This is a genomic window from Halopseudomonas sp. 4NH20-0008, from assembly GCF_057548395.1.
This window is the reverse complement of sequence record NZ_BAAJMD010000011.1, coordinates 1-57,671: the sequence shown is the minus strand read 5'-3', so window position 1 is coordinate 57,671 and position 57,671 is coordinate 1. Positions and strand designations below refer to the sequence as shown.

Genomic DNA, 57,671 nt, shown 5'->3' with positions numbered 1-57,671 from the left:
TGGCGTACAGTCTTGACCAGACCGGCGATGAGATATATCGCCTTTATCTCAAGCAGCTTGATTCTGGCTTGATCAGCGAATTGCCACTGGACAATGCAGACGGCAGCCTGGTCTGGGCGGCGGATAGCCAGCATCTGTTTGCCATTTCCCTGGATGACAGCGCTCGCCCTTCAGACCTCTGGCGCCTGAGCCTGGATGCCGAGCCGACCCATGTATTGCATGAAGCTGACCAGGGCTTCTATCTACATGTCTATCGCAGTAGCTCGGAGCAATGGCTGCTGCTCCACAGTGCCAGCAAGAACACATCGGAAATCCGTCTGATCCCGGCTGATCAGCCGCTGGCTGAGTGGCATCTGATCGAACCAAGGCAAGTCGACCATGAGTATCATGCGGACCATGGCCCTGACGGCTTGGTGATTCGCAGCAACAGCGCAGGCGAAAACTTTGCGCTGTATCTGGTGGACCCTGAGCAACCACAGCAGCCAGGCTGGCAGTGTATTGCCAGCCTCGACCCGGATCGCACACTGGAAGATTTCAGTGTGCAACAGGCCGGACTGCTACTGCATTACCGTGACCGGGGGTTGATTTGCCTGGAGGTCAGACCAGCCCAGGGACAAGCCTACCAGCTCAGTATGCCCGATGAGGTTTTCAGCCTGCATGTCCAGGGCGGTGAGGAATACACCAGTCCGATCATTCGGTTGCGCTATGAATCGCTCAACCGACCTGCTGAAATCCGCGCACTGGACATAGTCACAGGCACGCAGCAGATACTCAAACAAACCCCGGTAGAAGGCCCCTTTGATCCTGAGGATTATCTGGTCAGCCGGCTCTGGGCAACCAGTCCCGATGGTGTGTCTGTGCCTGTAAGCCTTATTCGGCATAAGAGTTGCGTCAGCCGCCCAGAGCCAGCACCACTTTATTTATATGGCTATGGCGCCTATGGCGCGAGTATGGACCCTTGGTTCTCGCATGCCCGCCTGTCATTGCTGCAACGTGGCTGGGGTTTTGCCATCGCCCATGTACGCGGTGGCGCCGAACTGGGAGAGGGTTGGTATCGCGCAGGCAAACTGGAACACAAGCACAACAGCTTCAGCGATTTTATTGCTTGCGCAGAAGCGCTTGTTGCACTGGGCGTAACCGCGCCAGATCGACTGGTTATTGCTGGAGGCAGCGCTGGCGGCTTGCTGATTGGCAACGTGATCAATCAACGTCCCGGGTTATTCGCGGCAGCTGTCGCTGACGTCCCCTTTGTTGATGTATTCAACACCATGAACAAGCCGGAGCTTCCCTTGACCATTGGCGAGTATGAAGAATGGGGAGATATGCGCGACCCGCAGGTTGCAGAGCGCGTGCGCAACTATGCTCCTTACGAGCAGGTAAAGGCTCAGGCCTACCCTGCCCTGTTTGTCACAGCGGGCTACCATGACGTTCGGGTACAGTACTGGGAAGCGGCAAAATGGGTAGCCAAACTACGCTTCTGCAAGACAGACGACAATCCGCTTCTGTTGCGCACCCAGATGGGCGCAGGACACGGCGGAGCCAGTGGCCGCTATCAAGCCATACGTGAAATTGCTGAAGAGTACAGTTTTCTGCTGGCAGTGATTCAGCCGCACTGACAGACAGTCTCGCGCCTTGCGCAGGCACTTGGCGAGACTGTCTGGCGCCGATTTACTTTCGCGACCTGTTACGCCGGTCTTCCAGTAACATGAAGAACACCGGCACAAAAATCAGCGCGAGCGAACTGGCAGCGACCATGCCACCCACTACCACTGTCCCAATCTCCTGACGGCTGACAGCTCCGGCGCCGCTACTGAATGCCAGCGGCAAACTACCAATGATAAAGGTCAGCGCAGTCATCATGATCGCGCGGAAACGTTGCCGCGCTGCAGTCAAGGCTGCATCGAAGGGGGTCATGCCGTTTTTGCAGTTCTGCGCCGCAAACTCGACAATCAGAATGGCATTCTTCGCCGCCAGACCAATCAATACCAGCAGCCCGACCTGAAAGTAGATGTCATTCGGGAAGCCTCGCAGCATCGATGCCAGCACGGCTCCAAAGACACCAAAGGGCACTGCGGTAGCGACCGCCAACGGCAAACTCCAGCGCTCATATTGTGCAGCGAGGATCAGGAACACCATCAGGATACCCAGCGCAAAGGCAATGCCACCCGAGGAGGCCGAGGCCAGCAACTGGTATGCCTCTCCGACCCAACCCAACTGGGATTGCGGACCAAGCGACTGCATACCAATTTCCTGCATGGCCATCAGGGCCGCAGCCGTGTTGTAGCCGGGTGCTGGATCGGCGCTGATCTTGGTGGCTGGGTACAGGTTGAAACGACTGACACTGTCGATCCCTTGCGTGCGTTCAAGCTCGACAACGCTGGACAAGGGCACCAGCTCACCAGAACCAGACCTTACATAGACTTTGCGCAGATCATCCGGATGGCTGCGGAACTCGCCTTCGGACTGCATGTTGACCTGCCAGTTTCGCCCCTGCAAGGTGAAGTCATTGACATAGAGGGCACCAAAAGTACTGCGCATGGTGACAAAGATGTCATTGATACCAATGCCCATGGACTTGGCCTTGTCCCAATCGACCCGCGCGTTGTAACGCGGCACACCGACATCCACAGCCGCACGCACGTTGGTCAATTCGGGGCGTTCACGCGCGGCTTGAAGGAGTGCATCGGCCTCCGCCTTGAGCCGCTGCGGATCACTGTTACCGCGCAACTGCAGATAGCCCTCCACCCCACCGGTTAACGACAGGCCATTAATGGGTGGCGGAACAAAGGCAAACACATTGGCCTCCTGAATGCCCGCACCCAGACCCGCTATACGGTTGGCAACCGATTGGGCACTCTGCTCCGGACCAGGCCGCTCACTCCAATCAATCAGGGTAATGAAGGCGACACCGGTGTTGGTGCGCAGGCCGCGGTTCAGAATGTCGAAGCCGGCAAAACTGGTGATGCCTTTCGTTTCAGGCATATCGACAACAGCATTGCTGACTACCTCACGAACCTCCTCGGTCCGCCCCAGGGCCGAAACGGGTGGCAACTGGAATACCGCCAACAGAAAGCCCTGATCTTCCTGAGGCACCAGGCCTGTGGCCATTCTGTCGATTAAAAAAACGGTGGAACCTATCAACAGCACAAACAGGGCAAAAGCTATCCGGGCATGCCTGAGCATCCAGCCAACCACGGCAGTAAAACCATCGGTCAGCCGATCAAAGCCATTATTAAACCAGGCAAAGGCCGCTGAGGGCTCAGTCTGTTTGCGGTCAAGCAGGATGGCACACATAGCCGGCGTCAACGTCAGCGCGACCACACCGGAAATCGCCACAGAGACGGCAATGGTTACGGCAAACTGGCGATACAGCTCACCACTCAAGCCATCAAGAAAAGCCACCGGGGCAAAGACCGCGACCAGCACCAAGGTAGACCCCACAACAGCACCGGCGACTTGCTGCATGGTTTTACTGGCGGCCTGATAGCTGGTCATGCCTTCTTCCTTGATCAGGCGCTCGGCATTTTCCATGACGATAATGGCGTTATCCACGACCACACCGATAGCCAGAATCAACCCAAACAGAGTCAGCAAGTTGACGGAGAAGCCAAAAACAGCCATACCCGCAAAGGTACCAATCAACGATACTGGAATAGCCACCAAGGGTATCAGGGTGGCTTTCAAATGCTGCAGGAACAGGAAGGTGACCAGAACCACCAGGGCCAGGGCCTGCAACAGGGTAATGATGACTTCTCGAATGGACACATCGATAAAAATCGTGGTGTCGTAGGGAATATCGTAACGCAGATCACCCGGAAAGTTATCCGAGATCCGCGCCATTGCTTGCCTGACGTTCTCAGCCGTATCCAGTGCGTTGGCACCCGGCTGTAGATAAATTCCGATCGGCACAGATGACTTGGCGTTGTAGGTGGCGCTGAAGTCATAACTTTGTGCACCCAACTCGGCACGGGCCACATCCCCAAGACGCAGAGTGCGGCCATCCACGTCACTGCGCAGAATAATTCGTTCAAAATCCTCAGGGGTGACCATACGACCCGGCGTACTGACGCTGTAGGTAAAGGCTTGTCCCGGCGGAGAAGGTTCCGCCCCTATTCGACCCGCAGCAAACTGGGCATTTTGCTCGCGCAGCGCATTGGCTACATCACTAGGCGTCATTGCGAATTCGGCCAGTTTGTCCGGACGCAACCAGATGCGCATGGAGTAATCCTGAGCACCAAAGAGCGCCGCATTACCGACACCGGGCAAACGGACCAGCTCATCCAGCACGTTCAGCAGGGCATAATTGCTGATATCCAAGGTCCCTAGCTGTTCGCTGGCTGATGACAGGGTAATAACCTGCAGGATCGAGGTAGAACGCGCCTGGACCTGCACGCCGAGATCACGTACTTCCTGCGGCAAACGCGCCGTGGCCCGTTGCACACGGTTGTTAACGTCAATGGTCGCCTGATCCGGATCAGTACCGATCTTGAAGTAGATGGTCAGCTGCATGGCTCCTGAATCGGCACTGTAGGACTCCATATACAGCATGTCATCAACCCCGTTGATGGCCTGTTCCAGAGGCGCAGATACCGTATCAGCAATAACCTGAGCACTGGCACCTGGATAGTTGGCCTGAACCACGATTTGCGGTGGAACAACATTGGGATACTGCTCAACAGGCAGTTGGGTCAGCGCAGACCCCCCGGCAATCAAAATCAGAATCGACAGCACCGTTGAAAAAATCGGCCGATCTATGAAGAACTGCAGCATAGCGTTACTCCTGCACCTGATCAGCGTCCGCAGACGGCGGGTTTGTCACGCGCACAGGAATACCCGGCTGGATAGCGACCTGACCATTGACCACGACACGGTCACCTTTACTCAATCCTTCACTGATGATCTGCCGTTGACCAATCACCGGACCCGGTTCGACCTGACGCAACTCAACCACATCGTTGCTGTCCAGAACATACACCATGGGTCCCTGTGCATTGGCCCCAACGGCCTCGGTGGGCACCATGATCTCGTCACGGAAACGGCGCAATACCAGGCGTACGCGAACAAACTGACCCGGAATGAGCTGACGGTCGGGGTTGTCGAAGATCGCCCGCAGGGTGATGGTTCCGGTTGCACTGTCAACACTGCTGGAGGTGAAATCAATGGTACCGGTCAAGGGATAAACCGAGCCGTCTGCCAGCTCCAGCGTCACTTCCCTGCCCAGGCTTTCGTCAGCCAGTTGCGACGCCCGCTGCACAGCCGCGTCCTTCTCCGGCAGGGCAAAAATCACATGGACCGTGTCCTGTCTAACCAGCGTAGTCAGCAGTGTTCCCACCGCCAGCACACTGCCTTCTGGCAGGACTTCAAGACTCGTGGTGCCGTCCATAGGGGCTCGCACCTCGGTATAGGACAGATTCAACTCGGCTTCATCCACACGGGCTTCTGCTTCGTCCAGAGCGGCTCGGGCAAAATCCAGCTGAGTCAATGCACGGTCACGTTCGCTGGCACTCAAGGCGCCACGATCGTACAACTGCTTGGCGCGCTCCCAATCACGCTCAGCCTGGGCCACCTGGGCACGCGCATTGGCGCGTGCGGCACGGGCCTGATCAACCAGCACCTGCAAGGGTTGAGGGAAAATCCTGAATAAAACATCGTTCTTCTCTACATCTGCGCCCTCACGATGGGCGCGTTCCTGCAGAACACCGGATATCCGAGTACGCACCTCGACCTCACGTGCACCTCTTACCCGCGCAGGGTACTCCTGTAACTGATCGGCACTGCTGCGCTCGATGACCTCAATGGTGACCTGTGGGTCTGGTCGGCCACCACCCTCACCGCCATCCTCATTGCCGCATGCAGAAATCAACAATGTAAGGGTCATAAACCCGGCACAACGCAGCAAGAACGAGGGTCGCAACGAATCAATGATGGGATAGGATCTGTGCATGGTGTTGTGCGCTCAAAAGGCCAATTGTATTAAAGGAAAATTATTCAATCTGACGACAGCTTGAGACTAGTCGCTGGTGCCAGTCGCTGCCGATGTCAGCATGATGCCGCCCAGAAGCATGTCCAAAAGTTCACTTGCCATGCTCTCCAGCGAGGCATTACGACCTGAAATGCGATTAACCAAAACGCTTCCATAGGCTAGATTGCCAATCGCATCAAGGATCAGCTCAGGATCTTTAATCCGTGTTCGACCACTGTCTATCAGGCGCTGATAGACCTGAATCCAGTTTTGTCTGTGTAGCTCGGTGTAAACAAAATATCGGGGCTTGCTCAACCGCCCGAACTCAGCACATTCATGGACAAAAAGCTCTATCGCGTGTGGATGAGCCTGAAAAAACTGCATGTAAGCAAAAAAAGCCCGGCGCAGATGTTCAAGCGGATCATCTATACCGATAACGGCATCATCAACCTGCTGGGTCAGGCGCTGCATGACGTTGTCAACTGAAGCCTGGAACAGCTCATCCTTGGTCGGGTAAAAGCGGTAGACAGTCCCTTTGCCTACGCCAGCACGATCAGCAATGACTTGCACGTCCGTGCAGCGAAACCCGTACTCAGAAAAAACGCTTATGGCTGCCGCTAAAATTTCCTCGCAGCGCTCGGAAGCAGGTTTGCGAAGACGCTTTGCAGCTTGATCAGCAGGAATGGCAGGCATGGAAATCTCACGGACTGACGCGTCAGTCCGCTATTTAATGGCATGCGTCGAAACGATTCAAGTAGCAGGAAAGCAAAAGACTGTTGCAGGGTATTCAGTCCAACCGATATCTATGGGGTCTTGCCCCGACGGCCAGCGAGGCTACAGGGCAATCTAAAGATCGTCCAAAGTACATAAACGCATTAAACCCAGAACCTGAAAGCACTTACACCTGGCACAGGTCCTATGGTTAGAACACAGCTTCAATATCGGCGCAAAATCTAACTCTTGTCTTTTCCGCTCTCACCAAAGTGATGTTCTTCCAACTCTTCAACATCAGGAAGCTCATGCAAGCTACTTTCGAAGCTATCATCCAGCTCCTCATCCACGCTTCCCTGGGCACTACCTTGCTCGGTCTTCTTGCGCAGCGGCTCTGGCTCAAGCGCATCAATCAGATCCCAATCCGGATCCAGGGTGAAGTCGTTCAAATTCAGCTGACTGGTGTTGTCATCGATGTAGTTATCCTCCGGCAGTGAAGGGTCAACAGCCCCCTCCTCCAGCATCGGATCAAGATGATCAATCTGCTCCACCAGCTCATCGTCACCGGCAAACAGGCTGGTGAAGCGCGAGCGAATGCGCAAGCCTTCCGAGCGGTCGCCGGACAACTCGAGAATCCGCTGCTCTTGTTGCAAAAAGGCCGGTTTGTCACCCATCTCAGCCAATACCCGCAGCAAGCGGTGGTGTAACTCCAGCCTTTGAGGGTTCTCGTCAATGGCCTTTTCAAGGAGTGTTCTCGCTTCGGCAAAGCGGCCATAGGTGATGTACAACTCAACGCCGTCCAGCGGATCGACCGGTGGTTTAGGCACTGCCGGTGATACAACAGGACGCGCGATCACCTGTTCAGCCTCGGATTCAGGCGCAGAAACACTGGTGGCCATGCCCGCAGCCAGCTCATTGCCAGGCACGGATTTAGCGTCGCGACGTCGCAGCATGCGTATCAGCAAAAGCGCAATCAGCACCAGCGGAATAGCGAACCAGGCAGCCCAAAACGAACGACTGGAGCTCGACTCGTCAACCTGAGCGGGAAGCGGCTCAGCATTAACAGCCCCTGGCACGGGATTATCACCGGAACCGACGGGGTCAGAGCCTGAGCCTGGCCTAGTCCCACCCGAACCGGATACCGCGGCACCGGCCAGCGTTTCCTCGCTGCTCGCCTCGGCAGCACGGGCTGCATGTAATACATCCAACTCAGCCTGCAGCGCAGCGATACGTGCATCACGCTCCTCGAGTTCGCCGAGCAGTACATTGAAGCGCGTCTCAAGCGCCATCAAGCGGCTGTACACTTCAGCGGTTTCTGTCTCGACATCACTGACCGGAACATCCTCAATCCGCAATCGTCCAGTACCAAGTGTGTCGACCGCGACGGGTGGTTGCACTCCGAGCGCCGGTTGCCCTTGATCAACGCCAGAGTCAGGTGCGCTGGCAGGCGGTCTGACCACAGGGGTTGCAAGCGAACGAGTGTCAGCGTTTGATACCAACTGCTCAATAGTCGGCAAGACAAGACGTTGGCCAAGGCGCAGACGATTGATATCGCCATCAATAAAAGCCTGTGGGTTCAGTGCGGCAATGGCCAGCATGGTTTCCCGCACCGATGCATCTGGATGGGGCCGCTGACGGCTGGCTATTTCCCAGAGCGTATCACCTGACGCTGTTGTGTAATGCGCCGCACCCGGCTGCGGTTGCAAATCCGGCAAGGTCGGACGTGCTGGCGCAACGCTTTGGGCCGAACTGCGAACAGCTTGTCTGGGTTGCACCGGCAGGTTGATTGCCGCGCTAGTAACAGCGGGGCTGGCCACTACCGCCTGCGGGTTATACAAGGGCGGATCAAGCAACAGGGTATATTCCCTGAGCATGCGGCCATTGGGCTGCCTCAGCTCGACCAGAAAGTTCAGGTAGGGCTCACGGATGGGGCGTGTAGATTGCACTTTGAAATACAACCGATTGCCTTCCTGTACAGGAACAAATCGCAGATCGGTGAGAAAAAAGGGACGCTCAATGCCAGCATTATCGAAGGCACCCTGTCCAGCCAGCGAGATCACCACATCCTGGGCTGAAACGCCTTCGCCCCCCTGAAGATAAAGGGTAGCGCTCAGAGGCTGGTTCAACGCTGATTCAAGCCGCAGCTCGCCCAGACCCAAGGCATTGCTGACGCCAACATATAAGCTGGCCAATGTTGCTACACCGGCAATCACGTGGCGCTTCACTGCCATACCCTATCCTCTTTTCCGTGACTCAAGTCAGTGCCAACCTTCTCGTCATGTCGCTGCTCAATCAGTAAAGCCGTTACCACGCTGCCTCACGAGAAGGAGCATTATGCCATCCACTGGCATTCTAACAACATCACACATAGCAAAGCATAGTTAAAAGCCGTCTAAAACCAAGCGACACCAGCAAAAATGACACATTTTTGACTAAACCGAGTAAACACTCATCTTGAGCCTTTACCGCAGTCAAGCAAGGCATCAGACATCCTGTCAAGTTCAGCCACATGGGTTAAAATACGATTCTTATTCCCAAGATACGAACGACGCCATGACCGAGGTTGACAAGCTGTTCTCCAACCCACTGCCTGTGATCAGCGATTTTGTTTTTGATGACAACGTTGCCAGGGTATTCCCGGACATGATCAAACGTTCCGTTCCCGGCTATCCGACTCTCAGTGAAAGCACCGGCCTGATTGCTGGGCAGTATGCACAAGAAAACAGTCTGATTTATGACCTGGGCTGTTCCCTGGGCGCGTCGACACAATCCATGCGCCGCCATGTGCGAGCCAACGGTTGCCAAATCATGGCTGTCGATAACTCCAAAGCCATGAGCGCGCGCTGCCATGAGTATCTCCAGGCCCAGAACGCGATGATCGAGGAGCTGACACCGGCACAGGTGCTATGCGCCGACATAATCAGCCTCGACCTTGAACCCTGCAGCGTTGTGGTCATGAATTTCACCCTGCAGTTCGTTCCGCCGGACAAACGCCTTGCCCTGCTGCAAAAAATCCACTCTGCCCTGCTGCCCGGCGGTCTGCTGATACTCTCGGAAAAAATCACATTCGCGAACCCTGCAACCCAGGACTGCCTTGAGCAATTGCACTATGCCTTCAAGCGCGCCAATGGCTACAGCGAGCTGGAGATTGCCCAGAAACGCACCGCCATAGAAAACATCATGCTGCCCGACACCCTTGAAACCCACTTTTCCCGACTGACCCAAGCCGGTTTCAGTCACAGCCACAGCTGGTTCCAATCCCTGAATTTCTGCTCATTACTGGCTCACAAGTGATCGACTACAACGCTCTCTATGCACGTCTTGAAGGCACCCCTTTGGCCAAATGGCTGGAGGTTCTTCCTGTCTCTCTGGAACAACGCCTGAATAGCATTCAACATGGCGACCTGCAGCGCTGGTCGGCGTGCATTGATCGACTCCCTGAGCCCTTGAATGTCCACCACGAGCTGGCCAATGGCGTCAGCATCGGTCTGGCCAGCGATCTATCTACACAGCAACAGGCTGATTTGCTCAGCGCACTGCAGGGCTTGCATCCCTGGCGCAAGGGCCCTTTCCAGCTGTTTGGTGTGCATATTGACTGTGAGTGGCGCTCTGACTGGAAGTGGGACAGGGTTGCTCGCCACCTTAATCTGCACGGCAAGCGCGTTCTGGATGTCGGTTGTGGTAATGGCTATTACATGTGGCGGATGTGGGCGGCCGGGGCCGATATGGTCGTTGGCGTAGACCCTAATCTGTTGTTTTTTCATCAGTTCAGAGTCATGCAGCGCTACTTGCCGACAGTACCCGTCTGGCAACTACCCTTTACCCTGGAAGACCTGCCTGAACCCAGCGGCGGCTTTGATACGGTCTTCTCCATGGGGGTTCTGTACCATCGCCGCTCACCAATAGATCACCTGTTGCAGCTCAAAGCCTGTCTGAAGCCAGGCGGCGAACTGGTGCTGGAAACCCTGGTGGTCGAGGGCGATGAACAGCAATGTCTGGTGCCTGAAGATCGCTATGCGCAAATGCGCAACGTCTGGTTTTTACCCTCGGTCAGGCTACTGGAAAGAATGTTACGGCGCAGCGGTTACAGCGACGTCAACTGTATAGACCTGAGCCAGACAACGGCGGATGAACAACGCAGTACGGAATGGATGCGCTTTCAATCACTACCGGACTTTCTCGATCCTGAAGACAGTAGCCGTACCGTTGAAGGCTACCCTGCGCCACTTCGGGCAACGCTGACAGCCCGACGTCCTCTGGGCTGAGGTTACTGTGACTCGAGCCAGGTGGTGAGCTGTGCTGCTGGCAAGGCCTGAGAGAACAGAAAGCCCTGGCACAGGTCGCAGCCGCGTCCCTGCAGAAAGCGCCACTGAGCTTCGGTCTCGACACCTTCAGCCACCACCTTAAGATGCATGTTGGCAGCCAGATCGAGGATAGTGGTTACCAGTTGATTATCCTCGGTGCGCTGCGGAACCCCTGCCAGAAAGCTCTTGTCGATTTTCAGCTTGTCCAGCGGGAAACGCCGCAAATAAGCCAAGGAAGAATAGCCGGTACCAAAATCATCGATGGCCAGAGCGACTCCCAGCTTTTTCAACTGCCGCAAAGTTTGCTCGCCCTGCTGCACATTGGTCATCAGCGCGCTTTCCGTGATTTCCAGCTCCAGCATATTGGGTGGCAGCTCGGCATCTTCCAAGGCTGACTTAACCAATGCGACCACATCCTGCTGGATAAACTGTCGCGGCGACAAGTTTACGGCCATGACATCCAGCCCCAACCCCATGTGCTGCCAGATGCTCGCCTGACGACAGGCTTCGTTCAACACCCAATGGCCAATCTGCACAATAAGACCATTCTGTTCAGCCAGAGGAATAAAGCGGTCAGGCGGAATAAGGCCGTGTTCCGGATGGCGCCAGCGCAAAAGCGCCTCAACACCAATAGCGCGCCGACTTCTGACTTGAATCAAAGGTTGATAATGCAGTTCGAACTCATTGTTTTCCAATGCCTTTCTCATACCGCGCTCAAGCTCAAAACGCTGATGTGCCTCTTCGGTCATGGCCCGCGAATAGCCACAGACTTGATCTCGACCGGTATTCTTTGCTGTATCCATTGCCGCGTCAGCATTGCGCACAAGATCGGCCGCCGTGATCCCATCCCGTGGATAACAGGCATAACCGACACTGGCACCGATATACATTTCGCGCCCATCACCCAGCACTATGGGAGTACGCATAGCTTCGCAGAGGCTCTCACCCAAACGCATGACCTGGTCCGAACCCAGGCCAGGCGTAATGATCAGAAACTCGTCGCCGCCCAAACGCGCAAGCAAATCGTCTTCCCGGGCGCAGGCCCGGAGTCGCTCGGCCGCCTGACGCAGTACTTCATCGCCAACGGCATGCCCGAGGCTGTCATTGATGGCCTTGAATCTGTCCAGGTCAGCATATAAAACCGCCAACTGGCCACCCTCGGCAGCGGCACTTTGGACCGCCTGCTCGAGGCGCAATGTTGCCAGGGTACGATTGGCCAATCCGGTCAGGCTGTCAAAATGGGCCATCTGTTGTAACTGTTGCTGACTGCGCTCCTGCCCACTCAAATCGCTGAACATGACAATATAGCGACTGGCCCGTCCATCCTCGGCACTGACTGCGGTCGCAGTAACCCAGATTGGCACATCTTTTTTGTCGACACTGTCGAACAGTGCCTCACCCTGCCAATAGCCTGATCTAGCCAGGCGCTTGAGCAAGCGTCGGGCAAAAGCCGACTTGCCCGGCTCACGCCCATGGACCATGGGTCGCCGATTGAGCACCTTGGCAGCAGGTGTCCCGGTGATATCACTGAAGGCTGGATTGACCTTGATGATGCGAAAACGCCAATCCATAACCATCATGCCTTCGCGGCTGCTCTCAAAAACCGCCGCAGCCTCCTTGAGGGCCTGTTCATGGCGCTTGCGCTCACTGATGTCTTCGGTAATAAGCACATAAAAAAGCGCCTTGCCCTCAGCATCCTTGACCAGGGTAGCGGTCAGGCTGACCCAGCCGTCCTGCCCAAGATTATTGTTGAAGCGTGCTTCTGTGATGAATTGACTTTCAACACCTTCAAACAGCTTACGCAAGTGATGACTGACGCGCAGACTGTCATCGGGGTGCAGCAATTCATCCGGATCAACGACTTTGAGTTGCTCTGCCGTATAGCCCGTAGTCCTCAAATAACAGGGGTTGGCACTGATAAAGCGCCCTTCGGGTGAGAGCAGCAGCATGCCGACCGCAGCATGCTCAAAGATGGCGGAAAAGCGTCGCTCGGTTGTTTCGCGTTCTATTGCGAGGCGGGACTTCTGAACCACCAGCGCGGACAACCGGGTAAATTCACTCAACAACTGCAATTCCTGCTCATCAGGCAGGCGCGTTTCATTTGAATAAACGGCAAAAGAACCCAGAACCCGTCCGTCCGGGTCGGAAAAAGGCGTAGACCAACACGCCAGCACACCACCCAACTCTGCCAGAGGCTGGTAGTCGCGCCACAAAGGGTCATGCCGCACATCACTGGCAAAAACCGGCCTGCCGCGCGCTACGGCCGTGCCGCAGGAACCGACGCCCTCTCCCGGCACGACGCCGTTCAGCGCCAGAATGTAAGCGGCGGGCATACTGGGTGCTGCCAAGGTATGCAAGGCCCCGTCGTCCTCGCCAACTTCCAGGATCGATACTCGCTGACCCGGCTGCAGGCGCTCCCACTCAAGGGCAAGCTGCTCCATCATGTACTGCAAACCAGCGTGGCTGAGCAGTCCGTCAAACACATTCTGTCGTGCTGCATTGAGCATCGCCTGATCACGCTCAGTCTGGCAGTCATGCAGTGTTGCGATAATAAGCTCACCACTTTCGAGGGTGTCGTAGGGTCTGGCGACCACGTTGCACCAACGATACCGTCCGGACTTGCTCATGACCCTCATATCAGTCTGTAACGCACCCGTCTGCCCCTCACGGACGCCAGTAAGGTAATGTTCAAACGTCTCTCGTTCGTCGGGGTGCAGCAGATCGATGAGTGATTGACCCAGAACAATGTCAGGATTGATACCAGTCATACCTTGCCAGGCCTGGTTCACATAGATAAGCCGGCCACTGAAGGTGCAACGCAGCACCACATCCCTGACGGCCGACATGACCTGGCGATTGCGCACTACAACACCAGCCGCATGCTGCTCAAGCAACACCAGCCGCTGTTCCTGTGCGAGTTGCCGTCTGAATTGCAAAACCAGCAGAACGAGCCCCAGCAAGCTAAGCGCGAACAACAACAGGCCAATCAACCACTTTTGGGTTGTCAAAGCCTGCCACAGACTCACCAGACCCAAAGCAAGAACACACAGGGCCGGATACAGTTTTGGCAAGCTGGCTGTCTTTGTTGTTGTCATCAGCTAGCTCCAGAAAACCCGAAATACCTCAGAAGTCAACCGAATACGGCGACCGTCTGACGGCTTATTGCCACAAGCGTACCATCTTCTTTCCAGACCATGGCTGCAGTATGACCATAGCCATCGCTGGCATGCTCAATACTTGCCTTGTACAGCAACCAGTCGGTGTTGCCAATCCGTGGTTGCGGTTGAACGAACTCAATTGTCCAGGTCAGCGAACTGGCTGGAGCGCGCTCGCGCAGGTGAGGTAAAACCGCAGGTGGCCAGACATCCACCAGACCCAGTATATGCGCCTCATGAATCGCACCCTCATCCTGCCGAAAGCGCATCCAGCCTCCCATGTCGCGTTTGCAACTGTTAGTGAAGGGCAGATCACCAAACGCCCAGCGCAAGCCAAAGTGTTGAATGAACACCGGATTGACGCCCTCGATATAGGGCATTTCCGGACAGTCATGGACTGAGCGAGCCTGGGGTGCCGGCTCGCTTGGTACGTTCACCACCGAGGCGCGACCTGCACCAAAGCTCCCTTGGATAATGCACATGATCTGGCCGTTCTGGCGAGCCATCCCGAGCATTTGAGACACCGCCTTGCCTTCTCGCAGCAACTGCACCTCAACCTGCATGGCTTCCCCCGGCGCCACCGGCCCGACAAAGGTGATGGCCAGTGAACGAACAGGCCTGTCTGGTGGAACCTGGGCACGCATGCCCTGATACACCAGGGCAGCAACAAGCCCACCATAACCGGCCCGCCCTTGCGCCCAACTGGCAGGAATGGTGACTTCAGAAGTGGGTGAGGCATCCAGCGCGACAAGCAGTTCAGCAAAGGTCATTGAAGGGTGTCCTGAAAGGAAAAGGGCATCTTAGGGCATGCCCCATCCGGGACAAAACACCATTGGCAGATAGAATGTCTCGTCATTGTCGCTCAATCAAGCGGCGGATAAACGCAGACCACAAAGCCAGCCCAAGGCAACCCAGGATGCCGGCATATCAGGCCAATCATGCACTCCCAGCCCATCAAGGCCGAGGTCGGACAAACCTGCCCGGGCCAGCAATCGCTCCTGCCACCACCCAAGGTAGGCACCTGAACCCGGTACATGTCTGGCCGCCAAACCGGCGCGCATGCGCATGGGCAAAGAGGCAAAAAGCAGATGATCCACTGCAGCGAATATCTGACGCTCATTTTCCAGGTAGGCCGCTTCGGCTACACTCGGCAGATCCAGTCTGCGCGCCAGAATGACCAATTGCGCCGCATATTCACGATGACTACGCAGGGGATCAAGCTGGCTGCGCAAATCGAGGTGCAGGCGTTCCACCGCTTCAACCAGAGTCATGACCCCAGCCACCGGGGCATCCAGCAACGTCGCTAACCACTGCCGCTGGAGCAAGGACAAGGGCTCCATCAACAGCACCAATTCTGCGCTACTTGAGCCCGGACGCGGCTGCCAATCACTCAGATTACCATCAGGTATCTGCTGCAGACGCTGACACCGCTGCGGCCAGTCGGCTGGCGTCAGTTGCTCTCGTAAATCGTCCCAGCGCACCTGCAACGCCTGCAACTTGGTTTGCAGCCAGCGTTCAGCCAGCCAACGCTGTCGACTTTTATGCCCCGCCATTTTGCTTGCTCCCCAAACGCTCTCGTATCGTTTGAACAATACCGCGGTTGTCTTCAATAAGGGCAAGGTTGTCTCCCTGTGGCACAACACGGCAGATATCCAGGGTAAAGTGCCCAAGCCGAGAACTGTAGAGGCCGATGCCGATACCTTGGCCAATTCGCGCCGCAAGCTTTTCCATCAGTCCCGAAAGAAAGCTGTCGCTCAGTGCACCAATGGCCAGTTCGCTGCCGCCCGCCAGGGCGATATTACGCAGAACATGTCGTGCCAGGCGACAGCGACCCAGTTGACCAACTGGCAACCCATAGTGGCCTGCAATCCGCTGCATCATGCGCATATTGCGCCAAATCACCAGTAGTAGATCAACACTGACCCAAGGACTTGTGGCAACCAGCATGCCGGTGCCAGCTGCCTCACGCCGTATAAGCAGGCGAACTGGCTGATCAATCGACTGATAGAACTCAGTATTCAATCGACGACTGACTTCATCTGCACTATGCGATTGGTCAAGACCAGCACAAGCCGTTTTGAGCTGGGCTCCAAGCGGTGTGTCCTGATACAGCGCCTGAACTCGATCAAGCCAGTCGAGCGCCAAACGCTGGGCGGGATCCTTGAGGGCTTGCTGCATCTCCTTTCGCAGTTGCTCCAACGCCGTCAAACGCAGCCGTTGCTTGCGCAGACCACGCCAGGCAAAAGCGCCACTGCTCAGCAGACTGAGACCCAGACCGGCAGAAATCACGCCGGCAACCGGTTGCCATTGCCATAATGCAATTGACCACTGGCTCCATTCAAAAGCAGCCCCCATCCCAGCAGCCAGCAGCAAGAGTCGCCAGAAGCGACCCGGCCAAGGACTCAGGCTGGATAACGTTAAATCCGGCAGTCCATCAATTGCGGGCTCAGTTCCAGGTGCTGCCGGCGAGTCAAGCGTACCCAGTACCCGGGGATCACTGAAAGCCCGTTCGGAAGGCACTTCCCAACTTTCAAGAATGCGCGGCCCGGAAGCGGCATCGGTTCTTTTCGCCATCAGTATCGGCCCTCGAAGATCCAGCTGATCAGGTCATCCATGCGGTAATGGGGAAAGGGTCTGTTGCGGTGCAGGCCGGGTGGTGGCCGCAGATGCAAAAGCTGCAGACCCGGCATATCCAGATTCAGCGGCAAATGCTCGGGCACCTTGCCGGGCTCATAGCGAACATAAGCCGTTTCGCCAACCAGACCCGCTACCAGTGTGTCGCCGTCCTGCTCGGCAGCGCGCACCGCAGCCAACGGGAAGCCACTGACCTGAACACCGCCGTGTCGGACTTCGGCAATACTGTCGGTTACCAGGTCTTCAAGACACTGCTGCAGTGCACGCTGTTGGACTGGCGCTATCTGATCCACTTTGGTGGCACAGACAGCCATGCGGCTGATGCGGGGTCTGAACAAACGGCTAAACAGGCTGTTGCTGCCATAACGGAAACTGCCCATCACTGACTCCAAAGCGCATTGCAGGTCGTGCAAAGCGTGGCGCCCACCCTGCATGGGGCTGAGCATATCAACCAGGAGTATCTGGCTATCCAATCGGCTGAAATGCTGATCGTAGAAGCCCTTGACGATAAAATCGCGGTAGTAGTTGAAACGCGCTTCACATTGCGCCCACCAGCTACCCACCTGAGCCTGACTGTGACGGTTGGCCGACAACAGCGGGACAAACATCAGCATATCGGCTGCGACACCGGTGCCTGGCAACAGAAAGCGTCCGGGTTGATTTCTCGACAAGCCGGCCTGCGTCTGGCATCGACACATGAAATCAGTCCATTGTCGCGTCAATTCAGCCAATTCTATCGCATCACATGGGCTGCCTGGATCAACGGCCATCAGCGCCGTGCGCATGTTGCCAGCCAGCGTCAGACGCGGTTCCTCAGCCAGCAGTTCGGTCATACGCTCGCACCACTGTCCGTAGCTCATGTTCAAAAGCGGTAAATCAAGCAGCCACTCGCCCGGGTAATCCAGCAACTCCAAACGTACATGTCGGGTGCCAGTGACAGAGCGCAACAGACCTGCAGGGGCAAACTGCAGTTCAATCACCACGCGGGCCAGATCCTTGGTCGAATCTGGCCAGCGCGGCGGCTCCCCGCTCAGGGCTGCCAGAGCATCAAGAAAAGCAAAGGGCTGCTCGACGCCATCACGCAGCCAGCGCACGGATGTCAGACGATCAAAGGGTTTACGTCTGGCCAACAGTCCACGCTGGTGATTCTCAAGCTGGTTGATCAACCCGGTAATAAAGGTGGTCTTGCCAGCGCCGCTCAGTCCGGTAACACCTACACGCAGGGTTTGCGTCGTCACGCGCTCAGCTTGCTCTCGCAGACGCTCCAGCCAGCGCAAATTCTTGATATCAGGCATGCAGTCGCCCCGTAAATCATTTAATGTCTGGTTAAAGAGTTTCAGCCATTGTCTGAAGTATCGCACAGTCCTCAACCTGACCGGAGAGCACACCATGGCCTATTCAGATACGCACAGTAAAGCAATCGGTTATCTGCTGTGGATTTTCGGTTTTATGGGCGCGCACCGTTTTTATTACGGCAAACCCGTTACCGGGACGATATGGTTCTTCACCCTTGGACTGTTCTTTATCGGCTGGATTATTGATCTTTTTCTCATTCCTGCCATGGATCGCGAGGCTGATATCCGCTTCCGTGCCGGTCGTATCAATTTCAACCTGACGTGGGTACTGCTGACCTTCCTGGGTATCTTTGGGCTACACAGATTGTATATGGGCAAGTGGATCACCGCGATTTTGTACTTTTTTACCGGCGGCCTTTTTCTACTGGGCATCCTCTATGATTACTGGACCTTGAACGAACAAATCTCCAGCCGCAATAGGGAGTAAGGCTGGTAATCCGCGCATGATATCGAGGCAATTTGAGGTAGAATCATCTCCCCAATTCATTGCCCAGGAACCCTGAGTGGAAATTTTCAAAGACTTTACCTTTGAAGCCGCGCACCGTCTGCCAAACGTACCTGCAGACCACAAGTGCGGACGCCTGCACGGTCACTCCTTTCAGGTCAGCATTCACATCAGTGGCGAGCCCGACCGGCATACCGGCTGGATCCGGGATTTTTCCGAGCTCAAGCAGATTTTCAAACCCATTTACGATCGGCTTGACCACAATTACCTTAATGATATTCCTGGACTGGAAAATCCAACCAGCGAAGTGCTCGCCAAATGGATCTGGCAGGAACTCAAGCCGCTGTTACCCGAGCTGTGCCAGATTACCATTCGCGAAACCTGCACCAGCGGCTGTATTTACCGCGGTGACTGAGATTAACCTGGGGAATATGCTCAGATATCAGCAAAGCGCTCATGCAGATAGGCGTTGATCGCCTTTGAATCGTAGAGCCAGGTGGCCTCGTCAGCTTCGTCAATACGCAGACAGGGCACCTGAATCTTGCCGCCCTGCTCCATCAATGTTTGCCTGTCCCGCTCATTATTCTTGGCATCACGCAGCACCATGGGCACGTTGAGTTGATGCAAAGTGCGGCGCACGCGTATGCAAAAGGGGCAGAGTCTGAACTGATACAAACTCAGGTTGGCCGCAGCTCGTTCGACCGCAGCCTGGGCTTCTGCACTTCGTTTCTGGGGGCGCGGGCGGGAAATGAAATCGACAAACAGGAACAGATTACCCAAACCGATACGCAGTGCTTTCATTAACATATTGCTTCCTTTTTTTCTGGGCATACTGATCGTCCGGCAGTAGCATGGCGATCCGCATACTGTTCAATTAATCAAAAGCCCATGACCAAGCTGGACCCTCAAGACCTTAATCTGCTGCTTGAACGAACCATGCCCTACGGCAAGTACAAGGGCCGGCTGATTGCCGATCTTCCAGGCCATTATCTGAACTGGTTCGCTCGGGAAGGTTTCCCCAAGGGTGAAACAGGCCGACTGCTGGAACTGATGCAAACACTGGATCACAATGGCCTCAGCTACCTGCTTGAGCCACTGCGCAAAGGGCAATTCGGTGCCCAGTTCAAATAGGGTCGTTGCGGTACAGTAGTTCATCTGGCAAATGCACCAGATAATCCTCTTCCTGGGGTGGCATCTGCAGATGATAGCCTTGCTCCTGCAGGTTGCGCAGTACGGTATTGATATCTTCCCTGGCCAGCTTGCGCTCCGGGGTTAAGACAAGGTCCATGGACAGCTCCGGCTGGCCGAAAAAACCCATCAATGCCTCAGGCAGCTCGGACAGATCCTTTTTCCTAGGCACATAGAGATACATACCAGCCTTGCGTTTGCTCCGATAGATCGAACACATGACCTTCATGCCGGCATCTCCACATCATTGGCTGCGGCGAGCAACTCGGCACCCATCAGCTCACGGCGCCAACCGCTGAGTTCATCCGGCAAATGATAGGGACCAGCTGGATAGCCTGTACGCACCAAGGCCTCGAGAATCTTTTTCCGTAACATCAGTTCAGGTGCCATACCCAGTCGCTCGGCATGCAGCTGGCCAACCTTGCGCAAGCGTTTGAGCAACTTGTTGGCCTCGAGCGGCAATGGATCCGGCAGCGCTGCTGGCCACTCGGACTCCGCAACAGCCTGGCCCTGGCGAATCAGCTCGAGTATCGCCTGTCCATCCTGGCGCACCGTGCGCGGATGCATGTCTTCGATACGCGACAGCGCCTGCAGACTGTCGGGCTGACGCTGTGCTAGTGGCACAAGGGTTTTCTCACGCAACAGGCGGTTACGCGCCTGATCACGTGCCACAGCCTGCTCTTCTCGCCAGCGTGACAACACTTTCAGCACAGCGAGCTCACGAGGTTTGAGCCGCCAGGCCTGTTTGACGCTAGTCCAGGCCAGCTCGGGATCAACGCGCTGCTGGGCCGAAGCAACCGACTCTGCCGTATCTTCAAGCAGCCATGCTTCAAGATCGGCGTTAGCAATCCTGGGCGCCAGCAGCTTATACAGTTCAGCCAGGTGCAGCGCATCAGCAGCGGCATAACGGACCTGGTTTTCGCTCAGGGGGCGCTGCAACCAGTTCGAGCGGGTTTCCTCATTCGACAGCTCGATATCAAGCAGGGTCTTGACCAACCGTGAATACCCCATTGAAAAATCCATACCCAGATAAGCCGCCGCCAGTTGGGTATCAAATAGCGGTAAAGGCGCCACACCACAGAGCTTGAGAAAAACCTCGATATCCTCACCACAGGCGTGCAGCACCTTGACCACATTAGGGTTGCTCAACAGTGCGACCAAGGGAGACCAGTCAGTAATCGCCAGGGGATCGATCAGAAAGGCCTGTTCACCATCACCGACCTGGATCAAGCCAGCAATTGGATAATAGGTTTCAGTGCGCTCGAATTCGGTATCCACGGCGACAAAGGGCAATGTCTGCCAACGACTGCACCAATATGCAAGGTCCTCATTTCGGTCGATCATCAAGGGCGTGGGCAGTAACTCGGTCATAGGCAACCTTTCAATGGCAAGGGCAGAAGTATAACCCATGAAACCCCTGCTCAGGCGTGCATCTGTACAACTGATTCACAGGCGAAAGCCTCAAGATTGATGCGCATCAACCGATATAAATCCAGCAGCTCTATACTTTCACGCTTGTAACAGATTATCTGACTCTGGGAATTGGTATGGCGTTTCTTCAGCACGTGCCGTTGAAGTACAAATTCTGGGCGGTAAATAGTGTCGCCTTTGTCAGCACACTGGTGCTTGTTCTGGTGGCCCTGTGGGTCGAACAGCACAGCCTGCATCAGGAGCGCACCAGACTGGCTGGCGAGTTGATTGTGCATCTGGGCGATGATGTCAGCGTCAAAGGTTTGCAGTGGCTACCTGACGCAACTCGCCTGGCGGGCATTGAGGGCAGCCGCCCATCCCAACCCATCTGGGTCTCCAACACCGAGCTACAGGCTTCACAACAAGACGTCCTGCATGGTCTGTGGGCGCTCAAACAAGGCGAACAAACCCGAATACTTGGAGTTGAGCGTGTGGCGTTCATGCCTCTGCTGTTTGAGCGCGCACCACTCTACGCCCTTGCCGTATTTATCCTGATGAGCGCCGTATTGGTTGTCTCGCAGCTACTGATCATGTTCATCACCCGGCACATCATCGTATTGCGCGACGTCATGCTCAAGGTACAGGAAACCGGTGATCTGACACTACGCGCCAATGTCGACTCAACCGACGAAATTGGTTCCATTGCCGGGGCGTTCAATGCCATGCAAAGCGCTCAACAGCAGGTCGTCAGCTCAGTACGCGCAGCGGCAGGACAGCTTGACCAAGGTGCAGGTGACCTTGCCGGACTGATGAACCAGGTACGTGATGGCATGATCAGTCAACAAGGCCAGACGGACATGGTCGCAGCCGCCGTCAACCAGATGGGAGCAACCGTTCAGGATATTTCAGCAACGACCATAATCACCCGTGACCAGTCTCACCAGGCTGATCAACTTGCTCGTGAGGGGCGTGATCAGGTTGGCCGGGTCAGTCAGACTATTGCCGGACTGGCCAGCAGCATCAAGCGCTGTACCGAGCACATGCAGAAACTGCAGGGCCACAGCCATGAAATCAGCGGTGTAGTAAGCGTCATCCGTTCGATTGCCGAACAAACCAACCTGTTGGCGCTCAATGCGGCCATTGAGGCCGCTCGTGCTGGCGAGTCAGGCCGCGGTTTTGCTGTTGTTGCCGATGAAGTCCGTGCCCTCGCGCAGCGCGTGCAGAGCTCAACGGATGAAATTCAGCGAATGATTGAAGCCCTGCAGGGGGGCACCGACGATGCGGTCAAGGATATGCAGGCCAGCTCGACGCTGACTCTCGAGTCTGTAGCCCAAAGCGATCAGGCAGGGCAATCACTGGGCGTCATTACCGCTGCTGTCAGTCAGATCCGTGATGGCAACAGCGAAATAGCCTCCGCCATTGAGCAGCAGAGCCAAGCGGCCGACGCCATTACGGAGAGCATTGTGCAAATTCGCGACGTGACAGAAAAAACCGTGGAGAAGACCTTGCTGAGTGCCAGTACCAGCGAACAGCTTGCAGCACTGGCACACCAGCTGAGTAATGCAGTTAGCCGGCTCAAATCCTGAGCGGATAAAAGCCTGCTCGGTCCGTTGCTTACTCGAGAACGATACGCTCGGCATTATTGGCCAGCGTTGACTCACCGATGCCGCTTACTTGGGTGATGTCTTCAACTGACTCAAAGGGACCATGCTCATCGCGGTATTGCACGATAGCCTGGGCCTTGCTTTCGCCCACACCATTGAGCACTTCGGCAATCTCTGCAGCGCTGGCAGCATTGATGTTGACAGTGACCAGGGACTGCTCGCCAACTTCAGCGAGAACCGGCAGTGCAAACAGGGTTGAGAGGGACAGGCACAATGCCAGAAAGAACTTCTTCATAGGATACGCTCCTTGTGTTTGATTTAAGCGCCGCACAGCAGGGCACTGCTGCTGCAAACTGCTCCGCATCCCTGCGGCGCTACAAAAACTAAAACACTTCACGCCTGGAGCAAAAAACTTTTGCTCCTAAACGTGAACAAGGTCGCACTTTATAGCGCATCCAGCCCCCGCTGGAGGTCAGCCAGCAGATCATCCAGTTCCTCAAGCCCCACGGCTACCCGAATCAGATTGTCGTGAATGCCAGCCGTTGTCCGTGTCTCCGCGGTCAGGCGCCCATGGGTTGTGGTTGCCGGGTGCGTGATGGTGCTTTTGCTGTCACCCAGGTTAGCGGTTATCGACAGCAAACGAGTTGCATCGATAAAGCGCCAGGCCTCTGCCCTGCCCCCCTTGACCTCAAAACTGACGACAGCGCCAAACGCCTTCTGCTGGCGTCGAGCCAAGGCATGCTGGGGGTGACTAGGCAACCCGGCATAGTAGACATGCTGAATACCCGGCTGAGCCTGCAACCATTCAGCCACTGCCTGGGCATTGGCACAATGTGCCTGCATACGTAAACGCAGGGTCTCGAGGCCTTTGAGGAAAACCCAGGCATTGAACGGACTCAATGTCGGCCCTGCAGTGCGCAGAAAGCCCACCACCTCCTGCATATGCTCGCGCCGACCCGCTACTACGCCGCCAAGGCAACGACCCTGACCATCGATGTACTTGGTCGCCGAATGGATGATGATATCCGCACCCATTTCCAGGGGTTTTTGCAAGGCAGGCGTACAAAAGCAGTTATCGACAGCGAGCAAAGCGCCCTGCGTATGAGCAATCTCAGCCAGTGCCTGAATATCCACCAGTTCAGCCAGCGGGTTGGAGGGCGACTCGACAAAGAACAGGCGCGTATTGGACTTACAGGCTGCACGCCAGGCATGCAGATCAGCGAGCACGACATAATCGACTTCAACGCCGAAGCGCTTGAAGTACTTGTCAAACAAACTGACGGTAGCGCCAAAGACACTGCGCGAAACCAGAATGTGGTCGCCTGCCGAGCAGAGGCTCATGACCATAGCCAGAATTGCCGCCATGCCCGATGAGGTAGCAACCGCCTGTTCAGCACCTTCCAGAGCCGCCATGCGCTCTTCAAAGGTACGCACTGTGGGGTTCATGTAGCGCGAATAGACGTTGCCAGAGGCTTCACCGGCAAAACATGCAGCGGCATCCGCAGCACTGCGAAAAACATAACTGGAGGTCAGAAACAGGGCCTCACCGTGCTCGGCTTCTGGACCACGGCGCTGGCCTGCACGTACAGCCAGAGTGTCAAATCCGACACCCTCGAGGTCACTGTCAAGACGCCCTGCTTGCCAATCCTTACTCATCTATTCATCTCCGGGGCCGCGAAGGTTATCGATCGCGGCGCGCAGCCATCAATTGTTATGCAGGTCGATCACCGCATTGCCAAGATTGCTGGTTACCTTGGCCGCATCGTTACGGGCCTGCTCGATCTTGCCCAGGTAAGCCTCGTTGACGTCACCTGTCACATAGTCGCCGTCAAACACCGAGCAATCAAAACGCGTGAGCTTGGGGTTGCCTTCACTGACGGCATCGATCAGATCCGGCAGGTCCTGATAAATCAGCCAGTCGGCACCAATCAGCTCTGCCACTTCATCGGTAGTACGGTTGTGAGCAATCAACTCATGGGCACTGGGCATATCGATGCCATACACATTGGGGTAGCGTACTGCGGGTGCTGCAGAGCAGAAGAACACTTGCTTGGCACCCGCCTCGCGGGCCATCTGAATGATCTGCTTACAGGTGGTCCCGCGTACGATCGAGTCGTCTACCAGCAACACATTCTTGCCGCGAAACTCCAGCTCAATGGCGTTGAGCTTTTGCCGTACGGATTTTTTCCGCGCTGCCTGTCCGGGCATAATGAAGGTGCGCCCGATATAGCGGTTTTTTACAAAGCCTTCGCGGAATTTCACGCCAAGATGGTTTGCCAACTCCACCGCCGAGGTCCGGCTGGTATCGGGGATCGGAATAACCACATCGATCTCATGCTCGGGCCGCTCACGGAGAATCTTTTCCGCCAGTTTTTCGCCCATGCGCAAGCGCGCCTTGTAGACCAGCACGTTATCAATCATGGAATCAGGCCGGGCCAGATACACATGCTCAAAGATACAAGGCGAATACTGGGGATTCTCCGAACACTGGCGGGTGTAAAGCTCACCCTTGTCAGTGACGTAAACCGCCTCACCCGGCTCCAGGTCACGTATCAGGTCAAAACCGAGCACATCGAGGGAGACGCTTTCGGAGGCGATCATGTATTCAACACCCAGCTCGGTGGTGCGCTTGCCAAACACAATCGGCCGTATGGCATGCGGATCGCGGAAACCGACGATGCCGTATCCGGTAATCATGGCAATGGCCGCATAACCACCTGTACAGCGCTTATGGACGGCACTGACGGCGTCAAAGATGTCCTCATGGGTTGGCTGCAATTTGCCGCCACGGGCCAGTTCATGGGCAAACACGTTCAGCAGAACTTCGGAGTCGGAGTTGGTGTTGACGTGGCGCAGATCAGACTCGTAGATCTCCCGCGACAGTTGTTCAACATTGGTCAGATTGCCATTGTGGGCCAGGGTAATGCCATAGGGTGAGTTGACATAAAAGGGCTGCGCCTCGGCAGAACTGGACGAGCCCGCCGTCGGGTAGCGCACATGGCCAATGCCCATATTGCCAATCAGTCGCTGCATATGGCGCTGATGGAATACATCACGCACAAGGCCGTTGTCCTTGCGCAGATATAGTCGTCCATGGTCACTGGTCACAATGCCGGCGGCGTCCTGGCCGCGATGCTGCAGGACTGTCAGGGCGTCATAGAGCGCCTGATTGACGTTCGACTTGCCCACTATGCCAACAATGCCACACATGCCTAAATACCTTTATCGTCGAATGAATGCTGTACGTATAAATCAACGTACAAGAATCAGTGCACCGCCGGTTCGAGAATCATGTTCTTCGACCAGTCGGCCACCAGCAGAAAATGCGGTATCAGTTCAGACTCGCGCCACCAGTTATCGCCCTCAACGGGTACCAGACTGAGCAAGCCAACGGCAACAATGATCAGCAAGGCGCCCCGGGCAGCACCAAAGATCATGCCAAGAAACCTGTCTGTGCCACTCAGGCCGGTCGCACGCACCAGTTGACTGATGAGGTAATTGATCAACCCACCGATCACCAGCGTGACAAGGAAGAGAATGGTGCAGGCTGCAATGATTCTGACCGAGGGCGTGTCTATGTAGGGTGTCAGATACTCGGCCAGCGCGCCACCGAACATCCAGGCCACCAGGCCCGCCACAATCCAGGTCAGGAGGGACAGGGCTTCCTTGACAAAGCCACGCGCCAGACTGATTACTGCAGACAGGGCAATGATGGCAATAATGGCCCAATCAACCATGGTTAAACTCACGAGCAGGCACCCGACAGATGAAAGGCCGCTATTCTAGCAGAGCCACCAAGCCAACCGGAACAGCTATCGTTTGCCGGAACTGGCATCGTAGGCCACTACTATGCCCTGGATAGTGTGTCGTCGCGCCAACTCGTCTCGTACCCGGGTTGCACCGGCACGATCGACCAGTGGACCGACATAGACACGCACAATGTCCTTGCCATCGATTCGGGCATTCAGCGTGTAGGCGTTGTAGCCCTGAGCCAGCAATGTCTCCTTGAGGCCTTGGGCATTGGCGGCGGCAGAGAAACTGCCCAATTGCACAACCCAGTCCCCTGCCGGGGTCGCAGCCGGTAATGAGGTTGTGGTTGGCGGCGTCACTGGTTCGGCTGGCTGAACTACTGGCGGGGAAGTTACTGCCGACTCCTGCATATCAGCCGGTGATGGGATCTCTGCTACAGGCTCTGGATCAGGCAGCTCAATTGGCGCCGCTACGGGTATCTCTGCGTTATCCATGACCGGTGGCGCCGGGACATCCACTTCGATGCGCACGGTTTCATCCTGACCTGACAGCAACATGGGCAAAAACACCACCGCGGCTATCACCAACACCAGGGCACCTATCAGACGTTGCTTGAGTTTCTCATCCATTGCTCAGATTCCACGCAAATGTGTGATCCAGAGTATGGCCTCAGCGACGCAGAAAAACGACCCAAAGATGACAATTTCCTCTGCTGCGGGCTCGGCGGACAAGGCTTGCTCAATGGCCGCGGCAATCGAGGGGTACGCTGTGACTGGCTCGTTTCGGCTTTGCAATGCCTGTTTTAACTGATCTGCAGCCAGGCTGCGGCTGTTCGGCAGCGGAGCCACAGACCAGCCCTGAAAAAGCCCGGCAAAAGGTGCGATCACGCCATTCAGATCCTTGTCAGCAAGCAAACCGAAAACCGCCTGTCTGCGCAGGGGACGTTGTTGCAGTGTCTCAGCCAGATAGCGCGCCGCATGGGGATTATGGCCAACATCCAGGAGCAAATGCCGCTTGCGCCCCTGCCAGACAACCTCAACCGACTGCAAGCGCCCGGCCACCTGTACCTGGGTCAATGCCGCAACGGTCTGATCATGATCCAGGCTCAGTCCGGCCAGGCAGAATGCCTGCAAGGCACTGACCAGGTTGTCGCGCGGCAGTGTGACCGCTGGCAAGGGTTCTGTTTCAAGGATTTCACCCGAAGCTTGACGAACAAAGGCATGCCATCCCCCCTGCTGATCACAGAACTGCCAGCCATAGTCACGTTTACGCACAACCGGCTTCACGCCCAAACGCTGCATCTCTGCATTGAAGCTGGTGGGGATGTCCGTCTCACTGAGCACCACAGGACGGCCAGAACGCATGATCCCAGCCTTTTCATAGCCGACGGATTCACGGGTATTCCCCAAAAAAGCCTGGTGATCAAGGCCAATACTGGTCACCACGGCGATATCGGCATCAATGATATTGACCGCATCAAGGCGCCCACCCAGACCCACTTCGAGTACCACCGCATCCAGATCCGACTGCACAAACAACAGCAGGGCCGCCAGTGTGCCAAATTCAAAATAAGTCAGTGAAGTATCGCCGCGGGCCGCATCGATCTGCTCAAAGGCGTTACAGAGCTGGGCATCGCTGACCTCATGGCCATTGATACGGACGCGTTCGTTATAGCGCAGCAGATGTGGTGAGCTGTAGAGCCCCGTCCGCTGGCCAGCTGCTGACAGGAGTTGCTCGAGAGCAGCACAGGTAGAGCCTTTGCCATTGGTACCGGTAACGGTGAAGACCAATGGCGCGGGTTTGCTTATGCCCAGAGCACGGGCAACCCGCGCGACGCGCTCAAGCCCCATATCGATTTCACTGGGATGCAGGGCCTCCAGGCGGGCCAGCCAACCCGCCAGATCGACTTCAGCCATCAGATACTGCCGATGGCAGCCTCGTCTTCATCGGTATTGGCTGGCGCAGGCTGACGGGTCAGCATGGTCAGAATACTCGCCAGTCGATCACGCATTTCACTGCGCGCCACAATCATGTCCAAGGCACCGTGCTCAAGCAGAAACTCACTGCGCTGGAAGCCCGGCGGCAGCTTTTCACGCACGGTTTGCTCAATCACCCGTGGACCGGCAAAGCCGATCAGCGCATTCGGCTCGGCAACGTTCAGATCACCCAGCATGGCCAGGCTGGCTGACACACCGCCGTAGACTGGATCGGTCATGACCGAGATGAACGGAATGCCCTCCTCCTTCATCTTGGCCAAAGCGGCACTTGTCTTGGCCATTTGCATCAGCGAGAACAGGGCTTCCTGCATGCGCGCACCGCCCGAGGCCGCAAAGCACACATAGGGAATACGCTCACGCAGGGCAATCTCGGCGCCCCTGACGAAACGCGCGCCGACCACACTACCCATGGACCCACCCATGAAATTGAATTCGAAGGCGCTGGCAACGATCGGGTTACCTTTCAGGCGCCCCTGCATAACCACCAATGCATCCTTTTCACCGGTATCTTTCTGAGCAGCACTCAACCTGTCCTTGTACTTCTTGCTGTCGCGAAACTTCAAACGATCCACCGGTTCCAGCTCGGCTGCCACCTCGGTGCGGCCTTCCTTGTCGAGGAAGATATCCAGTCGACGGCGGGCATTGATGCGCAGGTGGTGGTTGCACTTGGGGCAGATATCCAGGTTCTTTTCCAGCTCCGGGCGATACAGCACGGCGTCGCAGGATGGGCATTTGCGCCACAACCCTTCGGGCACACTGCTCTTCTGCGTTTCCGAACGCACAATGGAGGGTATCAGTTTGTCCACCAGCCAGTTGCTCATCGCCAATCCTTCTTTCGTTGTCTGCTTTACCTAAGGGAATTGCTGCTCAACGATCCATTGCCGAGCGCATCTCACGGATGATATTGCCAATTGCACTGCGTGCCGCCTCCGGCTGTGCCGTATGGCTGGCAATCTGATTGACCAGCACCGAGCCGACAACTACGCCATCTGCCACCGTGGCAACCGCTGCGGCCGTAGCCCCATCACGAATACCAAAACCCACACCTATGGGCAAATCGGTGATAGTGCGCAGCCTGTCCAATTTAACAGCTACATCACTGACGTCCAGTGCACTGGACCCGGTCACACCCTTGAGTGAAACATAATAGACATAACCACTGGCCCGACTACAGATTTTTGCAGCGCGATCCAGCGTGGTCGTGGGAGACAGCAGGAAAATGGTGTCCAGCCCACGCGCCTGAAACAGGCCTGTGATCTCGTCGGCTTCTTCAGGCGGCAAATCAACCGTCAATACCCCATCAACGCCAGCGTCCAACGCCGCATCGGCGAAGGCTTCATAGCCCATGCGCTCGACCGGATTCAGATACCCCATGAGCACCACGGGGGTAGTCTGATTGGTCTCGCGGAAGGTTTTCACCATACCCAGCACCTGGGTCAGGCTGACATGGTGCAGCAAGGCCCGCTCCATCGCCTGCTGAATCACCGGACCATCGGCCATGGGATCAGAGAAGGGAATGCCCAGCTCGATCACGTCGGCCCCGGCTGCCACCAGATCATGCATCAATGGCAGGGTCATCTGCGGATCCGGGTCACCGGCCGTTACATAGGGAATAAGGGCCTTGCGACCATCACGCTTGAGGTTGTCAAAACAGGATTTGATTCGGCTCATAGTGCTCTCGTTCAGATACTGATGCCGTCAATGCCGGCCACGGTATGAATATCCTTATCACCACGACCAGACAGGTTGACCACAATATGCTGGTCAGCACGCATGCTAGCAGCCAATTTCATGGCGTAAGCCACAGCGTGGCTGGACTCCAGTGCAGGCATGATGCCCTCTACCTGAGTCAGCTCACGAAACGCCGCCAGGGCTTCGTGGTCGGTAGCGTCGACATAATTGACTCGTCCCACGTCTTTAAGCCAGCTGTGCTCAGGGCCTACACCGGGATAGTCGAGACCGGCAGACACCGAGTGGGTCTCGATAATCTGACCGGCATCATCTTCCATCAGATAGGTTCGATTGCCGTGCAATACGCCGGGACGACCAGCCGCAAGCGGCGCCGCATGTTGACCCGTGCTGATCCCCAAACCACCGGCTTCGACGCCATACATGGCCACTGAAGCATCTTCAAGGAAAGGATGAAACAGGCCGATGGCATTGGAGCCACCACCCACACAGGCTACCAGCGCATCTGGCAAACGCCCAAACTGCGCCAGAGACTGGGCACGTGCCTCACGGCCGATAACGCACTGAAAATCGCGGACCAGCTTTGGGTAAGGATGCGGCCCGGCCACGGTACCAATAATGTAAAAAGTATCGTCAATATTGGTTACCCAGTCGCGCATCGCCTCGTTCATTGCGTCCTTGAGGGTTTTCGATCCTGAGGTCACGGGAATGACTTCAGCGCCCAGCAACTTCATGCGGTAGACATTCAGGGACTGGCGCTTGACGTCCTCGGCCCCCATATAAACCTGGCACTTCAGCCCCAGACGCGCAGCCACAGTGGCGGTAGCTACTCCATGCTGACCGGCACCCGTTTCAGCGATAACCCGTGGCTTACCCATATGTTTGGCCAGCAGGGCCTGCCCAATGGTGTTGTTAACCTTGTGCGCGCCGGTGTGGTTCAGATCTTCGCGCTTAAGCCAGATCTGGGCGCCGCCCACCTTGGCGGTCAGACGCTCAGCCAGATACAGGGGCGAAGGCCGACCTACATAGTGCGCCAGATCGTGGTCAAACTCGGCCTGGAATTCGGGATCAGCAGACAGGCGCGTATACAACGCCTCCAGCTCCTCAAGCGCATCCATCAGGGTTTCTGAAACAAAGCGGCCACCATAGGGGCCAAAATGGCCACGCTGATCGGGAACCGCTGAAAAGTCAGTCGGAGTTGAGTCAGACACGCTTCACCTCATGAATAAAAGAATTGATTCTGTCCCGGTCCTTGATGCCCTTGGCCTTCTCAACGCCACCACTGACATCGACCGCCCAGGGTTGAGAAAGACGAATGGCCGAGACCACGTTATCGGTCTCCAGGCCACCCGCCAGGATCAAGGGCCAACTGCGCTCACGCGGAATCAACGACCAGTCAAAGGCCTCTCCGGTGCCGCCAGGAACGCCAGGCTTGAAACTGTCCAGCAGGATTCCCGCAGCGCTCGGCCAGCCCTTTGCCAGCGCATTCAGATCGTCGCCAGACTGCACTCGCAAGGCCTTGAGATAAGGCCGATGAAATTGCAAGCAGAAGGACTCCGGCTCGTTGCCGTGAAATTGCAGCATATCCAGCGGAACCTGAAAGAGAACAGCTCTGATCTCCTCAGCTGTGGCATCGACGAACAGACCAACAGTGGTCACAAAGGGCGGCAAGGCCGCGACTATGGCTGCCGCCTGCTCGGCATTGACCGCTCGGGGACTGGCCGGGTAAAACACCAGCCCAATCGCATCGGCACCTGCCTCAGCAGCTGCCAGAGCGTCCTCAATACGGGTTATGCCACAGATTTTGATTCGCGCCATGAACGGATAATTACCTGAATTCTATTGCCGCCGATAGTAGCAGATGCCATGTCCAGCGTCAGTCGTCGAGCTCATTCAGTGCCGATAGAAAATGTGGCCCCATATAGCGTTGCGGCAGAACGAAGCGGTCAGGATAGGTAACATCAACCAGATACAGACCAAAGGCCGGTGCCGTCAGGCCGCCCTCACGGCGGCAGGTGGCTTGCAAAACTTCGCCGGCCCACTCAACTGGCTTTTCCCCGCAGCCAATCTGCATCAACACCCCAGCAATATTGCGCACCATATGATGAAGAAAGGCATTGGCACGAATATCCAGAACAATGAACTTGCCAAACCGCTGTAACCTTAGGTGATGCACGCGTTTGATTGGCGATTTGGCCTGACAGGCCAGCGCTCGATAGGAAGTAAAATCATGTTCGCCTACCAAGGGCAAAGCGGCCTGCTGCATACGGCCAATATCCAGCGGACGGTAATTCCAGGTCACTTCATGGGCCAGATGGGCCGGCCTGACGGGGTCGTTATAAATCACGTAACGGTAGCGCCTCGCCATGGCGGAAAACCGCGCATGAAAATCTCCAGGAACTTCCTGAGCCCAAGCCAGGCTGACATCGGGTGGTAAATTGGCGTTGGCACCGTGAATCCAGTTGGTTGGCGTACGAATGGCGTCGGTATCAAAATGCACAATCTGACAGGACGCATGCACACCCGCATCGGTACGACCGGCACAGGATAGCGTGACAGGGTGATTAGCCACACGCCCCAGCGCCTTTTCGACCACTTCCTGAACACTCTTGACGCCGGGCTGCTGACGTTGCCAGCCACGGTATTGGGTGCCCCGATACTCGATGCAGGCAGCCACCCTTGAAACAACAGCGGCCGCCCCTTGGGCGGCCGCATCAGACAATGTACTACTCATCGCTTAATCAAGACGCCCCATCATTTCCTGCGCATCCTGCTTCTGCTGATCATTACCTTCTTCAAGCACTTCGGCAAGAATATCCCGAGCACCTTCGTTGTCACCCATGTCGATGTAGGCACGCGCAAGATCAAGCTTGGTAGCGCACTCATCGGTACCAGAGAGGAAGTCGAAATCATCTTCATCGTCTTCTTCATCACGCACTGGTTGCGCTTCAACAACCGGCTCGGACTCTGGTAGATCGAAGGAAGGAACTTCATCTGCGGTTTCGGCTTCAGCGCCTCCATCCAGACCAGCCAACTCGGCCTCAAGATCGAGCATCTCGTCGTCTGACAGAGACAGGCCTGCCGCCGGCGCTGGCTCTTCTTCAGCCTCTGGCTCGGACAAGTCGCCCATAGCCTCCATTTCGGCGATCAAACTGTCAGGTTCAAGATCTTCAGTCAGTGACAGATCGAAGTCCTCATCCAGACTGAACTCGGTCTCGGCAGCGGGTTTATCGGCGGCAGCTGGGGTGTCATCAAGACTGAAGTCAAGGGTGACATCGCCTGCTTCAACCGCGGCCTCTGGCGCCGACGAAGCTACAGGCTCATCAGCCAAACCCGTGGTCAGGCTGTCGTCCAGATCAAAATCCAGATCAAAACCTTCATCGCTGGCGGCTTCAGATTCGCTCTGAACTTCTTCTGTGGTCGAATCAAGTTCGAAACCACTGAAGTCAAAGTCATCCGAGTCCTGCGATGGTGCCTGAACCTTGGCCACATCATTGAGCTCATCAACCTCGACGTAGTCATCATCAATCAGCTCGGCAGCAGCAACGCCAGCCGAAGCCATAGCGGCCATCAGCGGGAATCGAGCATCCAGTGCATCTACCTGGTCATTGACGTCGCCGCGGGCGCGCAAAGCAGAGGCCTGTTCGGCATAACCCTGCTTGTTACCTTGCAGCGCTTCAACCTCCATAAGCTTGAGACGAAGTTCGCTACGCTCTGGCTCGTCTTCAATGCCTGCCTTAAGTACGGAGGCGGCTTCTTCAAGCTTGCCATAGGCAAGCAAGGCATCCGCTTCCAGCATGGCATCCTGAGCTATGTCCAGTGGCTGTTCAGTCTCGGTTTCATCCTGCTCGAAACCCTGAAGCGCCACATTAAACTCATTGGCGTCGGAGGCTTCCTGCTCTGCAGGCTGGTCCTGCATGGAGCGCGCGATAAAGTTATCTGCCATCTCTTCTTCACGGCGGGCATTACGACGCGCCAGTGCCATCAGAATCAGCAAAAGGATAAGAAGGAGTACTGCGCCACCGCCAAGCAGGAACAGCTGATTCTGCATCAATCGTTGCAGCAGAGCCTGGGGACCCTGCTCTGTAACAGGTGCACTGTCGGTTACCGGAGCCGGGGTAACCGGTGCAGGTACTTGCTCTGCCACAGGCTGCTCGGGTTCAGGGGCAACAACAATCTCTGTCTTTTCTGTTTCTTCGGCTTCAGTCGCCTTGGGGTCTACCGGCTTTTTGTCAGATATGCTGGTGTCGGCTTCAGCCGTATCTGCATCAGCCTCATCCACTTTTGACGTTTCTGCACTCTGCTCTTCAGTTTCGACCAGTGCAGTGTCAGTATCAGCGAGGCTCGACTCGGTCGCCGCTAACGGGTCAACCTGCGCCAGATCTGTGTCAGTTGCAGCAACATCGGCTGCTGCATCTTCGCCAAGTTGGCCCTGAAGCGTAGCCAACTGGGTGTCTTTGAGTTCAAGCAGACGTTGCAGGGTTTCCATCTGCGCCTGCATCTCGCTCAAGCGAGCATCTGCTTCAGCTTTTTCACGACCAAGGGAGTCCAGTTGCTCTTTGGTCATATCCAACTGGTTGCGCAACTGCACAGCCGCATTGGCATCAGGCGACTCCGAGCCACCTTGCCCTTCAGCGTCACCACCAGCAACGAGACGCAAAGCGTCTTCCGTCTTGGCTGTCTCAGGCGCTGCCGTTGCTACATCCTGCTGACGGGCATCCAGTTGGCGCTGGGCAGGCGCGGCCTGACGTGCGGTCTGCCAGGCTGTATTCTGGGCGGCAACCTGATTGATCGCATCACCCTGCCCGCGCTTGGCCGCATCGGCAGCGCTGGGCATTTTCAGCGTCTGGTTGGCGCGCATGCGATTGATATTGCCATCAATAAAAGCACCGGGATTGAGATCTTGGATTGCCAACATGGTTTGATGAACCGAAGCACCTGCCGGGCGGTTTGCAAGAGCGATTTCCCACAAGGTGTCATTGCGCGTCGTAGTTATCTCACCAGCAACCGCAGGGGTTGTCGGAGTCGGTGCAGTGGCAGCAGGGCTGGACGGTGCTGCAGGCGTTGACCGAGGCATACCCGGGGCAACCACTGGCTCGCGGGGTTGGGCAGGGGCAACACGAACCGGGGCTGTCACAGGCGCAGCGATGGGGGCTGCCGCGCGGACTGGAGCGGGGTCATACAGAGGTGGATCAAGCAACAGGGTGAATTCACGCAAAACCCGCCCGGAAGGCCAGCGTACTTCCATGAGGAAGTTCAGGTAAGGCTCGCGCACGGGGCGCGTGGAAGTGATGCGGATAACAGATCGGCCGTTGGCGGTGACCACCGGAGTAAAGGTCAGATCCGTCAGAAAGAACGGACGCTCCAGGCCTGCACGGCCAAACTCATCGGGTGATGCCAGCGCAGGCAGAATCTCCTGACTGGACAAATCCCTCACCTGCAGTAGCTCAATCTCCGCTTCAAGCGGCTGATTCAAGGCCGACCGCAGGTTAATATCTCCGACTCCCAGAGCCTGAGCCACGTTCGATGACATCAGAGCGCTTGCTGCGGCGACAGCCAAAACCAGTTTGCGAACCATAGCGAAGTTCCTTTGCTTTTATCGTTTTCTCTCGCGTCAACAGATCCCGTTGCTAACGTACCGACCCCAGAACGGATCCCCATCCGGCACACAACAACCTGACAACCCTTTAATCCATAATCCCACTTAACGGGACAAACCTAACCTGCTTAATACGAATTCCACAGCAAGTATTGATTACAAATAGTCTTTTATCAACAGGCGAAGCCCTTCAAGGGCATTCAGAACCACACCTTTTCGAAGATTATCAGACACAATCCACATATTCAGCCGATGCATGTCGATTGAATCATGGCGTAAACGCCCGATCCAGACCAGATCAGAGCCAGTAGCTTCAGTCACTGGCGTTGGATAGCCGTCTGCTGCAGGCTTGTCCAGCAATTTGACCGACGGCAGCTTGCGGATCAAGCTAACCAGGCGTTTCAGCGGCATGACATCCTGCGTTTGCACCTGAACAACAGCGGCAGTTCCATAGAATACCGGTACCACAATCGCCGTCGCACTGACCGGCATATCAGCCTGTTGCAGAATGCGCCTGAGATCCTCTTCCACCTCGCGCTCCTGCGCTGTCGAGCCCTGCTCGTCAATTTCGCCGGTGCGCGGCAGCAGATTGAACGCAGCCTGCTTGGGCAAGGCGCCCGCCTCCGCTGGCTGACCGTTGAGCAAACGACCGGTTTGTAGTGCCAACCCTTCGACCGCGTCGAGATTAAGGGTGGACATCGACTGATAGGTCGCCACCGTGACGGATTGCACCCCGGCCTCAGCGGCAATCGCACTCAACAGGGCGGCCAATTGAACCGCTTGACTGCCGGGCGTGGCGATTATGGCGGGCCAGCTTACATCTTCAAGTACGCCCGGATTGACACCACTGACCAGCAACGGTACGTCGGTCTGAGCACGAAAATGTCCGCTGGCATCAATAACCGAGCAACCGGCGGCCAGTGCCTTCTCGGCCCAGATGGCTGCAACCGCCGGCTCACAGAAAAACACTACCGCCTTGACAGCGGAAAAATCGAAACGCTCCAGCGGCTCGACCTTGACGCTTTGCCCCTTGTACATCAGCCGGCCGCCAGCATTGCTTTCCTCATCGACAAGTCGCAATTGCGCGATGCCGACATCGTGATCGTCAAGCACATTCACCAATACATCGCCAACCAGGCCCGTCACGCCGACGATTGCCACATCACAGCTTTTGCTCATGCCTTGTTACCTCGACTTAAAAACAAAGGGCACCACGACGCGTGCCGAGGTGCCCCTGAATGACCAGCGCAGCTGAATCAGCTCTCCTGGATAATCCGCAACATACGACGCAGAGGCTCTGCAGCCCCCCACAGCAACTGATCACCGACGGTGAACGCCGAAAGATACTGTGAGCCCATGTTCAGTTTACGCAGACGACCCACCGGAACCGTCAAGGTACCGGTTACCGCGGTTGGCGTCAGATCGCGCAGGGTATCTTCCTTGGTGTTGGGCACAACCTTCGACCAGGGGTTATGTTCCTGCAGCAGGGATTCAATATCCGCCACCGGGACATCCTTGTTCAATTTGATGGTCAGTGCCTGGCTGTGGCAGCGCATGGCACCGATACGCACGCAGATACCATCTACGGGAATCGGACGACCGCTGCGACCAATGATCTTGTTGGTTTCAGCCTGGGCTTTCCACTCTTCGCGGCTTTGCCCGTTGGGCAGTTGCTTATCGATCCAGGGAATCAGGCTGCCAGCCAGCGGCACGCCAAAGTTGTCCACCGGAAAGGATTCGCTGCGCAGCGTCGCGGCAACACGACGGTCAATCTCCAGAATCGCACTGGCAGGATCGGCCAATTGATCGGCAACGGAGGCGTTGACCGCGCCCATCTGACTGATCAACTCACGCATATTCTGGGCACCGGCGCCACTGGCAGCCTGGTAGGTCATCGCGCTCATCCACTCGACCAGGCCCTGCTCAAACAGCCCACCCAGAGCCATCAACATCAAGCTGACAGTACAGTTGCCGCCGACGTAGGTCTTGACGCCGTCACGTAGGGCCTGATCGATGTTGCGACGATTGACCGGATCCAGAATGATCACCGAGTCATCTTCCATGCGCAGCGTGGAGGCCGCATCAATCCAGTAGCCCTGCCACCCTTCAGCGCGCAGCTTGGGGTAAACGGCCTGCGTGTAATCACCACCCTGACAGGTGATGATGACATCCAGCTGCTTCAAAGACGCGATATCGAAAGCATCCTTGAGTGGCGGCGTATCCTTGCCAATATCAGGGCCTTTGCCACCGACATTAGAGGTGGTAAAGAACACCGGATCGATGCTGGCGAAGTCGTTTTCTTCGCGCATGCGTTGCATCAATACCGAGCCGACCATGCCACGCCAGCCAACCAGACCTACTTGTTTCATAACAACACCCCCCCATGGGGTAAGAATTCAAAGACAACTACGCCCGGATTTACCGGGCGCAGCGCAAAGCCGGACAGACTACAGGTTTTTCAGCGCTGCTACCACGGCCGCACCCATTTCCGCTGTGCTGACACGCTGGCAGCCCTCGGACATGATGTCACCAGTGCGCAGACCTTGATCAAGCACCAGGCTCACAGCGCGCTCAATGGCATCGGCCGCGGCGAGCTCGGCAAAGCTGTAGCGCAGCATCATGGATACCGAGAGTATCGTGGCCAAAGGATTGGCAATACCCTGCCCGGCGATATCCGGCGCACTGCCGTGACAGGGTTCGTACATACCCTTGTTGTTGGCATCCAGCGACGCCGAGGGCAGCATGCCAATGGATCCGGTCAGCATGGAAGCCTGATCAGACAGAATATCGCCAAACAGGTTATCGGTGACGATCACGTCAAACTGCTTGGGTGCGCGTACCAGCTGCATGGCGGCATTGTCGACATACATGTGCGTCAACTCAACCTCTGGATAGTCAGCCGCCACTTCCAGGACCACTTCACGCCACAACTGGCTGGACGCCAGTACGTTGGCCTTGTCCACCGAACAAAGCTTTTTATTGCGCACCATGGCCATGTCAAAACCGACCTTGGCTATGCGACGGATTTCACTCTCGCTGTAGGGCAAGGTGTCAAAGGCCATGCGTTCGCCGTTATCCAGCAACTTGCGCGCGCGCGGCTGGCCAAAATAGATACCGCCGGTCAATTCCCGCACAATCAGGATATCCAAACCCGATACCACCTCAGGACGCAACGTGGAGGCCGCTGCCAATTGCGGATAGAGAATCGCCGGACGCAGATTGCCGAACAGCCCCAGTTCAGAGCGAATTTTCAGCAGACCGCGCTCAGGTCGCAGGGCAGGCTCGATACTGTCCCACTTGGGTCCGCCCACGGCGCCCAGCAACACAGCATCGGCATCGCGGGCACGCTGCAAGGTTTCATCAGCCAGCGGAGAGCCGTAACGGTCATAGGCTGCACCGCCCAGATCATCAAACTCAAGATCAACACCCAGACCGAACTTGTCACTGGCCAGTTCCAGCACCTTGACGGCCTCGGCCATAATTTCCGGACCGATACCGTCGCCGGGAAGAATTAATATGTTCTTCATTGTCTTTGTTGCTCCAAAACGGGTGAAAAGGCTGAACGCTGAAAGCTTGAGGCTTGAGGCTTGAGGCTTGAAGATCTCGACCTTCAAGCCTACGGCGTTCAGCCTGACGCTGCGTGCGTCAAAACTATTTGATAACGCCAAACAACCAGGGCTGGGCGGCCTTGTGTCCGGCCTCAAAAGACCGGATATCCTCGGCATTTTCAAGGGTCAGACCAATGTCATCCAGGCCATTGAGCAGGCAATGCTTGCGAAAGGCATCAATGTCGAAGTCATAGGTCTTGCCATCTGGCCGGGTCACCCGCTGCGCGGCCAGATCCACATCAAGGCTATACCCTTCGACAAGCTCGGCCTGCTTGAACAGCTCGTCAATATCATCTTCATCTAAAACAATAGGTAACAGTCCATTCTTGAAGCTATTGTTATAGAAAATATCGGCAAAACTCGGCGCCAGAATGGCGCGAAAACCATATTCTTCTAACGCCCATGGTGCATGCTCGCGGCTTGAGCCACAGCCAAAGTTCTTGCGTGCCAGCAACACACTGGCACCCTGGTAACGCGGTTGATTAAGCACAAAGTCGGGGTTCTTCGGGCGCTGTGAGGCGTCCTGGTCCGGCAGGCCTTCGTCCAGGTAGCGCCACTCGTCAAACAGATTCTGACCGAAGCCGGTGCGCTTGATCGACTTGAGGAACTGCTTGGGTATGATCTGGTCCGTGTCTACATTGGCACGGTCCAACGGCGCTACCAGTCCGGTATGCTGGGTAAAGGGCTTCATGCGCGGGCCTCCTGAGTGAGCATCTCGCGTACATCAACAAAATGGCCGGCAATAGCCGCCGCTGCAGCCATGGCCGGACTGACCAGATGGGTACGACCACCGTTACCCTGACGCCCTTCGAAGTTGCGATTGGAGGTCGAGGCACAGTGCTCGCCCGACTCAAGGCGGTCCGGATTCATAGCCAGACACATCGAACAACCCGGATCGCGCCACTCAAAACCGGCGTTCCTGAAGATCACATCCAGCCCTTCCTGTTCGGCCTGCTCCTTGACCAGACCTGAGCCCGGCACCACCATCGCCTGCTTGATACTGGCGGCCACTGTGCGGCCCTTGGCGACCTCGGCAGCCGCGCGCAAATCCTCGATCCGCGAATTGGTGCAGGAGCCAATAAAGACCCGATCCAGCTGGATCGAGGTTATCGGCTGATTTGCGCTCAGACCCATGTACTTGAGCGCACGGGAAATGCCACCACGTTTGACCGCATCCGCTTCATTGGCCGGGTCAGGTACCAGCGCATCAACTGACACCACCATTTCCGGGGACGTACCCCAGGAAACCTGCGGCTTGATGTCGCTGGCGTCAAGTTCTACCACCGTATCAAACACGGCATCCGGATCCGATACCAGATCCTGCCAGGCCGCCACAGCCCTGTCCCAATCGGCACCTTTGGGCGCATATGGGCGACCGCTGACATAGTCACGGGTCTTCTCGTCAAAAGCGACCATGCCAACCCGCGCACCCGCCTCGATGGCCATATTGCAAACAGTCATGCGTCCTTCCATCGACAAGTCGCGGATGGCTGAGCCAGCAAACTCGATAGCATGACCGTTACCACCGGCAGTACCAATCTTGCCAATGACTGCGAGCACCACATCCTTGGCTGTGACGCCAAAACCAAGTTTACCCTCGACCTTGACCAGCATGTTCTTCATTTTTTTGGCTACCAGGCACTGGGTTGCCAAAACATGCTCAACCTCGGAGGTGCCAATACCATGGGCCAGTGCCGCGAAAGCGCCGTGGGTGGCCGTATGGGAGTCACCACAGACCACGGTCATGCCCGGCAGGGTGGCGCCCTGCTCCGGTCCGACCACATGCACAATACCCTGCCGGCGATCAGTCATTTCGAACTGGACGATGCCAAAGTCATGGCAATTGTCATCCAGGGTAACCACCTGCAACTTGGACACCTGATCTTCAATACCGGAAATGCCAGCTGCACGATTGGTAGTAGGCACGTTATGATCCGGGGTTGCCAGGTTGGCATCGATTCGCCAGGGCTTTCGACCGGTCAGACGGAGTCCCTCAAAGGCCTGCGGCGAAGTCACTTCGTGCAACAGGTGACGATCGATATACAGCAAGGCAGAACCATCATCACGCTGCTTGACCAGGTGGCTATCCCACAATTTGTCATAAAGGGTTTTGGCGGACATGCTCAACTCCTGACGGTAACAGTGCCGGACTGCATCGACTGATCCAGTAACCGGTAAACCATGTCAGCATCATAAAAGCTGGTAAGTGATAAAACAAATTCATATTATTCATGCATTCGATAACCATATGGAATGCATGAATATGGATACCGCCAATCTGAGTGCCTTTCTTGCTGTGGCCGAACATGGGTCCTTTTCCCGCGCGGCCGAGCAATTGCATCTTACCCAGCCAGCCATAAGCAAACGCATTGCGGCACTGGAGCAGCAGCTCGACGTTCGCCTGTTCGACCGGATTGGTCGGCAGGTCGGCCTGACCGAGGCCGGACGTGCACTGCGCCCCAGGGCAGAGCAGATTCTGGTCACCCTGGCGGACACCCGCCGAGCGCTGAGTAATCTGTCGAATCAGGTCAACGGTCGCCTGAGCATGGCCACCAGCCACCACATTGGCTTGCATCGCTTGCCCGCGGTACTCAGGCAGTTCACCGGACGTTATCCCCAGGTCGCGCTGGACATTCAGTTTCTGGACTCGGAAGTGGCCTACGATAAGGTCCTGCACGGCCAGATCGAGCTGGCTGTGATCACCTTGGCCCCGACCCTGGATGCGCCGCTGCAGGCGCGTTTGATCTGGCAGGATCCGCTGGATTTTGTGGTCGCCCCAGACCACCCACTGGCCAGACAGAAGCAGGTCAGTCTGGCTGAACTCGCCCGTTATCCGGCAGTCTTTCCCGGCACCAACACCTTTACCCATCGCGTAGTCAGTCAACTCTTTGCCGAACAACAAGTGACGCCGATGATCAGCATGAGCACCAATTATATGGAAACCATTAAAATGATGGTTTCCATTGGCCTGGCCTGGAGCGTTCTGCCCCGCACCATGCTGGACAGCCAGGTAACCCGCCTTGACATCCCAGACACTCAACTGCAAAGGCAGTTGGGCGTTATCTGGCACAGTGGCCGCAGTCTGTCGAATGCTGGCCAGGCATTTCTTCAGGAACTTGGCTGCAATGAAGCAATTTGACACCGATCCCCTTGGCAGCATTCTGCGCAAGAGCTACCTTGTATAAAGCGTGACCAATAAAAGTTATAACCAACGGACTGTCCGCTAGGACGCATTTCAGGAACCGTTTCATGCTGCATGTGCCGGGCCTCGATAAGGTCAATCCCGATGATCACCGGGATGACGCCTTCAAATCCCTGTTCCACCGCATGCCAATCGCCAGCATGCTGGTCGAGGCAGAGACCAGTCGCGTCCTCGATGTGAACCGGGTGTTTGTAAGCCTTTTTGGCTGGCAGCATGGACAAATTGTTGGGCAGTTGTCCTCTGAATCGCCTTTATGGGTCAGCAAGCAGCTACGTCGCAAGCTACTTGAGCAATTCAAACGCGATGGCCAGCTGGACCAATTCGAAGCTGTTTTCCGGTGTGCCGATGGTTCGTTCAAGACTTGTGTCGTGTCGATGGAGAATATTCAAGTCAACGGTGTCGCCTGCCGACTCTCCATGGCCCATGATATCACCGCCCGAATTCAGGCAGAGCAGGCACTCAGAACCTCTGAAGAAAAGTACCTGAAGGCATTCAATGCCAGCCATGAAGCGATCATGGTCATGGACCTGGAGTCCGACCACCTGCTTGAGATCAATCACAGTTTCCAGCGCATCACCGGGATGGACAACGACCAGGTAATCGGCCGCACACTAATGGACCTCGGACTGCTGGATGCCGACACCCACGCACGCCTGGATCGGATTTATCAGCAGAATGGCCGACTGCGTAACATAGAAGTGAGTGTCACGCATGCAAAAGGCAAAAAACTTGATCTGTTGCTCTATGCCGAGCCGGTCAAGGTAAACGGCCGCGACTGCCTGGTCGTTACTGCCCACGACATAACAGTCCGCAAGCAACGTGACCAGGCTCTACTGGAAAGCCAGGAACGCCTCAATCTCTCGCTTGACGCAGCGCAGATGGGCATCTGGGACTGCAATCCGCAAACCGGCCTGCTGCACTGCTCGCCACGAGCCGCTCAGCTACATGGTTATCCTGTCATGTCGTGGAACGGGCCGATTACCGAGTTCATGCGCAGCATTCCTGCTGAAGACAGACGGGCGTTACGTAGGGGCTATATCGCCATTGTCCGGGGAGATCAGAGCCGCTATCGGCTGGCTTATCGCACCATGGTTCCCGGCAAGGCGACCCGCTGGCTGGAAGTAACAGCAAAGATCCATCGTGATTCGCAGGATAAGGTCATCCGCATGGTCGGCACCCTGATGGATATCACCGAGCGGCGACGCAGCGAACAGGAGTTGATGCTCAGCGAAGCCAAGTTTGCCTCCCTGTTTCAAGGTGCTCCGGACCCGTATACGCTGATCAACGCAACCAATCACGCCATTATTGAAGTCAACAAAAGCTTTATTGAAACCTTTGGTTATCAACCACAGGACGTGGTTGGCAAAACAGCACTCGAAGCCGGACTCTGGCATGAACCGCATAAGCGGCCGGCGGTCATCCAGCAGATTTTGCGCGAAAAGGCTCTCAAGGGAGTGGAGATCGATTTTCGCACCCGTGACGGCAGCGTCATCACCTGCGAGGTTTCAAGCAGTTATATCAACATCAACCGTCAACTCTGCATGCTGTCTACCTTCAAGGACATTACCGCACGCAACCAGGCGATCGCACAGCTCAAAGCGTCAGAGGACAAGTTTTCCCGTGCCTTCAGGGCCAGTCCGGACTCCATCAGCATTACCGAGCGCAATAGCGGACGCTATCTGGATGTCAATGAAGGTTTTACGCGGCTGACCGGTTTCAATGCCGATGAAGTTATCGGTAAAACGTCCTCTGAGCTGGGCATATGGACTGATCCGGCTGACCGCAGGGCGCTACTGGCCGACCTCGACAAGGAAGGTCGCATACGTCATCGGGAAATGCTTGTCACCGGTAAACATGGCAAGCAGTTGATGGTTGCGGTGTCACTTGAGCCCATCGAGGTCAATGATCTGGACTGCATCATGATGACTGCCAGGGATGTGACCGAGCAAAAACTGATTGAGGCCCAGGTCAAGCACCTTGCCTACCACGACGCCCTCACTGACCTACCGAATCGGCTACTGTTAACCGATCGCCTGAAGCAGGCGCTGGCGCTTTGTGAACGTCAGCATCAGCAAGGTGCCCTGCTGTTCTTTGACCTTGACCACTTCAAGCATATCAACGATTCACTCGGGCATTCCTGCGGTGACGCCGTATTGCAGGAGGTTACCCGGCGCCTGCTTGGGCAAGTACGCCGGATCGATACTGTCGCCAGACTCGGTGGTGATGAGTTCGTCGTTCTGCTCTGCGGCCTGGAAGGTAAATTGTCAGTGATTGAGAAGCAGGTCAGGCAAAGTGCTGCAAAGCTACTGGCTGAATTGTCGACTCCCATGCTGATTGAAGGCCACAGCTTGCAGCTGAGCTGCAGTATCGGTATTGCTTTGCTGCCCGAACACGGTGACTCACCGGAAGACCTGCTCAAGCGCGCCGATATAGCGCTGTATCAAGTCAAAGCCGGAGGCCGAAACGGCATGGCCTTCTTTGAGCAGGCGATGCAGGTTGCTGCCAGCGAACGACTGTCGGTGGAGAGTGAGCTGCGTCAGGCGCTGGTCAAAAATGAGTTTCGGCTTTTTTATCAGCCGCAGTTTGACGCTCAACTTCAGCGCATCATCGGCGCAGAGGCACTGATACGCTGGCAGCATCCTGAAAAAGGCATGACCGGCCCGCTAAGCTTCATTCACGTGCTCGAAGAAAGCGGCATGATACTGGATGTCGGTAATTGGGTTCTGCTGGAGGCCTGCAAGCTCATTGCAAGACTGCTGGACCAGAGTCAGATCAATGCAGATCAGTTCAGTCTCAGCGTAAACATCAGCCCACGGCAGTTCCGCCAGCCTGACTTTGTCGAGCGGGTTGACTCGGCAATCAGCAACCTGAACATTCCACCCAGTTGCCTGAAGCTGGAAATCACAGAGAACATCGTTATCCAGAACGTCAATGACACCATTGCCAAGATGCTCGAGCTGCGCGAGATGGGCGTGCGTTTTGCCATTGATGACTTTGGTACAGGCTACTCATCCTTGAGCTATCTGAAACGCTTGCCGCTTGATCAACTCAAGATTGATCAATCCTTTGTGCGCGACTGCACACGGGATCCAAACGATGCCGAGATCATCCGCGCGATTATCGCCATGGCACGTAATCTGAGCCTGGAACTGATCGCCGAAGGGGTTGAAACCGCTGAACAACTGGCGTTTCTGCAGGAACAGTCATGCCATGCCTATCAGGGCTACCTGTTCAGCCCACCGATTGAAGAACAGATGTTTATTGAGCTACTGAAAAAACAGGGCAGATCATGATCTGTTGCCAAATCGCTTCCAATAAAAACTCAATAACGCACAATAGCTGCACTGCCATGCCTCAGGAACGCGCCCTTGACTCTGCACAAGAAAACCCTGGTTGTCTGCAACGAAGATCATCAAAGCCAGCTGGAAGCAATACAAGCCTTCGCCGCTAATGAAGAGATAGCACTGACGGTATTTTCCACAGCACAATTCTTCGAGCGTCCCGGCGAATGCCTTGGCCACTCAGATCATGTCGTCATTGTTGTTGATGAAGAAGACATCACCGAGCACGTGAATCTAGCCAAAACGTTGAATTTTTCCCTGGGCATCATTCCTTCCACCGGCAGAAGCCGTCTGCATAAATGGTTTGGCATTCCCGCTCAACTGGATCAGGCCATAATACTGGCGTTCAGTGATCAGTCAGTGGCCCTTGATATCTTGCGCTGCAACGAGGAAGTGGTCCTGGGCATGGTCATGCTCGGTGAGACGCCCTTCCTCGATCAGCGCAGTAAAACCTATCAAAATCGCCGTTCATCCGGCTGGAAGCACATACTCTACTGGCTGGCCCTGATCTGGAACAGCCTGAAAAACCTTAGGGCAATCAAACCTTTCCCGATCACCCTGACCACCGGCAAAGAGGTCACTATCAAGACCGCGATTACCGGTCTTATCGCCATTGAAAACGACGTCAACAGTGCTGCCGCCAGGCTGATCAATACCAGCCTGTCGGCCCAGGACGGCAAGGTGTCCAGTATTCTCATTGCCCCCAAGTCGATCAGCGAATACCTATCCTTTTTGATCGCCGCCGTGGTTCGTGGTGAAAGTGGTGTCAGCCGCCTTCCCAAAGCCGTCAGCTATATCAAGAGTCAGTACCTTAAAATCGAGTCAGGCAAACCCCTGCGTTATTTCGTCGATGGGCGCCGACGCGAGTCTTCCGTCATTGAGCTGCAGCTCTATGCCGAGGCAGTCCGGATCAATACCGGACCGGCAATGGATGCCGGCGGAAATCGTATTGGCCAACCGAAAGACACCATGAAAGTCGAAAACCTGCCCACTAACCAGGCACGTTTGAGCATGATTCAAAGCCACCTACCCTTGTTTACACGTGCCCTGGAAGATGACTTCAAGGACCTGTTTTTACTCCTGCGTGACAACGCCCAGCTGCATGCCCACTATATCGGGCTGATGGTTCTCAGCGTGGTGGTAGCGACCTTTGGTCTGTTTCTGTCGAGTGCGGCGGTGATTATCGGTGCCATGGTGCTGGCGCCACTGATGGCACCGATCATTTCTCTGGCCATGGGCTTGCTGCGCGGCAACAGCAATCTGCTGCAGCGATCACTGACCACCATAGGCGTGGGTATTTTATTGGCACTGGGCACGTCAGCCCTGCTCGCCCTGCTTATACCGATCGAGAAAATCACCCCGGAAATGGTTGGCAGACTGCATCCCAACCTGCTTGATCTCGGTGTCGCCATTGCCTCGGGGATTGCCGGCGGCTATGCCCACGCCCGCGAAAGCGTCATGAAGAGCCTGCCTGGTGTTGCCATTGCAGTAGCCTTGGTCCCCCCACTGTCGGTAGCCGGTATTGGCATAGGCTGGTGGCAGTGGGACGTTTTCAGCGGCGCCATGCTGCTGTTTGTCACCAACCTTGTCGGTATTGCCCTGAGTGCCGCGCTGACCTTTCTGGTTCTGGGTTACGCCCCGTTGCTTCAGGCTCGACGCGGCCTGCTTATTTCTCTGTTGCTGCTGACAACCGTCGCCATTCCTCTGACGCTGGCCTTTACCGAAATCAATGACCGCTGGCAAATCGAACGCGACTTGACCCGGGAAGCCTTTGTCATCCATGGCAAGGCCCTGGACGTCCAGTCCGCACAGGTCAGCCGACGGGGTGACGGATTATTGATTCGCGGCGAGCTGGTTGCCGATCAGCCGATCCTGGCTGCCGACCTGCAAGCCCTGCGTAGACAGCTTGAGCACCTGTGGAGCCGGCCTGTCTCGTTGGAGCTTGGCACGCGCCTGCGCGTATCCTCCGAGCCACGCTGATAACCCCTGCCTGAACCTATGGGCTGTTCCAGAGTCGAATGATGTGACGCGATTCGCGTCACTGGATTCAACGTACTGGAGTATCACCATGAACAAGTCAATGCTCTCGGGTATTGTGATCGGCGCTGTCGTTGCAACCGCAGGCGGCGCCATTGCAGGCTATAACGCCTTTGCTGACAAAACCCCCAGCCATGCTGAGGTGGTCAATGTTGTTGAGCTGACCGAGACCATCAGGACACCCAGAGAGGTATGCCAGGATGTGCCTGTTACACGGCAACAACCCGTGCAGGATGAAAATCGCATCCTGGGGACCGTGGCAGGTGCAGTTGTAGGCGGCGTCTTGGGTAACCAGGTAGGTGGCGGCAGCGGCAAGAAAATAGCAACCGTTGCTGGCGCTGCTGCTGGCGGCTATGCCGGCAACCGCGTACAGGAAAACATGCAGGCCAATAACACCTACACGACAACCGAAACACGGTGCACTACCCAGTACGACAGTCAGGAAAAGACTGTTGGTTATCAAGTGGAATACCGTATTGGCGAAGAGACCGGCACAGTGCGCATGGATCAGCGCCCAGGTTCGCAAATCCCGCTACAGGACGGCGAACTGGTGTTGAGTTCGAACTAAGCTTTAGCCATCTGAAAAAAGCGACCGTCGGTCTTTGGCCGGCGGTGGTCTCAGCTCTCTCGACACATCTGGATCCAGGTTTCGACCCCGGCAGTACGAAATTTGCTACGCTGCAACGCGAAGTAGAAACGCCGTCTGAAATCCCTTTGCGGCACGGCCAATGGTACCAGGCTACCGCGCCTGAAAGCATCCTGCAGGGTTATTGCTGACAAACACCCTATGCCCAAGCCAGCCTCTACGGCGCGTTTTATGGCTTCGGTATGTTGCAGCTCGAGCAGAATATGCAGCTGTGGCAGCAGTCCGTGCATCGCCCAGTCAAAGTGTTGCCGCGTACCCGACCCCGGCTCACGCACTATCCAGTGCGCCTCAAGCAGCGCGGCATCATCCAGCCAGGGTCGGCCAGCCAAGGCATGATCCGGGGCACAAAACACCACCAGCTCATCATCACGCCACGGCAGCATCTCAAGGTCGGGATGCTGGGTCTCACCTTCTATCAAGCCGATATCCAGTTCGAAGTTCAGTACTTTTTGAACGATGTTGGCGGTATTTTCCACCTCCAGCCTGACCTTGGCACCGGTATGTTCGCGCATATACCGAGCCATGATTTCTACTGCCAGATAATTTCCGATACTCAAGGTGGCACCGACCTTGAGATGCCCAGGATCCTGATGTTGCTCAAGCGCCATTTCCAGACTCCGCGCCTGAGCCATAAGGGATTCCGCCTGAGGTCGTATGCCTTGACCCAGCTCATTGAGCTGCAAGCGCTTACCGATCCGGTCAAACAATTGAACCGAGAACTGGCTTTCCAGGTCGCGCAGGGCACTGCTGGCGGCAGATTGCGACATGGACAGGCTATCTGCCGCGCGGGTCAGATTTTCGTGATAGGCGGTAGCGAGAAAGACTTCAAGCTGACGAAGACTGTATTTCATTATCGGTTTTACCGTTTATATATAGCTAAATAAGTCATTTTACCGATAGGTTAGTCGCAAAGTAGAGTGCCATCAACGTCGAAGATCAAGAGGAAGTAGCGATGGCCGGTTTCAATACTGAGCGTGTTCTTAGCGTCCACCATTGGACAGACAATCTTTTCAGCTTTCGCACGACCCGCGACCCGGGTTTTCGCTTCAAAAACGGTCATTTCATCATGATCGGGCTGGAGGTAGAGGGTCGCCCGTTGATGCGCGCCTACAGTATTGCCAGCCCGAACTACGAGGATACGCTGGAATTTTTCAGTATCAAGGTGCCGGATGGCCCCTTGACCTCCCGCCTGCAGAATATCAATGAAGGCGATCAGATCATCATCAGCAGAAAACCCACCGGCACCCTGGTGCTCGATCACCTGCTGCCTGGCCGCAATCTGTATCTGCTCAGTACTGGCACTGGCTTGGCGCCCTTTATCAGCATCATTCAGGATCCGGAAACCTATGAGCAATATGACAAGGTGATACTCACCCATGGGTGCCGACATGTGCGTGAACTGGCTTATCAGGGCCTGATCAACGAGGAACTGCCAAACCACGAATACTTTGGCGACCTGGTGCGCGACAAGCTGATTTATTACCCGACAGTGACCCGCGAACCATTCCGCAATCAGGGTCGCCTGACTGATCTGATGACCAGTGGCAAGCTATTTGATGACATAGGTCTGCCCGCCTTTGATCTGCAGCAGGATAGATTCATGCTGTGTGGCAGCCCGAGCATGCTCAAGGACTTCTGCACCATACTGGATGAAAGGGGTTTTCAGGAGGCCCGGCATGGCGACCAGGGCCACTATGTGATCGAGCGAGCTTTTGTCGAGAAGTAATGCTCAGGCAAGGGTTGAATGATGCCTTTTATTGCGCTTATTCCACGTAAATCATTTGCCGCGTCATACCGCCGTCGGCAACAAGATTCTGCCCGGTAATAAAACCCGCAGCAGGACTCAACAAGAAGGCAGCCAGCGCGCCAATATCTTCTGGCTGCCCTACCCTGCCCACGGCATGCTGGACATGATCCAGATGGCGCAGTGGATCGCTCCTTTGCTGCTCAGACTCGCGCGTATCAATCCAGCCGGGACTGATGGCATTGACTCGAATATGCGGTCCGAGGCTGACCGCCAGCGCATGGGTCAAGGCAACAAGACCGCCCTTGCTGGCAGCATAGGCTTCGGTATTGGCCTCTGATTGCAGTGCTCGCGTCGAGGCCACATTAACAATACTGCCAGCACTGCTACGCAACATCGGAATAGCATGTTTGCACATCAGAAAGGCCCCCGTCAGGTTGGTACCGATCCAGCGATGCCACTGTTCCAGACTCAACTGCTCGAGCGGACCACTATCCGGATCAGCAATGCCGGCATTGTTAACCAACCCATCAAGACGGCCAAAATCCTCCTCTACCCGTTCAAAGCAGGCTTGCACGCTGAGTTCGTCAGCCACATCCAACGGAACATACTCAACCGTACCCAGGCGCGCCAGGTACTCTGCCGCCGCCTGGCCAGAGAGTTCATCAATATCAGCCAGTACCACTGCCCAACCCTGCCGCAGCAGACTGACTGCTATGCCCAGCCCTATGCCTCGCGCCGCCCCGGTTACCAGGGCGACAGGTTGATCAGTCGTCTGCATTAAGACTCACCCACCCCGCGGACCGGCAAAGAACCAGATAATGAAACCCACAAAGGGGAAAAACAAAACCAGCGCAATCCACAGCACCTTGGCGCCATTGCTCGCGCCACTTTGAACGATATTGATCGCCGCCCAAATGACCAGAAGCAACAATACCAATCCGAGAAAACCGCCACCAAAATTTAAATTCATAGCCAATTCCTTGTGATTTATAAGCTAACTGTAGACCAATGCAGACAAGAAAACGTTCATAACTCCAAGGGCAGGAAGGCCTTGGCCAGGCTCGATCCACTGGGAAGGGCCTGCAGATCTCCAGCCGAGGTGCCGAACTGCAGCACCCGGCAACGTTCACCTGGTACAGGGATTGCCCAATGCTTCAGCTTGGCTGGCAGAAACAACAAATCACCCGGCGCGCAGGCCAATACCAGCAGACTCTTGCCGTGATGCAGGCAGAGAATAGCGCGCCCCCGCACAAAGAGCCTAAAGCCAGCTCGGCCATGACTGTGCTCGGGCTCTATCTCAGCCTCTGAAATCTCGGCATAGCCAGGCACGAATGGTAAATCAACCAGTTGTCTGACGGGAAAATCGGCAATAGCCAGCAATTCAGTGCAAAGCCGGCTGCACGCTTGAATCAGCTCTGCATCGGATGCTATGTCTGCAATACCTGGCAAGGGCAGCGCCTCCAGCCTCACCCCCACCTCCTCAAGCCTTGGCACAATATCCTCAAGATGCGTGAGCACCCTGCGTGCCTGCTGCAGCTCGGAATCCTCATAAACCGCCAAAATACTCATGCGTTTTCACCTTGTTGATTCATCAGTGCAGCAAAGCCTTTTTCATCGAGACGCGCCTGGCAGTGCTCTTGCCAGCAACAGCGCGGCAAAAAGAGAGACCAGAGCAGCGATGGAAAAAGTCCAGACAGCGCCAAGACTGTTCCAGCTGTAACCCGAGTACAAGGCACCTAAGGCTCCGCCGACGCCCGACAAGCTGGCATAAAAGGCCTGACCCTGGCCTTGCAAGGCATCACTGAAGCTACGCTGTACATAGTGAATGGCGGCAACGTGAAAACTGCCAAAGGTGGCCGCATGCAGCAACTGCGCCAGTAGCAGAACAGGTAAATGACCGGCCATGGTACCCAGCAGCAACCAGCGCAAGGAGGCCAGCAGCAGGCTGACCAGTAACAGCTGTTTCAGGGTAAACCGACGCAGCACCTTGGTCATCACCACAAACAAACCGATCTCAGCCACCACGCCCAATGCCCACATGCTGCCGATCAAGGATCGCGAGTAGCCCAGCGCCTCCAGGTGCAAGCTCAAAAAGGTGTAATACGGGCCATGCGACAACTGCATCAGCCCGGCACTGCAAAAGAAAGCCAGCACCCCAGGCCTGCGCAACTGTGCAAAAAAGGCCCCGGCACCGCCCTGCCGTTGTGCTGGAGTCTGCGCTGCAGGTGACTGAACCAGCAGGCTGCAGATAACGATGCCCATAAGAATGGCCAGCATCACGGCGGGATAGCTGTCCAGTCCCTGCTGTTCCAGCACCCAACCGAGCCCCACAACAGTCGCAATGAAACCCACCGAGCCCCAGAGCCGGATCAAACTGTATCGTGCCGATTGCGACCCCAGCTGACTCAGGGTGATCGCTTCGAACTGAGGCAATACGGCATGCCAGAAAAAGCTGTGGAGCGCCATGATCAACGCCAACCACAAATAATCCTGGCGATAAAAAATCCCGCAGAAGGTCAAGGCTGTCAGGGCAGCTCCGAGCCTGACGATGGCCAGCCTCTGACCGCTTGTGTCGCCTAACCAGCCCCATAGGCTTGGGGCGATACAGCGCATCAACATGGGAATCGCGATCAGCTCGCCAATCCGCGCAGCACTGAAACCCAGATGATCAAAATACAATGCCAGAAAAGGGGCCACACCACCCAGAAAGGCAAAGTAAGCGAAGTAAAAGGTCGATAAACGCCAATAGGGCATATCAATACACCACTGACGAACACCCCATCAGAGCTGACCTAATACCGGTGTATTGACCTTCACGTCAGCATTCTGAGCTCTATGCCGCAGCAAGTGATCCATCAGCACCATGGCAACCATGGCCTCGGCAATAGGCGTGGCGCGGATACCAACACAGGGATCGTGGCGACCCTTGGTAATGACCTCGACGGGGTTGCCATGAATGTCGATCGAACGGCCCGGTGTAGTGATACTGGAGGTTGGCTTGAGCGCCAGATGGGCAACGATGGGCTGCCCGGAGGATATACCACCCAAAACGCCACCAGCGTTGTTACTGGTAAAGCCCTCAGGCGTCAATTCATCCCGGTGTTCAGTGCCCAATTGGGCAACCGAGGCAAAACCGGCACCGATCTCCACCCCCTTGACCGCATTGATACTCATAAGGGCATAGGCCAGTTCGGCATCCAGGCGATCAAAGATAGGCTCACCCAGACCCGGGGGCACACCCTCGGCAACGACGGTGATACGTGCACCAACCGAGTTTTGATCACGTCTCAGTTGATCCATAAAGGCCTCCAGTTCCTGTACCTTGTCTGGATCAGGACTGAAAAAGGCATTGTGGTCTACCGAGTCCCAAGACTTGAACGGAATCTCGATGGGACCCAACTGACTCATATAGCCGCGTACCGTGATGCCCTGGCTAGCCAGATACTTGCGCGCGATCGACCCGGCAGCTACCCGCATGGCCGTTTCACGTGCGGATGAGCGACCACCACCTCGATAGTCACGTACACCATATTTGTGGTGATAGGTGTAATCGGCATGGGCCGGGCGGAACAGGTCCTTGATTGCCGAGTAATCCTTGGATTTCTGGTCAGTATTGCGGATCAGCAAGCCAATCGGACAGCCGGTGGTGCGGCCTTCAAACACCCCGGTCAGGATCTCGACTTCATCAGGCTCCTGACGCTGCGTAGTGTGGCGGCTGGTGCCCGGCTTGCGCCGGTCAAGGTCACGCTGCAGATCACTTGCGTCCAATTCAAGTCCGGGCGGACAACCGTCAACGATGGCAACCAGGGCCGGGCCATGACTTTCGCCGGCGGTAGTTACGGTGAACAGAGTACCTAGGGTATTCCCGGACATGCGTGCAACCTGATTCAGATGGATAATAGGCCGTGCAGTATAGCCTCACCAGCACACGGGTGACACCCTGCCGACACCCGGTTAGGCTATGTTTTTGGCCGCCATGCCCGGATGCATACCATGCTCGATTTGCTGCTGCCCGATGCCCTGCCCGGTCTGATGGTACTAATGCTGGTGTTTGCTGCCATGCTGACCTCGGCTTTGACCGCAGCCATGGGCATAGGTGGAGGCGTGTTGCTGTTGGCCGTTATGGCCCTGGTCATGCCTGCCGCTGCGATTATCCCGGTGCATGGCATGGTGCAACTGGGCTCGAATGCCAACCGCGCCCTGCTGACACTCAAGCACATCAATCTACCGATGATTCTCTGGTTTTTGCCTGGCGTCATCATCGGTGCGGGGCTGGCCAGCCAGTTCCTGGTGCAACTGCCGATGTCACTGGTGCAGTTGAGCATCGCGCTGTTTATCCTGCTGCTGTGCTGGGGTCCGGCATTGCCCGGCCGGGCGACCGGTCCCATTGGCACCCTGATCGCCTCCAGCATCACTACTTTTCTCAGTGTCTTTGTCGGTGCAACCGGGCCACTGGTGGCCGCCTTTGTCAAACAACAGCAGCAGGGCGAACGCTTTTCCACTGTGGCTACCTTTGCCGCCGCCATGAGCCTGCAACACGCTCCCAAAGCCCTTGTTTATGGTGCCGCGGGCTTTGTTTTCAGCGACTGGCTGGGGCTGATTGCGATGATGATAGGTGCAGGTGCAATCGGCACCTGGATCGGGCTGCACCTGCTCAGACGCGTCAGCAACGCGCGTTTCGGGCTGATTTTCAACCTGCTACTGAGTCTGCTTGCCCTGCGGCTGATCTGGCAGGCCGTTGATGGCTGGCCTGTCTGAAACCAATCAGGCATAGTTAAGAAAATCCGCGCCTGGCCGATAACACTGACAGGCATTTTAAGTCAGTCTGCACAGAGCGCAGCATGGATCAATCGGATATCGTCGAATCTTCAAACACATCACGGCAGGTGGCTGGCAAAGCGTCACAGCAGCAACGCGACCCCTTTGCCCGGGCGCGCCCTACGGATGTGTACTGGATTCAGCTGAAACCGCTGATGCGCGGGCAGCAGATTGCTCAGATCGAGCGTCTCGGACGCATTACGGTGATCCAGGAACGTGCCGGCCCCCTGGAACTGTTCCGCCTGCGCCTGACGGTAGAAGGTGACACGCCTCCCGAAAAGGGCAATGTCATGGAACTGCTGGTTGATCATCGCAACCGTCGTGTACGCTTTGGACCAATCGAAGAAGTCCGGATGCAGCCTGCACAACGCGGGCTGGGTGGCTTCATGCTGTCACGACTGATTTTCTGGTGTCAGCAACACTATGGTGATTACGCCGTAACCCCGATCATTCTGCACGCCGAGGACGCCCCGAGCGAAGAGTCGCGCAGCATTCGAGAACGCTGGCTCAGGCGTGCCGGATTTGATATCACCTACAGCAATCCAGAACAAAATACCGGACGGGCACAGGTCAATCGGGTTGATAGCCTGATCAGCAGCTGGAATCCTGAACGCGTGGCGGTGTTGCAAGTTCCTGATTTGCTGCATCAACTGCGCGAACAGGAAATGCAGGTGCACCGGCAGAACATTCAAATCATCAACTTGCAGCGCAGCATCGACAACTTCAAAAGCAACGATCTAGGTCAGCGCTTCGCGATTGGCTGCCTGATTGTCTTCGCCATATTTCAGGCCTTGATGCTGCTATGGATTGTGCTTAAGTAAGCCACTTGGCTTGGCAAAAACAGCCTGATACTGGCGACACTGCGCCGCACTGAGAACAAACACCCCGTGCCCGCCCCGCTCGAACTCGACCCAGTGAAAATCAACCTCCGGCCACTCAGCAACCACATGCACCATGCTGTTGCCAACCTCGATAACCAGCACGCCCTCCTCGCTCAAATGATCGGCGGCCTGGAATAGCAGTCGCCGCACCAAATCCAAACCATCATGACCCGCCGCCAAGCCCATTTCCGGCTCATGCAGATACTCATCCGGCAGGTCAGCCATATCCTCGGCATCGACATAGGGCGGATTACTGACAATCAAATCAAAGCGCTCACCGGGCATACCATCAAAACCGTCTGACCAGCGCGCTTCGACCCGATCCTGCAGCTGATGGGCCTCGATATTGCTCTCGGCTACCGCCAACGCGTCCGCGGACAGATCCGCCAGCACGACTTGGGCCTGCTTGAAGGTATAGGCGCAAGCGATACCGATGCAACCGCTGCCCGTACACATATCCAGAATCTGCTGCGGCTCGTGCTGCAGCCAGGGAGCAAAGCGGCGTTCAATCAGCTCGGCAATAGGCGAACGGGGAACCAGCACGCGCTCATCAACCATGAAATCCAGACCGGCAAAACGGGCATGGCCCGTCAGGTAAGCAGCAGGAACACGCTGCTCGGTTCGCTGCCGAAGCAGCGCCAGCACCTGATCGCGCTCGACGTCGGTCAACCTGCAATCAAGATAGGCTTCGGGGGTTTCCCAGGGCAGAAAGAGTGCATGCAACACCAGCAGACGCGCCTCATCCCAGGCATTATCGGAACCATGCCCAAAAAACAGACCCTGTTCGTGAAAACGGCTTACGCCCCAGCGAATCAGGTCCCTGATGGAGGAAAGTGCACTCAGCTGACTCATGTCCGATCTTCCGCTTGTCGCTTAAAAGTAGAGCCATTCTACTCTGCATAGCCGGAGAAACTACTGATACACTGCTGTTTTTTACCAGCCAGATACACGCATGGACAATCATCAAGACGCTGAAGACGACCTGGGGCTTTTTCGCCAAGCCGTCAAGGGTGCCAAACCCCTCACGGTTGACCGGGCCGATACTGGAAAGCCACGAAACGACCGGGCCCAGATCAAGGTCCGTAGGCAAGGTGCGACCCGGAGCACAAACCAGACTCGGATAGACGGGCTGTCTGACCAGTTTGTTATTGATGTGCTGCCTGAGGAAGCACTGTATTGGGCCGCCAATGGCGTCCAGGATAGCCAGCTGCGCAAGCTCAAGGCCGGCCAGATCCCGTTTGAAGGTTCAATTGACCTGCATGGCATGACAGTGGAAAAGGCGCGGGAACTGCTCTGGGACTTCCTCGCGGAGGCCAATCGCATGGAAGTTCGCTGTGTCCGCGTGACCCACGGCAAGGCGCAGCGCAAGGACGGTCGCCGGCCGATTCTGAAAAGTCACGTCAACACCTGGCTGCGCCAGCACCCCAAGGTACTTGGCTTTACATCCTGCATGCCCAAGCACGGTGGTACCGGTTCGGTTTATGTGCTGCTCAAGCGGATGATGATGGAGGGGCGAGAGGACTAGCAGCTGGAAGCTGGAAGCTGGAAGCTGGAAGCTGGAAGCTGGAAGCTGGAAGCTGGAAGCTGG

General features: G+C 56.1%; 51 protein-coding genes (1 of these 51 running past the window's edge). 15 read left to right on the top strand and 36 right to left on the bottom strand.

All coding sequences use genetic code 11. The annotated features are described in order from the left end of the window. A protein-coding gene (locus tag AC27HQ_RS12080; protein WP_487156424.1) for a S9 family peptidase crosses the window boundary here: on the top strand, positions 1-1,616 show its 3' portion. 400 nt of this gene lie to the left of the window's left edge; the window shows 1,616 of its 2,016 coding nt (coding positions 401-2,016); its start codon lies off the left edge, out of view; the stop codon is at positions 1,614-1,616. A gap of 52 nt (positions 1,617-1,668) precedes the next feature. On the opposite strand, the gene AC27HQ_RS12075 is transcribed toward AC27HQ_RS12080, so the two are convergent. The 4 genes from AC27HQ_RS12075 to AC27HQ_RS12060 all read right to left on the bottom strand — a co-directional run bounded on the left by AC27HQ_RS12075 (position 1,669) and on the right by AC27HQ_RS12060 (position 8,904). Then, entirely contained in the window at positions 1,669-4,770 is a 3,102-nt protein-coding gene (locus AC27HQ_RS12075) for an efflux RND transporter permease subunit (protein WP_487156423.1), read from the bottom strand. Positions 4,771-4,774: 4 nt separating this feature from the next. After that, entirely contained in the window at positions 4,775-5,878 is a 1,104-nt protein-coding gene (locus AC27HQ_RS12070; RefSeq protein WP_487156422.1) for an efflux RND transporter periplasmic adaptor subunit, read from the bottom strand. Between the two features lie 132 nt (positions 5,879-6,010). Then, entirely contained in the window at positions 6,011-6,655 is a 645-nt protein-coding gene (locus AC27HQ_RS12065; RefSeq protein WP_487156421.1) for a TetR/AcrR family transcriptional regulator, read from the bottom strand. Positions 6,656-6,915: 260 nt separating this feature from the next. Continuing rightward, positions 6,916-8,904 carry a FimV/HubP family polar landmark protein gene (locus AC27HQ_RS12060; RefSeq protein ID WP_487156420.1) on the bottom strand — a complete coding sequence of 663 codons (1,989 nt, stop codon included), beginning with the start codon at positions 8,902-8,904 and terminating at the stop codon, positions 6,916-6,918. A 322-nt stretch (positions 8,905-9,226) separates the two neighbouring features. Between AC27HQ_RS12060 and cmoA the strand changes: the two genes are divergently transcribed. Together cmoA and cmoB are read left to right on the top strand one after the other, a co-directional pair. Continuing rightward, positions 9,227-9,967 carry a carboxy-S-adenosyl-L-methionine synthase CmoA gene (gene cmoA / locus AC27HQ_RS12055; RefSeq protein ID WP_487156419.1) on the top strand — a complete coding sequence of 247 codons (741 nt, stop codon included), beginning with the start codon at positions 9,227-9,229 and terminating at the stop codon, positions 9,965-9,967. After that, positions 9,964-10,938, top strand: coding sequence for a tRNA 5-methoxyuridine(34)/uridine 5-oxyacetic acid(34) synthase CmoB (cmoB, locus tag AC27HQ_RS12050; protein ID WP_487156418.1), 975 nt, complete (start codon positions 9,964-9,966; stop codon positions 10,936-10,938). Before cmoA ends, cmoB begins: the two co-directional genes overlap by 4 nt. A gap of 2 nt (positions 10,939-10,940) precedes the next feature. Here the strand turns inward: cmoB and AC27HQ_RS12045 are convergent, their stop codons facing one another. The 5 genes from AC27HQ_RS12045 to AC27HQ_RS12025 all read right to left on the bottom strand — a co-directional run bounded on the left by AC27HQ_RS12045 (position 10,941) and on the right by AC27HQ_RS12025 (position 18,061). Beyond that, entirely contained in the window at positions 10,941-14,072 is a 3,132-nt protein-coding gene (locus AC27HQ_RS12045) for a sensor domain-containing phosphodiesterase (protein ID WP_487156417.1), read from the bottom strand. A gap of 35 nt (positions 14,073-14,107) precedes the next feature. Further along, positions 14,108-14,902 carry an acyl-CoA thioesterase gene (locus tag AC27HQ_RS12040; RefSeq protein ID WP_487156416.1) on the bottom strand — a complete coding sequence of 265 codons (795 nt, stop codon included), beginning with the start codon at positions 14,900-14,902 and terminating at the stop codon, positions 14,108-14,110. 96 nt (positions 14,903-14,998) lie between these two features. Beyond that, positions 14,999-15,685, bottom strand: coding sequence for a hypothetical protein (locus AC27HQ_RS12035; protein ID WP_487156415.1), 687 nt, complete (start codon positions 15,683-15,685; stop codon positions 14,999-15,001). Next, a complete protein-coding gene (locus AC27HQ_RS12030) occupies positions 15,672-16,706 on the bottom strand; it encodes a DUF697 domain-containing protein (RefSeq protein WP_487156414.1) in 1,035 nt (344 codons plus the stop codon). The genes AC27HQ_RS12035 and AC27HQ_RS12030 overlap by 14 nt, the downstream gene beginning before the upstream one ends. Further along, on the bottom strand, positions 16,706-18,061 hold the full coding sequence (locus tag AC27HQ_RS12025) for a YcjX family protein (RefSeq protein WP_487156413.1): 1,356 nt from the start codon (positions 18,059-18,061) through the stop codon (positions 16,706-16,708). The genes AC27HQ_RS12030 and AC27HQ_RS12025 overlap by 1 nt, the downstream gene beginning before the upstream one ends. A 94-nt stretch (positions 18,062-18,155) precedes the next feature. On the opposite strand from AC27HQ_RS12025, the gene AC27HQ_RS12020 reads away from it, so the two are divergent. After that, on the top strand, positions 18,156-18,548 hold the full coding sequence (locus AC27HQ_RS12020; RefSeq protein ID WP_487156505.1) for an NINE protein: 393 nt from the start codon (positions 18,156-18,158) through the stop codon (positions 18,546-18,548). A 76-nt stretch (positions 18,549-18,624) separates the two neighbouring features. Next, complete coding sequence (queD, locus tag AC27HQ_RS12015) at positions 18,625-18,981, top strand: 6-carboxytetrahydropterin synthase QueD (RefSeq protein ID WP_487156412.1); 357 nt, start codon at positions 18,625-18,627, stop codon at positions 18,979-18,981. A 20-nt stretch (positions 18,982-19,001) separates the two neighbouring features. Here queD and AC27HQ_RS12010 read toward each other — a convergent pair whose 3' ends face one another. Beyond that, a complete protein-coding gene (locus AC27HQ_RS12010) occupies positions 19,002-19,373 on the bottom strand; it encodes a glutaredoxin family protein (RefSeq protein WP_487156411.1) in 372 nt (123 codons plus the stop codon). An 81-nt stretch (positions 19,374-19,454) separates the two neighbouring features. Between AC27HQ_RS12010 and AC27HQ_RS12005 the strand changes: the two genes are divergently transcribed. After that, the gene (locus tag AC27HQ_RS12005) at positions 19,455-19,697 is read left to right on the top strand and encodes a DUF3820 family protein (RefSeq protein WP_487156410.1); all 243 of its coding nucleotides are present in this window, start codon (positions 19,455-19,457) and stop codon (positions 19,695-19,697) included. Here AC27HQ_RS12005 and AC27HQ_RS12000 read toward each other — a convergent pair. Further along, positions 19,690-19,983, bottom strand: a complete 294-nt coding sequence (locus AC27HQ_RS12000; RefSeq protein WP_487156409.1) for a YcgL domain-containing protein — start codon at positions 19,981-19,983, stop codon at positions 19,690-19,692. The two genes, AC27HQ_RS12005 and AC27HQ_RS12000, sit on opposite strands and share 8 nt — an antisense overlap. Next, positions 19,980-21,125 carry a ribonuclease D gene (gene rnd, locus AC27HQ_RS11995; protein WP_487156408.1) on the bottom strand — a complete coding sequence of 382 codons (1,146 nt, stop codon included), beginning with the start codon at positions 21,123-21,125 and terminating at the stop codon, positions 19,980-19,982. The genes AC27HQ_RS12000 and rnd overlap by 4 nt, the downstream gene beginning before the upstream one ends. Positions 21,126-21,301: 176 nt before the next feature. On the opposite strand from rnd, the gene AC27HQ_RS11990 reads away from it, so the two are divergent. Beyond that, positions 21,302-22,750: a methyl-accepting chemotaxis protein gene (locus tag AC27HQ_RS11990; RefSeq protein WP_487156407.1), complete on the top strand. Its 1,449-nt coding sequence runs from the start codon at positions 21,302-21,304 to the stop codon at positions 22,748-22,750. A 28-nt stretch (positions 22,751-22,778) separates the two neighbouring features. On the opposite strand, the gene AC27HQ_RS11985 is transcribed toward AC27HQ_RS11990, so the two are convergent. The 17 genes from AC27HQ_RS11985 to leuC all read right to left on the bottom strand — a co-directional run bounded on the left by AC27HQ_RS11985 (position 22,779) and on the right by leuC (position 41,532). Beyond that, positions 22,779-23,063 carry a ComEA family DNA-binding protein gene (locus tag AC27HQ_RS11985; protein ID WP_487156406.1) on the bottom strand — a complete coding sequence of 95 codons (285 nt, stop codon included), beginning with the start codon at positions 23,061-23,063 and terminating at the stop codon, positions 22,779-22,781. Positions 23,064-23,212: 149 nt separating this feature from the next. Then, positions 23,213-24,424, bottom strand: a complete 1,212-nt coding sequence (locus tag AC27HQ_RS11980; protein ID WP_487156405.1) for an O-succinylhomoserine sulfhydrylase — start codon at positions 24,422-24,424, stop codon at positions 23,213-23,215. 48 nt (positions 24,425-24,472) lie between these two features. Continuing rightward, positions 24,473-25,978: an amidophosphoribosyltransferase gene (gene purF / locus AC27HQ_RS11975; protein WP_487156404.1), complete on the bottom strand. Its 1,506-nt coding sequence runs from the start codon at positions 25,976-25,978 to the stop codon at positions 24,473-24,475. Between the two features lie 56 nt (positions 25,979-26,034). Further along, positions 26,035-26,517, bottom strand: coding sequence for a CvpA family protein (locus AC27HQ_RS11970; RefSeq protein ID WP_487156403.1), 483 nt, complete (start codon positions 26,515-26,517; stop codon positions 26,035-26,037). 63 nt (positions 26,518-26,580) lie between these two features. After that, positions 26,581-27,147: an SPOR domain-containing protein gene (locus AC27HQ_RS11965; RefSeq protein WP_487156402.1), complete on the bottom strand. Its 567-nt coding sequence runs from the start codon at positions 27,145-27,147 to the stop codon at positions 26,581-26,583. A 3-nt stretch (positions 27,148-27,150) separates the two neighbouring features. Beyond that, positions 27,151-28,434, bottom strand: a complete 1,284-nt coding sequence (gene folC / locus AC27HQ_RS11960; RefSeq protein ID WP_487156401.1) for a bifunctional tetrahydrofolate synthase/dihydrofolate synthase — start codon at positions 28,432-28,434, stop codon at positions 27,151-27,153. After that, positions 28,434-29,336: an acetyl-CoA carboxylase, carboxyltransferase subunit beta gene (accD, locus tag AC27HQ_RS11955; protein WP_487156400.1), complete on the bottom strand. Its 903-nt coding sequence runs from the start codon at positions 29,334-29,336 to the stop codon at positions 28,434-28,436. Before accD ends, folC begins: the two co-directional genes overlap by 1 nt. A gap of 46 nt (positions 29,337-29,382) precedes the next feature. Next, on the bottom strand, positions 29,383-30,186 hold the full coding sequence (gene trpA, locus AC27HQ_RS11950; protein ID WP_487156399.1) for a tryptophan synthase subunit alpha: 804 nt from the start codon (positions 30,184-30,186) through the stop codon (positions 29,383-29,385). Positions 30,187-30,197: 11 nt separating this feature from the next. Next, a complete protein-coding gene (gene trpB, locus AC27HQ_RS11945) occupies positions 30,198-31,415 on the bottom strand; it encodes a tryptophan synthase subunit beta (RefSeq protein ID WP_487156398.1) in 1,218 nt (405 codons plus the stop codon). Then, on the bottom strand, positions 31,408-32,022 hold the full coding sequence (locus AC27HQ_RS11940; protein ID WP_487156397.1) for a phosphoribosylanthranilate isomerase: 615 nt from the start codon (positions 32,020-32,022) through the stop codon (positions 31,408-31,410). Before AC27HQ_RS11940 ends, trpB begins: the two co-directional genes overlap by 8 nt. Before the next feature lie 58 nt (positions 32,023-32,080). Next, positions 32,081-32,938 (bottom strand): tRNA pseudouridine(38-40) synthase TruA, encoded by an 858-nt coding sequence (gene truA / locus AC27HQ_RS11935; RefSeq protein WP_487156396.1) that lies wholly within the window; start codon positions 32,936-32,938, stop codon positions 32,081-32,083. A 3-nt stretch (positions 32,939-32,941) separates the two neighbouring features. Then, complete coding sequence (locus tag AC27HQ_RS11930; protein WP_487156395.1) at positions 32,942-35,782, bottom strand: motility hub landmark protein FimV; 2,841 nt, start codon at positions 35,780-35,782, stop codon at positions 32,942-32,944. Between the two features lie 177 nt (positions 35,783-35,959). Continuing rightward, complete coding sequence (locus AC27HQ_RS11925) at positions 35,960-36,982, bottom strand: aspartate-semialdehyde dehydrogenase (RefSeq protein WP_487156394.1); 1,023 nt, start codon at positions 36,980-36,982, stop codon at positions 35,960-35,962. Positions 36,983-37,059: 77 nt separating this feature from the next. Beyond that, complete coding sequence (gene asd, locus AC27HQ_RS11920) at positions 37,060-38,172, bottom strand: aspartate-semialdehyde dehydrogenase (protein ID WP_487156393.1); 1,113 nt, start codon at positions 38,170-38,172, stop codon at positions 37,060-37,062. Between the two features lie 78 nt (positions 38,173-38,250). Continuing rightward, a complete protein-coding gene (gene leuB, locus AC27HQ_RS11915) occupies positions 38,251-39,330 on the bottom strand; it encodes a 3-isopropylmalate dehydrogenase (protein ID WP_487156392.1) in 1,080 nt (359 codons plus the stop codon). 124 nt (positions 39,331-39,454) lie between these two features. Next, a complete protein-coding gene (gene leuD / locus AC27HQ_RS11910) occupies positions 39,455-40,102 on the bottom strand; it encodes a 3-isopropylmalate dehydratase small subunit (RefSeq protein ID WP_487156391.1) in 648 nt (215 codons plus the stop codon). Beyond that, positions 40,099-41,532 (bottom strand): 3-isopropylmalate dehydratase large subunit, encoded by a 1,434-nt coding sequence (leuC, locus tag AC27HQ_RS11905; protein ID WP_487156390.1) that lies wholly within the window; start codon positions 41,530-41,532, stop codon positions 40,099-40,101. Before leuC ends, leuD begins: the two co-directional genes overlap by 4 nt. Positions 41,533-41,674: 142 nt before the next feature. Here leuC and AC27HQ_RS11900 point away from each other — a divergent pair, with 142 nt between their 5' ends. From AC27HQ_RS11900 to AC27HQ_RS11885, 4 genes are all read left to right on the top strand, one after another. Further along, complete coding sequence (locus AC27HQ_RS11900) at positions 41,675-42,550, top strand: LysR family transcriptional regulator (RefSeq protein WP_487156504.1); 876 nt, start codon at positions 41,675-41,677, stop codon at positions 42,548-42,550. Between the two features lie 110 nt (positions 42,551-42,660). Further along, positions 42,661-45,906, top strand: coding sequence for a PAS domain S-box protein (locus tag AC27HQ_RS11895; RefSeq protein WP_487156389.1), 3,246 nt, complete (start codon positions 42,661-42,663; stop codon positions 45,904-45,906). Positions 45,907-45,981: 75 nt separating this feature from the next. Continuing rightward, on the top strand, positions 45,982-47,934 hold the full coding sequence (locus AC27HQ_RS11890; protein ID WP_487156388.1) for a DUF389 domain-containing protein: 1,953 nt from the start codon (positions 45,982-45,984) through the stop codon (positions 47,932-47,934). Positions 47,935-48,022: 88 nt separating this feature from the next. Continuing rightward, positions 48,023-48,559 carry a glycine zipper 2TM domain-containing protein gene (locus AC27HQ_RS11885; protein WP_487156387.1) on the top strand — a complete coding sequence of 179 codons (537 nt, stop codon included), beginning with the start codon at positions 48,023-48,025 and terminating at the stop codon, positions 48,557-48,559. A gap of 50 nt (positions 48,560-48,609) precedes the next feature. On the opposite strand, the gene AC27HQ_RS11880 is transcribed toward AC27HQ_RS11885, so the two are convergent. Beyond that, positions 48,610-49,488: a LysR substrate-binding domain-containing protein gene (locus AC27HQ_RS11880; RefSeq protein ID WP_487156386.1), complete on the bottom strand. Its 879-nt coding sequence runs from the start codon at positions 49,486-49,488 to the stop codon at positions 48,610-48,612. Between the two features lie 101 nt (positions 49,489-49,589). Between AC27HQ_RS11880 and AC27HQ_RS11875 the strand changes: the two genes are divergently transcribed. Next, positions 49,590-50,363, top strand: coding sequence for a ferredoxin--NADP reductase (locus AC27HQ_RS11875; protein ID WP_487156385.1), 774 nt, complete (start codon positions 49,590-49,592; stop codon positions 50,361-50,363). A gap of 37 nt (positions 50,364-50,400) precedes the next feature. On the opposite strand, the gene AC27HQ_RS11870 is transcribed toward AC27HQ_RS11875, so the two are convergent. Genes AC27HQ_RS11870 through aroC form a run of 5 tightly spaced genes read right to left on the bottom strand, consistent with a single transcriptional unit; the run spans position 50,401 to position 54,257 of the window. Beyond that, positions 50,401-51,162, bottom strand: a complete 762-nt coding sequence (locus AC27HQ_RS11870; RefSeq protein WP_487156384.1) for an SDR family oxidoreductase — start codon at positions 51,160-51,162, stop codon at positions 50,401-50,403. Between the two features lie 6 nt (positions 51,163-51,168). Next, a complete protein-coding gene (locus tag AC27HQ_RS11865) occupies positions 51,169-51,354 on the bottom strand; it encodes a PLD nuclease N-terminal domain-containing protein (RefSeq protein ID WP_487156383.1) in 186 nt (61 codons plus the stop codon). A 56-nt stretch (positions 51,355-51,410) separates the two neighbouring features. After that, positions 51,411-51,953 (bottom strand): cupin domain-containing protein, encoded by a 543-nt coding sequence (locus AC27HQ_RS11860; RefSeq protein WP_487156382.1) that lies wholly within the window; start codon positions 51,951-51,953, stop codon positions 51,411-51,413. Positions 51,954-51,995: 42 nt separating this feature from the next. Beyond that, positions 51,996-53,138, bottom strand: a complete 1,143-nt coding sequence (locus AC27HQ_RS11855; RefSeq protein ID WP_487156381.1) for an MFS transporter — start codon at positions 53,136-53,138, stop codon at positions 51,996-51,998. A gap of 27 nt (positions 53,139-53,165) precedes the next feature. Continuing rightward, entirely contained in the window at positions 53,166-54,257 is a 1,092-nt protein-coding gene (gene aroC, locus AC27HQ_RS11850; RefSeq protein ID WP_487156380.1) for a chorismate synthase, read from the bottom strand. Between the two features lie 120 nt (positions 54,258-54,377). Here aroC and AC27HQ_RS11845 point away from each other — a divergent pair, with 120 nt between their 5' ends. After that, positions 54,378-55,142, top strand: a complete 765-nt coding sequence (locus tag AC27HQ_RS11845; RefSeq protein ID WP_487156379.1) for a TSUP family transporter — start codon at positions 54,378-54,380, stop codon at positions 55,140-55,142. 83 nt (positions 55,143-55,225) lie between these two features. Beyond that, positions 55,226-56,023 carry a hypothetical protein gene (locus AC27HQ_RS11840; RefSeq protein ID WP_487156378.1) on the top strand — a complete coding sequence of 266 codons (798 nt, stop codon included), beginning with the start codon at positions 55,226-55,228 and terminating at the stop codon, positions 56,021-56,023. On the opposite strand, the gene prmB is transcribed toward AC27HQ_RS11840, so the two are convergent. Continuing rightward, a complete protein-coding gene (gene prmB, locus AC27HQ_RS11835) occupies positions 56,003-56,935 on the bottom strand; it encodes a 50S ribosomal protein L3 N(5)-glutamine methyltransferase (RefSeq protein ID WP_487156377.1) in 933 nt (310 codons plus the stop codon). The genes AC27HQ_RS11840 and prmB overlap by 21 nt on opposite strands. Before the next feature lie 100 nt (positions 56,936-57,035). On the opposite strand from prmB, the gene AC27HQ_RS11830 reads away from it, so the two are divergent. Beyond that, positions 57,036-57,608 carry a Smr/MutS family protein gene (locus AC27HQ_RS11830; RefSeq protein ID WP_487156376.1) on the top strand — a complete coding sequence of 191 codons (573 nt, stop codon included), beginning with the start codon at positions 57,036-57,038 and terminating at the stop codon, positions 57,606-57,608. Positions 57,609-57,671 lie beyond the last annotated feature (63 nt).

Bases quoted from the DNA above. Each gene is read 5' to 3' on its own strand.
- AC27HQ_RS12075 (WP_487156423.1), bottom strand. From the start codon at position 4,770: ATGCTGCAGTTCTTCATAGATCGGCCGATTTTTTCAACGGTGCTGTCG.
- AC27HQ_RS12070 (WP_487156422.1), bottom strand. From the start codon at position 5,878: ATGACCCTTACATTGTTGATTTCTGCATGCGGCAATGAGGATGGCGGT.
- AC27HQ_RS12065 (WP_487156421.1), bottom strand. From the start codon at position 6,655: ATGCCTGCCATTCCTGCTGATCAAGCTGCAAAGCGTCTTCGCAAACCT.
- AC27HQ_RS12060 (WP_487156420.1), bottom strand. From the start codon at position 8,904: ATGGCAGTGAAGCGCCACGTGATTGCCGGTGTAGCAACATTGGCCAGC.
- cmoA (WP_487156419.1), top strand. From the start codon at position 9,227: ATGACCGAGGTTGACAAGCTGTTCTCCAACCCACTGCCTGTGATCAGC.
- AC27HQ_RS12045 (WP_487156417.1), bottom strand. From the start codon at position 14,072: ATGACAACAACAAAGACAGCCAGCTTGCCAAAACTGTATCCGGCCCTG.
- AC27HQ_RS12040 (WP_487156416.1), bottom strand. From the start codon at position 14,902: ATGACCTTTGCTGAACTGCTTGTCGCGCTGGATGCCTCACCCACTTCT.
- AC27HQ_RS12035 (WP_487156415.1), bottom strand. From the start codon at position 15,685: ATGGCGGGGCATAAAAGTCGACAGCGTTGGCTGGCTGAACGCTGGCTG.
- AC27HQ_RS12030 (WP_487156414.1), bottom strand. From the start codon at position 16,706: ATGGCGAAAAGAACCGATGCCGCTTCCGGGCCGCGCATTCTTGAAAGT.
- AC27HQ_RS12025 (WP_487156413.1), bottom strand. From the start codon at position 18,061: ATGCCTGATATCAAGAATTTGCGCTGGCTGGAGCGTCTGCGAGAGCAA.
- AC27HQ_RS12020 (WP_487156505.1), top strand. From the start codon at position 18,156: ATGGCCTATTCAGATACGCACAGTAAAGCAATCGGTTATCTGCTGTGG.
- AC27HQ_RS12010 (WP_487156411.1), bottom strand. From the start codon at position 19,373: ATGTTAATGAAAGCACTGCGTATCGGTTTGGGTAATCTGTTCCTGTTT.
- AC27HQ_RS12005 (WP_487156410.1), top strand. From the start codon at position 19,455: ATGACCAAGCTGGACCCTCAAGACCTTAATCTGCTGCTTGAACGAACC.
- AC27HQ_RS12000 (WP_487156409.1), bottom strand. From the start codon at position 19,983: ATGAAGGTCATGTGTTCGATCTATCGGAGCAAACGCAAGGCTGGTATG.
- rnd (WP_487156408.1), bottom strand. From the start codon at position 21,125: ATGACCGAGTTACTGCCCACGCCCTTGATGATCGACCGAAATGAGGAC.
- AC27HQ_RS11990 (WP_487156407.1), top strand. From the start codon at position 21,302: ATGGCGTTTCTTCAGCACGTGCCGTTGAAGTACAAATTCTGGGCGGTA.
- AC27HQ_RS11985 (WP_487156406.1), bottom strand. From the start codon at position 23,063: ATGAAGAAGTTCTTTCTGGCATTGTGCCTGTCCCTCTCAACCCTGTTT.
- AC27HQ_RS11980 (WP_487156405.1), bottom strand. From the start codon at position 24,424: ATGAGTAAGGATTGGCAAGCAGGGCGTCTTGACAGTGACCTCGAGGGT.
- purF (WP_487156404.1), bottom strand. From the start codon at position 25,978: ATGTGTGGCATTGTTGGCATAGTGGGCAAGTCGAACGTCAATCAGGCG.
- AC27HQ_RS11965 (WP_487156402.1), bottom strand. From the start codon at position 27,147: ATGGATGAGAAACTCAAGCAACGTCTGATAGGTGCCCTGGTGTTGGTG.
- folC (WP_487156401.1), bottom strand. From the start codon at position 28,434: ATGGCTGAAGTCGATCTGGCGGGTTGGCTGGCCCGCCTGGAGGCCCTG.
- accD (WP_487156400.1), bottom strand. From the start codon at position 29,336: ATGAGCAACTGGCTGGTGGACAAACTGATACCCTCCATTGTGCGTTCG.
- trpA (WP_487156399.1), bottom strand. From the start codon at position 30,186: ATGAGCCGAATCAAATCCTGTTTTGACAACCTCAAGCGTGATGGTCGC.
- AC27HQ_RS11940 (WP_487156397.1), bottom strand. From the start codon at position 32,022: ATGGCGCGAATCAAAATCTGTGGCATAACCCGTATTGAGGACGCTCTG.
- truA (WP_487156396.1), bottom strand. From the start codon at position 32,938: ATGAGTAGTACATTGTCTGATGCGGCCGCCCAAGGGGCGGCCGCTGTT.
- AC27HQ_RS11930 (WP_487156395.1), bottom strand. From the start codon at position 35,782: ATGGTTCGCAAACTGGTTTTGGCTGTCGCCGCAGCAAGCGCTCTGATG.
- AC27HQ_RS11925 (WP_487156394.1), bottom strand. From the start codon at position 36,982: ATGAGCAAAAGCTGTGATGTGGCAATCGTCGGCGTGACGGGCCTGGTT.
- asd (WP_487156393.1), bottom strand. From the start codon at position 38,172: ATGAAACAAGTAGGTCTGGTTGGCTGGCGTGGCATGGTCGGCTCGGTA.
- leuB (WP_487156392.1), bottom strand. From the start codon at position 39,330: ATGAAGAACATATTAATTCTTCCCGGCGACGGTATCGGTCCGGAAATT.
- leuD (WP_487156391.1), bottom strand. From the start codon at position 40,102: ATGAAGCCCTTTACCCAGCATACCGGACTGGTAGCGCCGTTGGACCGT.
- leuC (WP_487156390.1), bottom strand. From the start codon at position 41,532: ATGTCCGCCAAAACCCTTTATGACAAATTGTGGGATAGCCACCTGGTC.
- AC27HQ_RS11900 (WP_487156504.1), top strand. From the start codon at position 41,675: ATGGATACCGCCAATCTGAGTGCCTTTCTTGCTGTGGCCGAACATGGG.
- AC27HQ_RS11895 (WP_487156389.1), top strand. From the start codon at position 42,661: ATGCTGCATGTGCCGGGCCTCGATAAGGTCAATCCCGATGATCACCGG.
- AC27HQ_RS11885 (WP_487156387.1), top strand. From the start codon at position 48,023: ATGAACAAGTCAATGCTCTCGGGTATTGTGATCGGCGCTGTCGTTGCA.
- AC27HQ_RS11880 (WP_487156386.1), bottom strand. From the start codon at position 49,488: ATGAAATACAGTCTTCGTCAGCTTGAAGTCTTTCTCGCTACCGCCTAT.
- AC27HQ_RS11875 (WP_487156385.1), top strand. From the start codon at position 49,590: ATGGCCGGTTTCAATACTGAGCGTGTTCTTAGCGTCCACCATTGGACA.
- AC27HQ_RS11870 (WP_487156384.1), bottom strand. From the start codon at position 51,162: ATGCAGACGACTGATCAACCTGTCGCCCTGGTAACCGGGGCGGCGCGA.
- AC27HQ_RS11865 (WP_487156383.1), bottom strand. From the start codon at position 51,354: ATGAATTTAAATTTTGGTGGCGGTTTTCTCGGATTGGTATTGTTGCTT.
- AC27HQ_RS11860 (WP_487156382.1), bottom strand. From the start codon at position 51,953: ATGAGTATTTTGGCGGTTTATGAGGATTCCGAGCTGCAGCAGGCACGC.
- AC27HQ_RS11855 (WP_487156381.1), bottom strand. From the start codon at position 53,138: ATGCCCTATTGGCGTTTATCGACCTTTTACTTCGCTTACTTTGCCTTT.
- aroC (WP_487156380.1), bottom strand. From the start codon at position 54,257: ATGTCCGGGAATACCCTAGGTACTCTGTTCACCGTAACTACCGCCGGC.
- AC27HQ_RS11845 (WP_487156379.1), top strand. From the start codon at position 54,378: ATGCTCGATTTGCTGCTGCCCGATGCCCTGCCCGGTCTGATGGTACTA.
- AC27HQ_RS11840 (WP_487156378.1), top strand. From the start codon at position 55,226: ATGGATCAATCGGATATCGTCGAATCTTCAAACACATCACGGCAGGTG.
- prmB (WP_487156377.1), bottom strand. From the start codon at position 56,935: ATGAGTCAGCTGAGTGCACTTTCCTCCATCAGGGACCTGATTCGCTGG.
- AC27HQ_RS11830 (WP_487156376.1), top strand. From the start codon at position 57,036: ATGGACAATCATCAAGACGCTGAAGACGACCTGGGGCTTTTTCGCCAA.